This is a genomic window from Vibrio sp. 10N.239.312.D08, from assembly GCF_041466145.1.
GTDB lineage: Bacteria > Pseudomonadota > Gammaproteobacteria > Enterobacterales > Vibrionaceae > Vibrio > Vibrio crassostreae_C.
Window position 1 is genome coordinate 1 of sequence record NZ_JBFSSD010000019.1, and the last position, 57,671, is coordinate 57,671.

Consider the following 57,671-nt stretch of genomic DNA (forward strand, 5'->3'; position numbering starts at 1 on the left):
GCCTTGGAACTTCAAACACTGACAAGTCGCCCCGTGGGTTCATGGGGCGGATACAGTGTATCGAAGAGCGGTTAAAGACCTATTAGACAAAGGTTTCATCAGAAAAGGAGATCAAGGGTTAGAAATTGTCGATCAGCGAGCACTGCAAGCTTTTATTGACTCCTACGAATAATAAAAGAGCTTGGCACTTACTTAAATGCCAAGCTCGGTTTTTCAATGTTTACTATTAACTACTCGCATCTATTTATGAGCGACTTTCTCTCAGCAACTAGCAACTAGCCCGTAAGTGTCCGCGCACCATTACCGGCGACTAAGTATTAATCCTTAAGCTTTTGCATACATGAGTGTTCTATAACCACCGATTAAGTTGCGTGCTTTAAAGCCGTTGTTGACGAGTTGGCGATAAGCCACGTTACCACGTAACCCGACTTGGCAGTAGATTACAATCTCTTTGTCTGCTGGGAGCTCACTCATTCGATCACGCAGTTGGTCGACAGGAATGTTGATTGCGCCTTCAATAAAGCCACCATTTTCTAGTTCGCTAGGGTTACGAACATCGAGTAGGAGTTGGTTGTCGCTTAATGTTGCAATCTCATCGAAATGAATAGGTGTCGCGTCACCTTTAATAATATTGTTGGCAACAAATGCGGCTTGGTTAATCACGTCCTTGGCACTCCCGTAAGGTGGTGCATAGGTTAATTCAAGGTGTTGAAGCTGATCAACGGTCATACCTGCACGTTGAGCTACTGCCATAACATCAATGCGTTTATCTACGCCATCTTTACCGACGGCTTGCGCACCTAGTATTTTCCCTGTCTTAGGGGCGAATAACATCTTGAACGAGACAATCTCAGCGCCAGGATAGTAGCTAGCGTGGCTTGCGGTATGCACATAGACTTTTTCATAGTCGACGCCTTCACGCTTCAACTGTTTTTCGTTTTTCCCTGTTGAGGCAACGGCTAGGTCAAAAATCTTACAGATAGCTGTGCCCTGTGTACCTTGATAGATTTCATTGCGTCCGAGCATGTTGTCGGCAGCCATACGACCTTGACGGTTAGCAGGGCCAGCAAGCGGAACTAGAGTTTGTGCACCTGTGACAAAGTCTTTTTCTTCGACCGCATCACCCACAGCGTAGATGCTAGGATCGCTAGTCTGCATCATTTCATTGGTGTAGATACCACCTAGTTCGCCAATTTGAAGTCCTGCTTCTTTTGCTAACTTAGTCTCAGGACGCACACCGATAGCCATGATTAAGATATCAGTAGTTAATGACTCGCCATTATTAAGTGTTAATTCTAATTCACCCTCTATGTGTTGGTGCTTCTCGCTCTCGCCTGAATCAAAACTTGCGATGTGTTCGTTAGGTATATATTTCACAGACTCAAGCGCGACGCCGAGTTTTAGGTCGATGCCTTTGTCACGAATCTCCGCATGGGCAAAGCCGGCCATTTCCCGGTCTACTGGCGTCATTACTTGGTCAGCCATCTCAATCAACGAAGTCTTGATCCCAAGCTGATGAAACGCTTCCATCATTTCCAAGCCGATAAAGCCACCGCCAACAACTGTCGCGTGCTCAGGTTTATTCATTTGGATTGTTTCGATGATGCGATCCATATCTGGAATATTGCGTAGTGAATGGGTGAGGGGGTTATCGATTCCTGAGATGGGAGGAACGACGGCACCGGCTCCAGGGCTGAGTAATAAGAAGTCGTAACTCTCGCTGTAGTGATTACCATCAACAAGATTTTTGACTGTAACGGTTTTATTGGTGCGATCAATAGAGGTAACTTCGTTCATCACTCGTGCGTCAACGTTGAAGCGAGCTAAGAAGCTTTCAGGTGTTTGTAACAGAAGCTTGCTTCTATCCTCGATATCGCCACCTATGTGGTATGGCAATCCACAGTTGGCAAAAGAGACGAATGGTCCTCGTTCAAACATTATGATTTCGGCTTCTTCACTAAGACGACGAGCGCGTGCAGCAGCTGAAGCACCTCCAGCTACGCCACCGATGATTACAATTTTAGTCATACGTTTACCTATTACTGTCTCTAAGTTTAACTATACAAATTGCCGAGCATAGAGCTTGTATCTTCTTAATGATCAGTACTGGCTGGTCGCCGGCGATTGAGTAGTTTTCGAAATACCTAGATACTATAAAGATGTAAATTAGCATTGTCTAATATTTATTTTAAAGCTATCACCTCGGGATTGAGCGTTTGGTCCAAGGGCTGTGATTAGACTAAAGCACGCTAGTAAAGGTAATACGCGTTAGCGAGTCGAGTACAGGTTAGCCAAATTAACTGTCATGAGCATAATGAACAGGATCATGGATGTGCTGACTGATTACGTTCTTCAGATCTTGTTCATACAGATCTAGCCAGGCATAACGCTCGCGATACAACTTACGCTTTTGACGTTTTAGAGCTTCAAGATCTTTCCTGTTCGGGTTTGTCGGGAGACGATAGAAATAGTTATCATGCACCTGTCCATCGTGCTCTTCCCACAGACTGTCGTATTTAAGGCTGATGTCTTTGTTTTTCTTACCGTAGCGTAATGAGTTCGAGACATGACCAGACTCTTTTACCGCATAGATATTGTCGATACCCAAGTTAATAGCGAGCAGTCGTAGTGTTTCTACCATGAAGGATTTAGGTCTTAAACCGTAAAAAGCTTTGGTGAATGTGCGGCTAAATCCATTGTCATTGGCGCCACCCTGTATACCGCCGATGTAGATGTTGTTGTCGAAAACAGTAAACGAAATGGTATACATTTTTTCGAGTTGAGAGTTGGTCAATGAAATTGTCAGTTCACCTTCTTTTCTCGCGTTTCTTTCGAAGCTGAGATTAACCAGATAAACGTTGTCATCTATCTCAAGTTTTAAAAGATTGAGCCTTTCGTTATAGATTTGGTGTCTAGCTTCTGTTGCGAAGGTGTTTTCAAACCAGTCGTAGTGTTTGGATAAGATATCGATCTTTTCTTTATTGCTAAAGCCAGTACATAAGTAGGGAGTCACAAATTTAGAAAGGAAGTTGGGTTGCTTGATAAATAATAACTTTCTCTCTTCAGAGTTGAAATTATTACTCATTTTTCGAGTAGCTGAATAATAAAACAGGGCTCGAATAGTAAACTTAACTATCGCTTTGTACTTACCCTTATTTTTATGGGTATTTGCTTCAATCCCCATGCGAACGACATTCATAATCACCTCAAAGAAGAAGGATTGCTCGAACATAGTCGTGTCATGAACCCTTCCAATAATCTCACCAATAACAAGAAAATGATGATAGTGAAAAAGGCGATTTGGGTAAGTATGGATATGTATAGCTATGTAACCTAATCAGTTACTTAGTGAGTGGTTCTTGTTCGATTATGCCTTGTTATGTGGAAGGGAACTGGATTGATGACTATAAAAGAGTCGTTTATAGGAACAATGTTGCACCTTTTACGGGTTACGTGCTTTTAGAGTTGCAAGCCGAAAAGTATTTGGTCTATCGAATCTGGTGGAGGTTAGCTTCGGTTTTAGGGTTCTGTATAAGACTTTGACCACATAAAAGCACCGATAACCCAGGCTGTAACATCTCCGCTTATAGTGGTTAGACGCAATATCATGGTTATCGCTAAAGAAACCTCTGAACCGTAAATTGGGTTAAGTAGGCTAACCAGAACAAGTTCTCTAACTCCGATCCCAGCAGGGGACCCGGGGGTGAAGAATCCAACAATCCAGGCGACCGCGAAAATGCTCCCTAGTGTCAATATATCGAGTTCCCAAAGGTCAAACAGTGCTCCTCCAACTAAAGATATTACCGCGCCCAATAGTAAATAGTTAAATAAATATGTTACTAAACTCACCATCACAATTGGTAACGTAGGGAGTTTAAGTTCGTCTATTTGTGCCACGTCTTGTTTTGATAGAAACCAAGCATACAGGCGAACAAACGAATGCCGAAAGATCTTCGGTCCAAAGACAATAGTGGTAATAGTCAAACTAAGTATAAGTACGTGTGTTTGTATGGATGATTCGTGAATGAAGTCATTCCCTTGATGGATCCCATGATATAGGGTCAAGATAACCACAACTCCAACTACCCAAATGGTTTCGATAAGCATACTCAAGAGAATTTTACTTCGCTTCATTCTTAACTTTTCAGATAACACAACGCGCCCTATATGGTGTGCTATGTTTCCGGGTAAGTACTTTGCCAATTGAGCTACAAGGTTTATTGAAACGACCTGAGTTATGTTACCTCTACTTTCTCCTACGGATTTCAGTAGGTAGTAGCTAACTAAACCACCGTTTATTAACGTCCAGCTATAAAGAGCAATACTTCCGACTAGGACTAATATTAGATCGTAGCTCCAATTAATCGTGTACCAAATTGATAATTGAATTGATGACTGATAACAAAACCATATAATTAGCGATATAGATATAAGCCAACCTAGTTTCTCTACCTGTATTCGTATATTAGACACCAAGCGAAACCCTTAGACGGTTACTTTGATATTTTTGATTTTTCATTCGCTAACCTATCCTCTAGTTTCTCGATTCGGTACAGCAGTTTTTCCATTAACTTGCGATTGAAGCTTACTAGGTCTGCGACAAATCCTACAATCATAGTGAGAAACCCAAGTATTAATAATGTGCTGCCGAGTAATAAGGACTGAATATGGCCATCGCCACCCCCATCCATGAAAAAGTATAGGAAACGAATGATGGGTAATACACCAACGGCAACCATTATGGCACCTAAAATAAAGAACACACGCAAGGGTTTGTACATTGTGTAGATACGAATTAATGTGGAAATAGACATCCTTAAAAAGTGAGGAATACTTGAAAATAGCCTAGACTCTCTAGTCTTCTCGTTAGTGTGGATTGGAACGGAGATTACACCGAGCTTTTTCGCACTAGCTTGAATAAGCATCTCAATCGTGTAACTGAACTCTGATACTATATTTATTTGTTGTGCTGCTGATCTTGATATTGCTCTGAAACCACTGACTGAGTCTTTTATGTCTAAGCCGGTCGCTTTGGACACGATATAACTACCTAACACTTGAAGGGTTCGCTTGAAAAATGAGAAATGTTTATTGTTATAACCACCTCGGTTTCCGACGACAATATCAGCTCTCTTATTCAGTATGGGTTCGACTAACTTAGAGATTTCAGAGCCATTGTATTGGTTGTCACCATCAGTATTAACAATGATATCAGCTTTCTTATCTATGCAGGTTTCTAACCCTAGGTGAAACGCGTGGGCTAAACCCTTATTTCTCGTGCTCTCTACTATGTAATCCACGCCTAACTGTTGCGCTATAGCAACCGTATCATCTGTAGAACCATCGTCTATAACAAGTATCTCGATTTTATCTATACCTTTGATCTCTTCCGGTATACCTCGGATTACTGATTTGAGGTTACTTCCTTCGTTATAGCAAGGGATTTGAACAATTAGTTTCAATTTTGCCACCTCTATTTATTCTGGTTTGTTTAAAATCCGCTAAACATACGAGATTCTCGATTGCTCTCTTTAGGCCTATATAAATTCTCCCCCCAACGAAGTGTATATGTACCTGTATCTTCGAAAATTTTAATAGTATTTTTTCCTTTTGATAAAGCGACGATTTCTTGTGGGTGGATAACTTTGTTATTTATGATTACTTTTGAATCTGATTCCAAAGTGTAATTACCAGAGATATTTAAGGTAAACGTCACGGCGTTATCCTCTTGAGTTAACAGCAACTCTTTACCTGCAACATAGAGTTCATTCCAGTGACTTATATAATTGTTTTTAATAGCTTTCCTATCTTCTTCTAAAAGAGCCAAATAGATTGATCCCACACTGCTCTCGCTGTGAATGAACTCAAGGTATTCTGAATTCACGATCAAAAATTTAGGTTCGTGATCTTCAATAGCAAGCTTAAGTATAGGCTGTCCTGCTATTAAGTAGTTATCCATCCCCCAAGAGCTCATGAAAAAGCCTTTCTGAGGGTATGATGAGATCATAGAGCACCTATCTATGTAGGCGACAGGTTCAGGAAATATCTTCTGAACAACATTAATAAAATGATACTGATAATCTAAGTTCCGGGAATATTTCAAATAAATACTTTGAAATATTAGGTTAAAAACAAACAAAAAAACAACCCCACGGCTTATTCTCATGTATCGCTTACGAGTTTTTCTTTGATTCCATACCTCCCAAGCTAGGCCGAAATAAATTGCTGAAGGAGCTAATATAAATGAATAAAAGTAGGGGAATGCGTTACGATAAATAAGAATAGATAATAAAGGAAGTATCAAAGTCATGAGCTTTAAGTAATCTAATTTTATTTCAATATTATTATTTTTAATTGTTGAAGATAGGCAGAAGTAAACGCCACAAACTAAAGTAAACCAAAAGCCTAAGTCTGTTCCTAATGTATATATAAAGTAATTAGCTCGAGGGAAAAATAAATTATGGTTTAGTGTTTTGTTTGCCCCACTTAGCATTGATATAGCATCGTTCTCGGTTGTTGATGTAATGCTTTGTGAGTGCCAAAAGTATAGAGATAAAAACAGTAACGTGACTAAAATAAAATATCGCGAAAGGATAATGCTAGTTCTACGTTTTTGGGAAGATTGTACAATGGATAAAAGTGAAATTAGGATAATAGTAGGAAAATAAAATACAGACTTTAGTGTTATAAGGAATGCTATGGCAGTAAGCAATGCAGTAATCAATGTTCGTTTGAAAGAATACTCTAGTTTTAGCAGATAATCTAAACTAGCCATTAAGCAAAAAGTTGCAATAGGGTCTGTCCGAAAACTAGCTCCCATCCTAATTACAAATGAAAATGAAAAGTAAGCTAAAACCGCAAATAGAGAAGCGGATCTACCAAGGTGTCTACGACAAATTCTAAATATAAAAAATCCTGTAGCAATTTGAAGACACAGCATAACATTACGAGCAACAATGATTTGGTTAACCTCATTATCGGATACCCAGCTTAACCAAGTGAAAACATGCACATGGAATGTTTGAAAGCTACTTATCGATTCTCCAGCTAAAAACTGATGAACAAAAGACAGATAGTAGAATTCATCCCAATTAACCTCATAATTGAACGCGGTGTATACTCGAAGAACTATAGCTAGAAATATCAAGGTAAGCATAATGGAACTTCTGCTTACCTTGATATCTCTATTTAATATATTAGGCTTACTATTTGTTTTTTCAAACATTTTCCTTCTACCCTAAACTTCCAAAGACTTTGTTATTTCATCTAAAAGCTCAGTTGCTTTTTCTAACTATAGTACCTTTGGATTTTCTTGTTTTTAGTGAGTTAGAACTTGATTACTTAGACGATTAGCTAACGGTTTGTCGTCTGTTGGGCTAAGATAAAAGTATGAAATAAGCTGTTTTATGGAACTATTGATGATACATATTTTGATTGGTACTCGCGCTCAGCTCATAAAAATGATTCCCATTATGAAAAATCTTCAAGATAGAAATGTTGAATACAATTTTATATTTATGGCACAGCATAGAGAAACTATATTAGAAATATTATTTGAATTTGGAATCAAAGAGCCAGATTATGTTTTATGTGACGATAATAGAGATATCGTTAGCAGTATACAGATGGTTGCATGGTCTATTAAGGTTTTACTTGTCGGTATTTATAATAAACGGGAGTTATTCAGAGGAGATAAGGGCGGGATCGTAATGATTCATGGTGATGCCCCCCCATTGTTATTAGGTGCTATTTTGGCTAAAAGCCAGAAATTAAGGGTCGCCTCGGTCGAAGCTGGCTTACGTTCTTTTAATTTACTCAAGCCTTTTCCTGAGGAAATAACTCGTGTTGTTACAGCTAAATTGGGATTAATTGATGTTTTTTATTGTCAGGATCAACTCTCTGCAGAGAACGTAAGTAAATATAATAAACAAGTTGTCAACACTAATGGGAATACTATTGTTGATACTATACAACTTGCTAGCTCTATAAATAAATTATCGACCAATTCTATCTCTGATAAACAAGAACGCTACGCTACTGTCTCACTCCATAGATTCGAAACGATATCAAATATAAGTGGTTTGAAGAAAATAGTGGAACTAATAGAAAAACTCACTAATGTTATTCAAGTTAAGTTTATATTACACCCTCCAACAAGAGAAGCACTTAAGAAGAATGGGCTTTATAGAACTTTGGAAAACAACATCAATCTAGACTTAATTCCTCGTATGACATTTTTGAACTTTAATAAACTCATATCGAAATCTGAGTTTATGGTTACTGATGGCGGTAGTAATCAGGAAGAATGCGCATTTCTCGGAATTCCATGTTTAGTTATTAGAAATGAAACAGAGAGAAAAGATGGACTTGGTGATAATGCAGTTCTTTCATATTTTGACTATAACGTGATTGATAGTTTCATTGAAAACTATTCTGAATATCGTCGCCCGAGTAAAGTTCTCAAGAGAAGCCCCAGTGAAATCATTATCGACAACGTAATTAAGTCATTGTGATAAAACCAGTTTTGATCATCTACTTGGGTGGGTGTTAAGAGTTAGCGATACGTAACCATAACGAACAAACTCATTGTAGTTGCTGACGTCATAGATCACTAAGACAAGCCTATAACCAAAAATGCCACTACAAATCTGCAGTGGCATTAGAACGATAACAAACTATCACCTTGCTTAAACCTAAACTTTAGTTCTTATATAAACTAAAGTTCTAACAGTTTAGCCAGTTCACGCTCTTCGAGAAGCTCTTCAATGCGTTGACGAGTCTTAGGCGTTTCGGCTTGCGCTTTAGTCGACTTGCCTGCTTTTTTGCTTCGGCTCGTTTTCGCTTTTTCCTTAGTCGTCATCGTAATCTTCCTTGTGTTTTTTGTGTTACAGGTTGCACGTCTCTTTTAGTGCCTTGCCCGCTTTAAATGCTGGCGTCTTTGATGCGGCAATCTGAATCTCTTCTCCGGTTCGCGGGTTACGACCAGTGCGAGCAGCTCGAGAGTTAACTTTAAAGCTACCAAATCCAAGGATCGATACGTCATCACCGTTCGCAAGCGAAGTAGAGATACCTTCAACTAGCGCATTTAGTGCTGTGCCTGCTTGGTCTTTTGAGATGTCTGCAGAAGTCGCGATGTGTTCAACTAATTGAGATTTGTTCATAATCTATATTCCTTATTGAGTACGGCTGGCGTCTACCTTTAGCACCTAGCTTATGCGATCTTATCAACAGCAATTGAAATAATGTCAGTGAGCGGGTAGAGCTTTGTAAAGTAACCAACAGAATTGACTATAAAAGCATCTGTCGGTTCAATCAATGCAATTCATTGATTATTATTGGTTTATAGACATGTTGCCCAAATTTACTTGAGAAAAGAGCATTAGGGTTGCCCGTTCGATTCATAATCCAAATCGAAGCTGTCATCTATCACGTTGATAACGAAAGAGTAAAAACAAAGAAGCCCAGCTTAATTGCTGGGCTTCATGTTGTGCTGTCAGAGCGATTTGTTAATTCAGAACTATTTAGTAATAAAAATTTGTTCTGTTTCTAGTGATGTCATCGTGCGAACTTGACGCCAAATGTAGTAGAAAATACCTAACATCATCAGCATGCTTGGGATGGCGATTGCTGGGTAGCTGTAAAGTGTCAGCTTGCCAAGTTCTTCATTAAAGGCAGCGGTGCCAGCAGGGCTAGTCACAATCCAAGTCGCTAGGAAGTAGTTCATAGCTGAAGAAAATGCGAAAGTACTCGCGAATAGGTAGTTGGATGTCATTAGACAACGATCAAACTTTGCTTGGTTACCGAACTGCTTTAGGCGCTCTTCAATAAGAGAGATATTTAACAGGGCCGGTGTGAAGATAACTTTCTGGATAAACGGGTAGCGGGTGAAGGTTGAGCCAAGAACCGCCAAACCAATTAGACCAGGGATTAATGCTTCTTTTAGTGCTAACCAACGAGTGTCTAGCTCAAAGAAACCAATACCGCCCGTCAATAGCACGCTTACAAAGCCGAGCGCAGCGATGAAGTTGAACTTCTTATTGCGGATTAACTCCATGCCACCATAAGCAATAGGGAAGGCAAGGGCAACAAGCAAAGCTAAGCCTGTTCCGAGATGCTCATCTCCACTGAACTTCATTAAAATGAATGAAGGAAGAAAGACGTTAAACACGACTTCGAAAAGAGGACTCGATTTTTTGTTTTCTGTGTTACTCATAATTTCTAAATACATTATGTTATGGATTTATTCTCAGGGATTGTTGTTTACCTCGCCCAAGATGTAAAGCCTTAAGGCGTCATGCTGTGTAACGACATGTGACATCAACGACATCTCTGAGCCTATATAACGCTCAATTTAATACTTTGTGAGGGATGTTTATCTGGCCGACTTGGGGAAATCGAGTGGAAATTTTGGTTTAGTTTATTCAAACCTAATTCAGTTTATTGCGTTGTCGCGTACTCTCACTCACATTCACCGCTCTTAAACGATTGATGAATGTGAAATGAGGCAGAACAGAAAGGAAGAGTTATAAGCCCATTATTCGTCGAAAAGTAGGTTAAAGCTCAAAGGGATTTGGTTGGAAATCGCTAATCCACCCACGGTCGCTGAAAGTTTGTTTAGATTCTCTGTAGATATCCCAAAATCAGCGCCATTGACGATGATTGTTGAAGCTGAGCTAACCATGACAAACCCTGAGGATGGAACCACCACAACTGGGAAGTCGATCGTTTTGGTTACGCCGTGTAAAGTAACTTCCGCTGCTACTGTTGTTCTTTTTGGATCACCAGATAGCATCGACGGTTCAACCTTCCCAGAGATCTTCACTTCAGGAAAAGTCATCGATTCAAAGTAGAGTTCATTCAGTCTCTGGTCACGAATAGCGACTCCGGTGCTCACGCTTTTCAAGTCCAATACTATTGAAAACTGGCCCTCTTCGGTAAGTCCTCCAGACATAGGTTTGATGGATGCGGGCTCGACAACAAACTGCTTTTTAATGGTCGCGAATGTGATGTTCGATAACTTCGGATCTAATGTGTAGCCCGACTCCGCGAAAGATTGAGCGGAGATAACGGTGCATAGGAGGCCGAATGTAGAGATTAGTTTTTTCATAAGTTGTCACCAGATTGATGAATTCACAGGTTTACGTTCTTGAGTCGTACGTTTTTAAAATGACTTTTTGGAAAGAGTGATTGAGAGAAGCTTAGTTCAGCATTCGAAAAATTACCGCAGGAAAAGAAGAGCGTCGCTGTATTACTGGAATCATGATCGACGAAGTGACTTGTTTATTTTTAGTTATGTTATAACATAACTAAAATCACTCTTGCCAAGAATAATTATTCTGTTGGTAAAAGGGAAGCGATGAGCATTTATCAAGGAGACGACGTAATGAATGCCGTGTTAACCAAGCCTTTGGCTACCAATAGCAGCCAGCCACTCAACATTAGTTCAGCTGTGAGTATTCAGGATAAGGCAAATCACAAGCCAAGCTTGAGTGCTTCTGAGCAGCCAACGGTATTAGCGGATATCTACCAAAGTGATATTAATATAGCGGTATGGCAGCGACAGTTTGATGAAGGCTTAACGACGGCAATTAGTGAATTTATCGCCTTGAATCCAAACTTTAGTAAGTCTGTTAGCGTGTCACCTGATAATGCTTTCGATAAGTTGGAATTTGCTACCGATGGCACCGCCTCTAAAGCGCTATTAGAAAACATGGCAGAGCTGGTGGATATGTTCTGTTGTTTGTTTGAGCTTGAAGAAGTCGGGTTGCGTTTAGCCGTTCTGAATAAAGCGATGTGCCCACGTTTCCATTTTGATCAAGTGCCTTGCCGCTTGGTGACAACTTATCATGGTGTTGCGACTCAATGGTTGCCAAACGACTTAGTCGACCGTTCTAAGCTAGGGCTAGGGGCTAACGGAAAGCCTGATTCTGTTTCAGGCCTGTACAACGACGAATCTGACATCCAGAAAATGGCCAGTGGTGATGTTGCGTTATTAAAAGGGGAGCGTTGGAGTGGCAATGAGAATAGAGGCCTTGTTCACCGTTCACCAGTCACTTCATCTGACGAAACACGATTGCTGTTAACGTTGGACTTTGGTTGATCAACTTTTGACTATTTAGTTCGCAACCTGTTTCTATTCAGACGTTCAACTCATTTAAATACCTTCCTAATGAGCTAACGGCATGGCGCGATCTGTGCCGTTATTATTCTCAAACAGAGACACTCATCAGCTGACCATGTTTAGCACATTAATTCAAAATTTAGAGTTTACCATTCTCTAAATCAATGGGTTACGATGCGTGCACTTACTCACATATATCAATATTTCAGTTCCTCATCGGTTTCTTAATTTATTTTAAAGCGTAAAATATATCCCGCTTGCAAACCTCTTTGGCAACCAATTTGTTCGCCACGGTTTTTTACTTCCACATTATAGGTTTCCTATGTTCAAGAAACTCTCGCTTAAAAATAAACTGGCGATTTCAGCCAGTATGGCCATTATCCTGGGGGGGATCTTGGTCGAGGCATTGTCTTTTCGTGCTTCATTGCAAAGGTTGTATACAGAAGTTGAACAGCGTTTAGAAGGCGCATCGGCTTCTTACAATCAATATGTATCGGATTGGATCTTATCCAAAGAGCGTGCGCTTACTTCTCTTTCGAAAGAATCCAAACAAGAAAGCTTGGTGACTCACCTAAAACAGGTTCGTGATTCAGCCTCTTTTGATAATGTCTTCTTGGCGTTTCCAGACGGTTCGCAAAAGAACGCAAACGGAGTGGTATTGCCGCCCGGCAATGATGACCCACGTCTATGGGGTTGGTACACCAACGCGGTAGCAAACCCTAGTAAGGTGTTCATGGATAATCCAACGGTTGCAGCTGCAACTGGGGCGAATGTTGTGTCGCTGGGTACTGCCATGCAATTACATGGTCAACAGGTTGTGTTAGGCGCGGATGTTGAAATTACCGACATTCTTAATAGCCTAGAGCAAGTGATTCTTCCGGGTGAAGGTTACATGTTCATCGCGACCAATAAAGGCACGGTTTATACGCACCCTGACACCAAGTTACTGAACAAAAATATCAGCTCACTTGGGTTAGATTTTGCGGACGTACAAAAGGCGCTGACTAGCGGTAAAGACACTTCTATCGAGTTGAATGGCAGCGACTATGTTCTGTACGCACGTGCGATTGATGGAACGAGCCTGATTACTGTGAGCGTTGTTAACCATGACTCTCTGGTTGCGCCACTATTTGATGCAGTGATTGGTCAAGTGTTGGTGACGCTACTTGTGGTGATCGTATGTACCATACTGTTTAACCTGTTGTGTACGATTCTATTCCGCCCGTTGAACCACGTTTCTCAAGCACTGGCGCAAATCGCGAATGGTAGTGGTGATTTAACTCAACGCATTCATGTTGAAAACCAAGATGAAGTGGGCGAGTTGGCTCATAACTTCAATACCTTTGTTGGAAGCTTACAGCAGTTGATTGGCCATATCCGTGGGCAGTCAGAACAGCTAAACAGCCAGTCAGAGCAAAGTGCTCAGCGTGCGAACCGTTCGGTGGATGAGCTTAATCATCAGCAGCAAGAAATCACTATGGTCGCGACGGCCGTAACTGAAATGGCGAGCGCCACGCAAGAGATAGCATCGCATGCCGAGCAAACAGCAAAAGCGGCACAAGATTCAGCGACAAGCACTAACAGTGGTCACGCTCTGGTTGTGGATACCAAAGGTTCAATCAATAACCTAGCCAATGAAGTTAATGAAGCGGGTAGTGTGATTAGCGAACTTAACAAGCATGCTCAAGAGATCTCGACTGTACTCGCAACGATTCAAGGCATTGCAGAGCAAACCAACTTACTTGCTTTGAATGCTGCGATTGAAGCGGCTCGTGCTGGCGAACAAGGTCGTGGCTTTGCTGTGGTTGCTGATGAAGTACGTGTGCTTTCGCAGCGCACTCACTCTTCAACGGAAGAGATCAAATCAACAATTGATATCCTGCAGCGTACAACGGCGCAAGCGGTTGAGCTGATGGAGAGTAGTTCTAAGTTGGCAATACATTCAGTAGAAGATGCCGATCGAGCTTCGCATGCGCTTGAAGAGATCAATACTGCAGTTGCTTTGATCAGCGATATGGCGACTCAAATCGCGACGGCTGCTGAAGAGCAAACACATGTGACGGGTGAAATTACCCAGAACGTGACGACCATTAAAGATGTTACCGACCACTTAGTTGTGGGCGCACAGGACAGCTTAACTGAGTCGAACGAACTTAAGAGCCAAGCCGCTGGCTTAAGTGACAAAGTGGCGACTTTTAAGCTTGCTTAACTGGTTCGCTCACTGATGCCTGATCAGTGAGTGTACGTTAAGCAATAAGCCAAAGCGACGTAGATTACGTCGCTTTTTTTGTATTTGTGAGTAATCGAATTCTTTACTAATCTACTTCTGAAAACTCTTTCAGCGCACTCATTGCAGCTTCTGCTTTGTCTTTTTGAACGAAGATGTGGTCGTGATAGTAGCCCGCAACCACGTTAGCGCTAATGCCGTAAGAGCCAAGCTTTGTCGCAAACGCCGCCGTTAATCCAACCGCTTCAAGGCTCGAATGTACCGATAAAGTGATAAGGCTAAATACACCGTCGAAGTTTAGCTGAGCTTTGGTCGCAACTTCTTCTTTCAGAACCAGTGTTAAACCTTCTTTCTCACGAAAAGTCGAGATTGGATTGAGCTGAACATAGTCTGCCAATCCCCCGCCTACAGTACAAAAAACATAGCTCCCGTCGATTAATTCTGGTGACATGGATTTCAGTAGAAGGTCTAGGTCGGTAATGGCAGCCATAGTCAGTTTCCCTGCGTGAATAAGCTAATTGATGATGTATGCAGTCACGATAGAAGCAACTGACAGTTAAGTAAAATTAATGATTTTAATTCTGCATCAGTTTTACTAATGGCAAGTTTTCCTCCTTAGTGATGGCATCGTACTTCTACCAACTTGTCGATTGTTCCATCTCGTCAGATAAATGGTCGATAAAGGCTCTTAACAGCGGTGTGACTTGTTTACGCGTTCCATAAATAGCATGAACACCGAGCGTTTTAGGTTGCCATTCAGAAAGCAGTGGCACTAATAGACCATCACGCATCAAGGTTTCCACTGAAGGGAAGGGCAGTAAACAGATACCGTTGCCTTTGAGTGTGGCAGAAAGCAGAACCTCTGAGGTGTTTGCACTGATATTCCCTTTAATCGGAACCGATTCGAGCCCATTGGGGCCATTGAACGTCCAAGCGGTTTTGCCAAAGTAACTGAACGATAAACAGTTGTGGTGCGCTAGATCTTGGGCTTCTGTGGGTGTGCCTTTCTCTTTTAGATATTGAGGCGATGCGCAAATAACGGAGCGGCATTCACCGATCTGCTTCGCGACAATATTGGGCGTCAGTTCGTTGGTTATGCGAATGGCCAAATCGATGCGTGACTCAACCAGGTTGACGGTCTGATCAGTCGAGATAATGTCGATAGAAACCTCTGGCCATTTGGCGATGAAGCGACTAATTGATTCCATCAAGAAGCTATCGACAATCGAGTAGCTCGCAGTAATACGCAGCTGACCTTTTAAATGCTCTCGGTTTTGGTTTCTGATCCCAGCTAGGGATGTTTCCAGTGCCAAAAGTTCTCTGGCGACCTCAAGTGTTTCTTTACCTGCGCTGGTTAAACTCAAGCTTCGTGTTGTTCTGTGAAGCAAGCGTGTGTCCATCCATGTTTCTAACTCACCCAAATAACGAGTGACCTTGGTTCGTGAGAGATCAAGGTGCTCTGCCGCTGCGCTCAAACTGCCACGTTCCACTATGGTGACAAAGACATTCATTGCCTCGAGTTTATCCATTGTTTTATTGCCTAGAGAATTAAACCGACCTCAGTATATGTCCGAAAACTGCAACAGTTAAAGTCAATTTGATATCTATTTCATCTAAAAACAATTAAATAAGATATTTGGACATTCAACGAGTTGGCAGGTGTTCAACTCCAAGTATCGGAATAAAGCCATGAATACGTTATCGAAAAACCTGTTATTAAAAAGCATGCTTTTAGGAACCATAAGCCTAGGAACCATGCTGGCATCAAGTGTTGCTTTAGCTGTGGATCTGAACATCACTCACTATAACCCCGGTGAGAACGCGATATTCCCTGCAAGCTCGGTATTGGTTTCGGGTGAGAAAGAAGTGATTCTATTTGACGCACAATTCAGTGTCGCAGACGGACAAAATTTGGTGGAGCAAATCAAAGCCACAGGCAAAAAATTATCGATGGTTTACATCAGCAGCGGCGACCCAGATTACTACTTTGGTTTGGAACCGATAGTTTCGGCATTTCCTAACGTTAAAGTCGTTGCCAGTGAAGCCGTTGTCGCGCATATCAAACGCACCAAAGATGCAAAGCTTGAATACTGGGGGCCTATATTAGAAGGCAACGCGCCCTCTAAGGTGATTGTTCCAATGGTGATGAACGACACAACATTAAGCATCGAAGGTGAAACCATCGAAGTGAAAGAGATAAATACACACCAAGCTTACCTATGGGTTCCGTCTGAAAAAACGGTGTTTGGTGGCGTGTCGGTGTATAGCGGTGTGCATGTATGGATGGCAGATACTGCATCGAAAGAGATTCGTAGCCAGTGGTCACAATCGTTGGAGCGTATGAAAGCACTAGAGCCAGAGGTTGTAATTCCGGGTCACTATTTAGGTGAAATGCCAACAGGAATAAATGCAGTTCACTTCACGAAGGATTATGTGGCTGATATTGAAAAAGCGTTGGCGAGCAAAAGTAATCCAACATCGGTCGAGATCAGTGATTACATGAAGAAAGCCTACCCGAAATTTGAGGCTACGGAAGGCGATTTAGAACTTGGCGCGAAAGTGCTAAGCGGCGAGATGGCTTGGCACTAGAGTTGATTATCTCGGTTGTGTCCCAGAACAGTCTGAAGATTGTATGCTAGATTTATTGGTGATACACAACTGGAGATATCGATGATCTGGCTTTCAGTGAAAGTACTACAGATTGGACTTGTCTATGGATACAGGAAGTATCAAAAAACGAAAAGAGCTCCAGCTTAGGAGCTCTTTTTTTGTTTCGGAGAGACGACTTTCTATTTCAAGTGAGAAAGAAAATCAGCATTTACCCGGTTTACAGTTAGTAGTCAGATTAGCCTAGTAGCCAGATCCGCCCTGCAACTCAATATCACCAATAAGCGAAAGTATGTTGAAAATAGAACCCATTACTCCTCACATCGGCGCTCGTATTCACGAACTAGAGCTTTCTACATGCAGTGCTGATGAACTCGATAAGGTGTATCAGGCACTTATTGCCCATCAAGTGATCTTTCTCGACGGGCAGACTTTGTCTCCAGAACAACACTTGATGATTGCACAGCGCTTTGGAACGTTAGAACCTGCACATCCTTTCTTCCCTCGCGTGGAAAGTGCGCCACAGGTGAGTGTGATTGAAACAACCCGTGGCAATGCGCCAAAGGAAAGTTATTGGCATACCGACTTAACGTGGCGCAGCTTGCCTTCGAAAGCTTCCCTGTTGCATGCTCAACACATTCCAAGCATTGGTGGTGACACTATCTGGTGTTCTATGACTGCGGTTTTTGAATCTCTACATGAAGATATGAAAGCTAAGTTGAGAGGGTTGTCGGCGACTCATTCGCTTGTGGCCTTTGAAGGTATAGAATCAGAAGACATTGATCTCGATTGGCACAAATCCTTGATTAAAACAGCACAGGAGAATCCGCCAGTGGTTCACTCTGTTGTTCAAGTTCATCCTGAAACGGATAAAGAAACGCTCTGTATCAATGAACAGTTTACTCGTTATATCAACGAACTCGACCGCAAAGAGAGTGATGTTTTACTCAGCCAACTGTTTGAAATTGCGAGACGCCCTGAGTTTCAAGTTCGTTTCAAATGGGACAACGGCTCAATGGCGATCTGGGATAACAGGGTAACGCAACATTACGCAGTGATAGATTACGGGGATACTCCAAGAAAAATGCATCGAGTAACAGTGACATAGCGGTAAGCTGAACACAGTTATCAAAAGAACACCGCGCATGCCCATCCCTGAACCAAGCACTCGTACTTAAATTTAAGCGTCAGAAGGGTGCATCATTCATCTACGCTTAATAATAAAAACAAATGCGTTGGTACATATTTGATTGAAACCTCACTGCTCGGACGTGATGTGTAATATAATCGGCGCCAAAATATAAGTATAAAAACCAAATCATAGAATTAATAAACGTCAGGGCTTAGAGAGCAAAGTATTTCGTATGAACGCGATTCGTAAAGTTTACCAGTACGCAGAACCGAATTTAACCCTCGTGGGTTGGATGGGCTTTGTCGGCTTCCCAATTTACTACATTGTGTGGGAGTTTTTGTTCCCGCAACCCTACGAAAACTTAGCGCTTCGCCTGTTTTGCTCGGTATTGTTCTTTGGCATTATATTTCGCAATCGCGTCCCATTTGAATGGCGAAAATACCTTCCGGCTTATTATCAAGTTGCCGTAACTATCTGTTTGCCAGGTTTCTTCTTCTACATGCTGCTAATGAATAATTGGTCCAACGTTTGGGTTATGTCATTCATGTCGGCTATTTTCCTCCATATTTTATTGGTGCACGTGACGAGAGTGATGTTTGCACAAACCTTTGCCGGTATTGGGATTGCTACCTTGTGCGCTTGGATTGCACAAGGCTTCTACCTCGAACTCACAATGGATTGGACGCATGTGCCAATCTTTTTGTTTATCTACTTATTCGGCAACTTGTTCTACTTCCGCAATCAGGTGGAACATGAAAACAAGGTGTCATTGGCGAAGTCTTTTGGTGCGGGTATTGCCCATGAGATGCGAAACCCTCTAAGCGGATTACTTACCTCTATTGATGTCATGCAGTCCATATTGCCGAACCCTAAAAGTGGCGATCAAAAAGGGCAATATGCGTTAAGCAATGAAGAAGTGATTCAGTTGCGTGAAGTGGGCGATGAAGCGATGGAGATCATTCATTCCGGTAACGAAACGATAGATCTGTTACTGACTTCAATTGATGAAAACCGAGTCTCTCGATCTACGTTTAAGAAGCATTCAGCGCAAGCGGTGGTTGAGGATGCGATAGACAGTTTCAATTACAAGCGCTCTGCTGATAAGTCAGCAATCTCCTTGGATGTGCAGAGTAACTTTGAGTTTTTGGGTAGCGACACCTTGTTGAAATACGCCATGTATAATCTGTTCAAGAATGCGTTCCATCATCGTAGCCCTGAAGATTTTCATATTCATGTCACCATGTCTAGTGATGAAGTGGCCAATCAAATAATGGTTACCGATAACGGATCAGGCATCTCAAATGATGTGATTCGACGCATTTTTCAGGACTTTTATACTACTGGCCAATCGGGTAATTACGGCTTAGGTTTGCCATTTTGTCAGAAGGTAATGCGCTCGTTTGGTGGTGAAATTAAATGTCAGTCTGAAGTGGATCAATGGACACAGTTCACGATGACTTTTCCGTCTTTGTCTTCCCATTCGGTGAAAGAAATCAAGAATGAACTGACTAAACTTAAGACTGTGCTAATGGTGAGTGACCAGAAAGTTCTCACCAATAAAATGACTGAGGTAGCCCGTTTTATGGGGTTTGAGCTCACGGTGTTGGATGTAGCATCAGCGCTTAAAAATAAGGAATACCAGTTCGAATTCGACTTGATTTTCGTTGATATGGAGAGCTTGGATTTAAGAGCCAATTGCCTCGATAAGATTGAATCGTTACTTTCGTTCACTGAGGCGCGAATCATTTACTTGTATGAGCGTCATCCTATCAAGCGTGTACGTAACATTTCTTTCGAGCCTATTTGGGTGGAAACACAAGTCTGGCTACTAAATACTAAAGCGACCATTGACCGTTTACTGTTTGACTCCAACTACGTGATGCCATCGGTTGCTGTAAAACCGCTAGAGGCCACCACTAGACGTACGATTATGGTGGTCGATGACAATGAATCTCTACGCCGATTTACGGCAATGTTATTGGAAAAACAGGGCTTTGATGTTGTGCAAAAAGAAGACGGACAACAAGCCTTAGATGCGCTTGATACCGACGAAATCGACTTGATCCTAATGGATATTGAAATGCCAATCATGGATGGTGTTGAAGCTTCTCGCCGAATTCGCAGTGCCGACAAAGAATACTCTTCGGTGCCGATTATTGCTCACACGGGTGACAGTTCTCCCGTTACCTTGGAAAAGATGGAATCATCAGGCATGTCGGACTTTATTGTTAAACCTGCCGATAAAAACCGACTGTTTGATAAAATTGCTCACTGGATTTAGCGGGTGTAATAGTCTGAAGTTCACGGCCATTGGGTAGACATAGATTCAAGAAAGAGCTCAGCGAATTGCTGGGCTCTTTTTGTATCGCGACATGATAGCGTCCATTCAGTCCTGCCGTTGGTGTTGGTTATAAATATGGTTCGAAAAAGGTTACACGAACTCTAACTCGGGGTGATGGTACGCTTCGTGACAAACCGTGAGCACATGGTCAATGTCTCTTGGCGTCATATCGGCATTCACTGAAAAACGGATGATGTTTTTGTTCTTGCCAGTCGCAGGGCGGCAGAATACCGCACCGAACACATCACGTTCTTCTAAGAAGTCTCGCACACGCTCCGTGTTTCTTTCATTGCCGCACTCTAGCGCTACAATTTGAGACTCACTGCGGATATTAAAGCCAATTCGCTTTAGCCCCGTAGTCAGCGACTTAGCCCGATTGAATAAGGCTTCTCGTTTGTCTTCCGCACCTTTGATCACCTCCAACGTTTTCTCTAAACGAACCACTTCTTGTGGTAACACTGTTGAGCTAAAAATCGCAGGGTACGCCACAAACGGCAAGGTTTTAGACAGTTGTTTAGGGCCAAGGATTGCCCCAGCGCGATAAGCAAAGGTTTTTGCCAAGCTAACGGTGATGAAGTCGACTTGCTTGGTGAGCCCCAATGCTTGCACTAAGCCTGCACCATTCTCTCCATGTGTACCCAGTGAATGGGATTCATCAACGACGACCGCACAATCAAACTCTTGCGCCATTTCGTAGATGTCGCACAGTGGGGCAATGGTGCCTATTGTGCTGTAAACCGAGTCGACAACAATGACACCTGAGCCGTGGCGCTCTAACTGTTTGCGTAGGTGATTCATATTGTTATGCATAAACGGATGGGCAACTGCGCCGGCAGCCCGAATCCCTTCCCATAGCGACATGTGTGCAAGGAAATCAATATACACAGGTGTGCCCGGTGGGCAGATGGTTTGCAATAGCCCAATATTGGCCGCCCAGCCCGATTGAGAAAGCAAACAGCTCTCCATTCCAACATAGTTCGCAAGCTCAGTTTCGAACGCAGGTTTAGACTGCTCATCTTGTAAGAAAATGGCAGACATCACCACGTTGTCATCGTGCTCACAGATCGCCGCTTGATGGGCTTGTTGGATCTGTTTGTTGTGTGACAGCGCTAGGTAATCATTGCTCTGCATCACAACGGCACTGCGCTGGGGGCGTTTACCCAATACCAAATGCTTTTGGCTTTGGTTCTGGGTAATCAGGTCTTGAATATAGAAGTTCAAGCGTTCTTCGATAAAGGAAGGTAGTGGTTTGTTTTTTGTTTTATCACTCATAATAGTTCTCTTCAAATACAGGAAAACGCCAGCGCTGACGGCTGTATATTGACGATAAAAAGTGATGTGTCATTAGCCAAGTTGCATAAATTTGTGGGTGCTTGCAAACTCAGCATTTAAGGGTTTTGAGGCGAGTGGGTTTCCTTACGGTTCGGGGCTTTAACCGAATCAAAATAGGAATAATAGCCTTCTTTTTTATGACAAAAGGCTATTAAAATCCGACGATCGAAAGGCTTTTAAAAAAGCTGATTTTGAAAGGCTACGGGCTGTTAGCTGTGAATGTGGATAAGCTCAATTAAGGCATCCAATTGCTGCTTAGTTTCACCCTCTAACGAATACCCAATATTGAGGCGTAAGCAATTGCTGTAAAGGTCGAGAGTGCTGAACAGGTGTCCAAGCCTGATATCAATGTTCTGGTCGGCAACTGCCAGAGTAAAGGTTGATTGGTTCAAGTTTGGGATTTGCAGCCAAAGCACCATGCCACCTTGTGGGTTACTTATCTTCACATATTGAGGAAGGTGCTGAGCCAAATAACTTAGGTATTGCTGGCGCAAAGACAAGATCTGAGAGCATCTTCTCCTCACGTGCTTAGCGTATTGGCCAGATTCAATAAAGTCAGCAACCGCAAGTTGAGTAGGCAGGGCAATGCCATAGCTCGCAGCAGAGAACTGAGCCTTGTATTCGTTGATAAACCTGCCCGGCAAGCACCATCCCAAACGGTAACTCGGTGACAAACTTTTCGATACTGATCCACACCATAAGACATATCCGCCTTTGTCGTAGTATTTCGCGGGGAGTGGTGTGTGTGAGGAGTAGGACAGTTCAAGATACACATCATCTTCAATGATCGGCACTCGATATTGATTCGCAAATTCGGCAAGCTGCTGTTTTTGACTTGCCGACATATTGATCCCCTGAGGGTTCATATGAGAAGTACAAAAGATCGCGGCATCGACTCGCTTGTTCTTCAAATGCGCTTCCAGTTGTTGCAAGTCGACACCATCATCGAGCGATGGGATTTCTATGATCTGGCGTGACATCTTTCCGAGTAACTCCAGAATGCCATTGAAACAAGGAGAGCTAATCACAATGGTGTCGCCTTCTTTGGTACATGATTCAAGAGCGGCCTTAATCGCTGACATACAGCCAGCGGTGATCACCATTTCTTCAGGTGAAAAGTGCACATCGAGCTTGGCAAAGTGAGTGGATAATGCCTGTCGCAACATCGGCTCACCTTGTGTATCTGGGTAGTGGTTGAGCCTGCTGCCCATCCGTTTAATAGCGCGACGAAAACTTCGTTCCAATTCAACGATCGACTGCTTATCATTGGTGGTGCTCGAAACCCCTAAAGGTCCGTTGATTGAGTTGTGGGTCGAAGAGGTTTGCTTAACACTCGATATCTTACTCTCAAACTGTGCCCACTCAGGCGTTGAGTGAGACGACTTGTGAGGCGAGACAAAATACCCCGCTTGCGGTCGAGAATGTATCCAGCCTTGTGATTCCAGTTCTTGGTAGCAGCTCACCACGGTCGACATGCTGATGGCTTGTTGCTTGGCCAATTGACGTAGCGAAGGGATGCGTCCGCCTTCCGGTCTTTTGCCTGTTTCTATCTCATCGATAAACTGATTGGCTAGCTTTCTGTAGATACTCATTGTCACGACCGTTATTAACTGTACTTGTTTTTATTATAAAAATTGTATCTGTACTGGTTTTATTGTTCAAGGGATACTAATTCGAAACAAAGGAGGGGTCAGTATGAAAAGAAATGATTTGTTGTTAGCGGTATTCGTCATGGCGATTTGGGGATTCAACTTCTCGATGATCAAAATGGGTGTGACTAATGTTCATCCGTTGTTAGCAACCGCCGCGCGTTTCTCGCTAGCGGTGATTCCGGTGATATTTTTTGTAGCGAGACCTAGTGTCGCTTGGCGCTACTTAGTCAGTTATGGCTTTGTGTTCGGTGTGGGTATCTGGGGTATGGCTTCATGGTCGATCACCGCTGGTTTGTCGTCTGGGCTTTCATCGGTCTTGCTTTCAACCAACGTATTAATCGGCATGGCGGTTGGCGTGTGGGTATTCAAGGAAAGTGCTTCCGTTCGTAAGTTATTGGGTGCGATGCTAGCCATGTGTGCGTTGGCGGTATTGGTATCTGCAGCTACGGGTAATGTCACCGTTAATGGCGTGATCTTTATTATGATTGCGGCGTGCAGTTGGACCTTGATGGGCGTGATCGTTAAGGCATCGAAAACCACTCAAGCCTTTGCGTTCAATGTCTGGGGGATGTTGTTTGCTCCGGTGCCACTAGTGTTATTTGCCGTGATGCTACACGGTGAGCAAATAATCTGGCAGGGCATCGAACAATGGGATTGGAACACGACGATTGCAGTGCTGTTTCAAGCTTACCCAACCACACTATTTGGTTATTGGGTATGGAATAAGCTGCTAATCCAATACCCGTTAAGCACGACCGCGCCGTTAACCTTGTTAGTGCCTATCTTCGCATTGATCAGTGGTTACTTTATGTATGATGAGGTGCTGTCTGTGGCTCAGGTTGTTGCATCAATACTGTTTCTTGTCGGGATTGGTTTGACTGTGAAACCTGCGAATGTAACGAATACCAAAGCGACACAAACACTTGCTGAACAAAAATGATTGAAGAAAGCTGATATTGCATGAGCAGCTTTGAATGACAAATAAGACCTCGCACTTGTGAGGTCTTATTCTATGTCGAAGAAGTGAAGTTATTTAAATAACCAACTTACTAAGCAATCAACTAACCATACACGCAAGTAACTGGCTCTCAAGATCATCGTCTATTTCTAGACCGATCATTTCTATTCTGATTTCGATACACTCATCGAGTTCTGATTCCGTCAAGCCATCCTCTGTTAAGTTGTAACCGAAAACCTCAAAAGAACATAGGCTTTTATAAGTGAATTCGAATTAAATTCTGAAATGATACAAATCTTATATTTAATAACGCTTATTTAGTAACCTCTGTTGAGTCCCATATCAAATCAAGTGGCTGATTTTATTGGGTATCGGAGAAAAGTCTCAAAAATTATTATTTAGTTCGCTAAAGTTTTAAATTCTATTAATGGTTGTTTGTATGGAATATAACGCCATTTCGTTACTGTTGAGTAGATGGTTTTTAGCTATATATGTGAAATTTGAAGCGAGTTATCTTTCTGATTTGAAAGAATAATTAAATAGTTAAGATAAAAAAGTTGGCGAAAATCAGAAGCTTGGCATACACTTTCCTAGTAAATGACCTTATCTCATTGATTGAATAGGGTAAATGCTTTGGCGCTACTGGCGATGGTAGCAATGTTTAACATAGCTTTGAGGAAAGTTTTATGGCACTCACGAAGGCCGATTTGGCTGAGAACCTGTTTGAGACACTCGGATACAGCAAGCGGGATGCCAAGGAAACGGTGGAAGTGTTTTTCGAAGAAGTTCGTAAAGCGCTCGAAAATGGCGAACAGGTAAAACTGTCTGGTTTTGGTAATTTTGATCTTCGCGAGAAAAACGAGCGACCTGGTCGTAACCCGAAAACAGGTGAAGACATTCCAATTTCTGCTCGACGTGTTGTTACTTTTAGACCGGGACAAAAACTAAAGGCCCGTGTCGAAAATATTAAAATCGAGAAGTAGCCAAGCAATAGACCACGCCTAGCGTGGTCTTTTTGTATCTGCATAGAGTTTAAGCTAAACGCATTTCTTTAATTTTTAGTAACCTTTCTCAAACTCCATCTATTTACTGTCCGGTAAGAACTTGCTTTAGATGCGAAAACAGAGGCTAGGCCTCTGACTTTGAATCTTCACTCTAAAGGGCTTGTTGAACCTTACTTGCGATGTCTTCAGACACCCAAGGCTTCCATACCTGTGGTGAGCTTTCTAGAAAGTAATACATGGCTTCTTCGGCGTCGGCTTGGTTGTCTTCCATCCAGGCCAGCAACTCACTCATTTGTTTATTGGTAAAACCACGCTTTTCAAAGTATTGGTAGGCAAGAGGTTCGTTATTAGCAAAGGCTTCTGTGGTGATTGTGTGAACCGGTGCTGGTGGATACATGGTCACTTTAGGAGATTCACAATCAGGTTGTGTCGTACAGTTACGGAATTCCTCAATGTCAGTACCACTTCCGAAATCAACCTTCACCATTTCATACTTACCTAGCACAGGCGTAGGCGACCAGTAATATCCAAACCATGCTTTTTTGCGTTCGTAAGCTTTCGCTATCGTACCTGCTAAAGCGGCGCCTGAGCCGGGGTCAACCATTTCAAAATTGTGATCTTCTAACTTAAGCGCATCGAACAGGTGACCGGAGGTAATCTGACAAGTCCAACCCGCAGGGCAGCTATAAAACGCAAACTTCTCATCATCTTCTGGGTGTTCAAACAGCTTTGCGTTTTTAATCACACCTTCAATGGTTGTAAGCTCTGGGTACTGTTCAACAAGGTAGTTTGGTACCCAGAAACCTTCTTCACCGCCGTTGACCAAAGACTTGCCCGCGTAACGTAGACGCTTATCCGCAACACCCTTATCCAACGCTTCTTTGATGCCATTAGTCCAAAGCTCTGGCGCAACATCAGGTTGACCTTTTTCGATCATTGACGTGCCCGTAGGGACGCTATCACCGGGGGATTAAGTCCGCTTCACAGCCGTAGCCGTTATTCAAAATGAATTGGTCGACATGAGCAATAGGCTCGCCGAGTTCCAGTTCATGTCTGCAATGGTGATCTTTCCGCATTCGTCAGCACTAGCGTGTACAGAAAACGCAGCAAGTAGCGCGATGGAAAGCATGGATTTGTTATTCTGCATTGACGTAATTCCTTTTCTTGTCAGAAGCTTATTCGCTATAGAAACAGAAATGTTCGACGGAGAAAAGAGACTGAGATCTAAATTTAAACGATCTGATTATTTGGGATAGGAAGTGGAGAGGCTACTCAACAAGTACTAAAAAGGGCTGCGAGTGCAGCCCTTGTGATGTTTATTGGAATAGCCTATCTATGTGTTAAGCCGCTTTAATGTGCGTTGTAATGTACGGTTGCCATGCTTGTTGGTAAAGCTCTAAAGATTGGCGTCGTAGGCTATTGATTTGTGCCGCTTCGATATCGTTGATTGGGCGATGTTCTGCAATTGCGTGACGCTCAATGCCTTGGATAATTTCGTACAGCTCGTGCTCAGGACCACTTTTCACGTCAGCAATCGCTTTTAAGTGAAGTTGAACCTCTGCAATGATGTTGGTTTTAGGCAAACGAACCAACAAGTTAAGGTCACGGTAACCAGAGTCAGCCGGCGATTTAAACTTATTTTTCAGCTTAACAACGTCTGCTTCACGGCTTAGCGCTTCGTAAACTTCAACCAAGCTCTCTACATCGTTCGCGATGATAGTTGCACGGGCTAAGTCGGTAATTTTTGTCACATCACCATCAAGCTCAAGGGCGATTTTTTCTTCTGCGCGAGCTTGAGATTTAACGCCAGCAAAGAGCGCTTCAGAATTGGTGAGTAGGGCAGTACTTTTACAGATAGTTTCTAGTTCAGCTTGGCCTTGATGCGCTTTGCTGTACAAAATATCGAAGTCGGTGTAAGGCTGAGTCGGGCGTGAGTCGAAGGCCTTGATGCCGTAAAGGCCGCTCAAACTATGACGGAATACGTTTGAAGATACTTGGTTTTGCGCAGGAGTGCGCGTTTGATCTGTTGAACTTGTTGAAACAGGTGCTGCTGCGAATGCAGGCGCTCGGCTCAATACCAAAAGCATTAGGGCCGTCGTACGGAGAAATACACTCATTCAAACTCCAAAATACAAGGTTACAAAAAACGGGTAGTCAAAAGGGGTAACCAGTAACGCACAAGAGTAAAAACAGCTTAACTAATTTCACTACATATTAAATGAGGCTAGCTAAGACAGAAACCAATTCTAACGTTTAATATTGCTTTAAAATGTGAAGATATAGCCAAATAACCCAACCGTTAGTTCCGCAATTATCAGAACTTTGAACTTAGCCAGTTTCTGATTTTATCGAAATCAATTTAGTACTTTAAACCAAGCTAAGGTTGCTCTTACCTCTCTATACTGTACCCTTGCATTATGACTGTTTAACATGAACGAAAGATGAATAATCCTGAATTTTGGCACAATAAATGGGCAGCCAACCAAATTGGTTTCCACCTCGAAGATGTAAACCCACTTCTGATTAAATTTTGGGAAAAGACTGAGCCTAGCTACGAGAAGAGTGTGTTTGTTCCACTTTGTGGCAAAAGTGAAGATCTGATTTGGCTAGCTTCAAAGCATGAAGATGTTCAAGGTGTCGAGTTAAGCCAGATTGCGGTTCGCGCATTTTTTGCAGAGCACCTTTATACCCCGACTGTGACTCAAATTAGCGGTCAGCACGAGCTCTACCAATTCGATGAACTGAACATCTACACGGGCGATTACTTTTCAGCGCCAATCCAACCTGTCGATACCATTTATGATCGCGCGTCTTTAGTCGCATTGCCTGAAGAGATGCGAGTGCAGTATGTCGAGCGTTTGAAACAACTACTGAAACCGGGTGGTAAGATTCTTTTAGTAACACTGGATTACGACCAAAACGAAATGGCTGGGCCTCCGTTTAGCGTACCTAAGTTAGAGATTGCTCAATTGTTTGCAGGATACAAAATTACATTGTTGAATCAAGATATAGCGAACGATGAACATCCGAAGATTGCTAAGAAAGGCTTGTCTCGCTTCTGTGAAGAAGTGTATTTGATTGAGTCAGACGCTTAAGTTCAGTCTGCTTAGTTAAGCGAACAGATAACACCAACAAAAAGACGGGCTCGATAGCCCGTCTTTTTATGGTTCAGATTTGAACTCGTGATTGTTCAGAATTGAATAGCAGGTTAGTAAATCACTTTTACTTTTGACGCGCTCTCAATTGCATCTTCAATCGCTGTCTCAGTGCTGTTGCGACGAGTAAGCGCCACACCAAGACGACGGCGACCATCGATATCAGGCTTACCAAACAAGCGAACTTGCGTTTGTGGTGCGTCTAGCGCTTCTGCAAGGCCTTCAAAGCGGATATTCGTTGATGTGCCTTGACCAAGGATTACGGCAGAGGCACAAGGGCCATACTGAGTAATTGATTTGATCGGCATACCTGTAAATGCGCGTACGTGTAGTGCAAATTCCGATGAGTCTTGAGACATCAGAGTAACCAAGCCAGTATCATGTGGGCGAGGGGAGACTTCATTGAAGATCACGTGGTCGCCTTTAACGAACAGTTCAACACCAAAGATGCCGTGACCGCCTAATGCGTTAACCACTTGCTCTGCCGTGTATTGCGCCGCTTTAAGTGCGTTGTCAGACATGACCTGTGGCTGCCATGATTCGCGGTAATCACCGTCTTCTTGGCGGTGACCGATAGGCGCACAGAAGTGAACACCGTCGACTGCGCGAACGGTAAGTAGCGTAATTTCGTAATCGAAGTCGATGAAGCCTTCAACGATTACACGACCCGCGCCAGTACGACCGCCTTCTTGTGCGTAGTCCCAAGACTTCTGAATGTCTTCCTCTGTTTTGATAACGCTTTGGCCTTTACCTGAAGAGCTCATTACTGGCTTAACAACGCAAGGCATGCCCACGAATTCAACAGCGGCTGAGAAATCTTCAAAGGTGTCTGCAAAGCGGTAAGGAGAAGTGCTCAGCTTTAGCTCTTCTGCAGCTAGGCGACGGATACCTTCGCGGTTCATCGTTAGCTTAGTCGCATTTGCAGTGGGAACGACATTTAAACCTTGCGCTTCCAGCTCTACCAACTTGCTGGTGGCAATAGCTTCAATTTCAGGAACCACATAATCTGGTTTTTCAAGTTCAATGACTGCTTGCAGTGCATCGCCGTCTAACATGTCTAATACATGACTACGATGTGCAACTTGCATTGCTGGTGCGTCTGCATAACGATCACAAGCAATAACTTCCAAACCTAAACGTTGGCACTCGATAGCAACTTCTTTGCCGAGTTCACCTGAACCTAATAGAAGTACACGAGTAGCATTTTCACGAGTAGCGGTACCAAACATAGAAATTCCTTCCGATCTTTTAAACGATTGATTGAAAACGGGGTGATCATACTTATTTAAATGACAAAAGCAAACGTTTGCGCAAGTTGCTACGTTAATTACAAGTATAAAAAAAGCAGCCCCGTTAAATAGGGCTGCTTATTTAAATTATTGTTAACTAGATGTACTTAGATTGCTAAGTAAGTCACTGGAATGTCGGGATTAATCGCTTCTAATGTAGATTGCGTATCCGCTAGGTGACTGATGCTACCTTCGGCAATTTCAACCAACGCTGCACTTTCAATCTGTTCAAAATCGAAGCCAGCCAGTTTAAGTTGAATCAACGCCACTTGTAGAGGAGGTAAGCTCGGGTTGAACGCTGCGTTTTCAGCGTAAGCACCGGTGAAAATCTCACCCGACGTCAATTGCAGTGAAACACCACTTAGGTTTTTGGTGTAAGGAGCATGGCTGCGGTTTAGTGCTGCTAGCGCTTCTACAACAATAGGCGTTGTTTCTTCGGTCGTGTACTTATGATCAAGCTTAGTCATTAGGCCAGTCGTCACACCTAAATCAGCAGGGCCGAATGAGTCTGGTAGGTACTCTTGCAGAGACATTTCATCACGTTGTGGAAGCTGAACTTTAAGTTCTTTTGCTGTGGTCAGTTCGTTCATGAATTGACGACAGTGACCACAAGGACTGAAGTTTATGGTGATATCTGAGATACCTAGTTCGCCTTTCATCCAAGCGTGGCTGATTGCAGATTGCTCAGCGTGAACGGTTTGACCAAGTTGAGCACCAGCGATTTCAAGGTTTGCACCAAAATACAGAGTACCAGACAAACCACGCACGATAGCACCAACATAAAAGTCAGATAACGGAGCGTAAGAATACGCTGCGGCAAAAGGAAGTAGCGCAATACGTAGCTCGTCATCCGCTAGACCACTTGCTTGCAGTAGGCTAGCAAATTGTTCTGGAGACAATGTCGCGTCAAAGTTGTCTGCTAATACGATGTCACTCAAAAGCGCTTTCATTGATGATGGAGCACTTTCCAGCGCCAGGGTAATACGACTGTTCATGTTGAATCCTTAATTGACCTTAGGCTTTAAGTTTATGCATTGCTCAGGAATTTTCTGTGATAAAGATCACTATTGAATTGTTGTTGTTACATTGGTTTGCATAATTAGAGTGAGGTCACACTTGAAATCGATTACAAGAGCCATTTATACAGCTGATATCGCACTTAGTGCTCGTAAAAGACCGTGACTTGACTGCTATTGCTAAATAAATGCGAATAAAAAGCCCAAACAGACACTGTAATAAACAGCATTCTGGTTGGGCTGGATCGCGTAGTGATCGTTTAGGTTAAGAATAGAACCAAACCACGAGCGAAAATATACTCGGTGCGATGATTGAGGTAATGACGCCACAAAGCACAAGAGCCAAAGAACTGAATGCTGCATCTTCCTGATTCTTTTCCGCACAAGTCGCGGTGCCTAAAGCGTGAGACACGGTACCCATGGTTAAACCACGGGCGATCGGGCTCTTAATACCAATGAGATTGTAGATTGGATAAGCAAAAATTGCCCCAAACAGACCAACAATCAATACCAGTATTGCCGCAATCGCTGCTTCACCACCTAAATGGCTTGATACTTCCATCGCAATTGGCGTGGTGACTGATTTGCCTAACAAGCTCGCAATCAAAGTTAAGTCCGCTTTAAAAGCCACTGCGATTAATGCCGTTGTTGTCATCGACATCACACTGCCTAGCGTGCAAGCAAAGGTAATAATGCGCCAGTTGGCTCTGATTTGAGGTAGCTGTTCATAAAGCGGGTAAGCAAGGGCAACAACCGCAGGCTGAAGCATGTAGGTAATCCAGGTGTTGTCGGCATAGTAAGTCTCAAACGGTACTCTAAAGAACGTGAGTATCGGAATGATGATACCAATGCTGATAAGCAGGGGATTACAAAGCGGCGAGTTTACTTTTTGACTTACCCAGCGAGCAAACAGGAATACCACGATGGTGAGTAGAATCCACATGATCAGTTACCTCTCGATAGCAAGCGGTCTAAGAACCATGATAAGGACACCAACACCAGTAACGTGCCACCAACGGCGCTCGCCATAATTGGCAATGCGTTCGCGATGAGCATGTCGAAGTGATCCATCAACCCAACACTGATCGGAACAAACAGTAAGATCATTAGGCGGATAATCAAGCTTGCACCGGGTTGTACCCAGTGCGAAGGAACAATACCAATCACCATGGCGGCAAACAGAATCAACATGCCAAAAATACTGCCTGGGATTGAGGTATCCAAAAAGTACTGTAACGCGTTACCTGCTGTAAGTGCACCTATGATTAAGGTGAAGGAGATTAAGCAGTAAACCAGTTGGATCAATCTTTCTTTCAAAGTGTTACGTCTCTTGATAATGGAATTAGCTAGCTAACTTTTCTACGTACTGATAAACCGCCTTCAAGATAGCCATTTTCTTCTCGTCGCTTTCATGTTCGTGCGCGAGGTTTTCAAGGTTGAGCATGTACTCTTCTAAACGGCACTCATAAAACTCACGACAATGGTTCGCCCATTTCAATTGCTCAGCTTCGTCGAGCGTCCATGGGAAGTTACGCGCACGGTAACGGAACAGTAACGGTTTAATTCGTTCGTCACTGAAGGTGATATCCAAAGCCGCCAAGTTGTTCGGGTCAGTTTCGCGAATGATGTTCATCGCTGTTTTATCAGCAGGTGAAAAGAAACCGTCGTAAAGGTGTGTATCAACATCATCACTCTTTTCGTACTCGCGCTCTTGTGAATACAGGCCGATCAGTTTTTCGCGGATCTCTGGGTGTTCGCGCAGCAGTGCCAAGTTTTTCAGGCATTGTTGGCGATCGATACCGATGGTTTCAGCATTTTCAGCCGTTAGCGTTTTGGCTGGAGCAAGAATAGGGCACTTGTTTAGCTGAACCAATTTGATGGGTACGGGTAGTTCGTCTTCACCCAGTTCACTGCGTTTGGTATAGAGCCTTTCTCTGAGTTCATCAGCGTCCAGTTCTAACAGTGGGCTTGGATCTTTGGCTAAATCAACCACGATAACCGCATTTTGATTGGTTGGGTGCCAAGCCATAGGCACAATCCAGCTGGTGTAGTTGCAGTCACGGCCAAACATGCCTGAAACGTGCATTAATGGTGTCATGTTTACGATATCAACCAGATCATTCAGCTTACGCTTATGACGCATGTTGTAAAGGTAATCGAACATCTTAGGTTGCGCAGCTTTCAGCTTCTTCGCTAACTCGATGGTCGCAATAACATCGGCCATCGCATCGTGCGCGTTCTCATGTTCAATGCCGTTTGCCACAGATAGGTGTTCCAGTTTGAAGCTTGGATAACCTTCTTCGTTCTCTGGCCAAACAATGCCTTCAGGGCGCAGTGCGTGAACAGCGCGCATTACATCTAATAAATCCCAACGCGAGTTGCCGTTCTGCCAACTCCACGCATATGGGTCGATGAAGTTTCGGTAGCAGGTGTAACGCGTTACCTCGTCATCGAATCGAATACTGTTGTAGCCAAGGCTTGTGGTGTTAGGTTTCGCTAACTCAGCATGGATCTTAGCGATAAACTGTGGCTCAGGGAGACCTTGTGAAGCCGCTTTTTGTGGTGTGATACGGGTGATCAGTGCAGCTTCAGGCGCAGGGAGGTAATCAGCGGGAGGTTGGCAATAGATAACCAGAGGCTCTCCAATAACATTGAAATCTTGGTCGGTACGAACACCCGCAAACTGACTCGGACGGTCTTTTGCTGGGCTAACGCCCCATGTTTCGTAATCGAAAAAGAAGTAGGTTGGCTGATTATCTGAACTCATTGAATTTCCTGAACAGCAAGCGCGGAACGTTTACTGTGGCTGAAGGTTAGTTTTGTTCAGTATCTGATAGTATGCGGTACGCGTGCAACCCAGATCACAAATAAATTGCCGGAAAACGGTGCTTTACTATTCAATCGAGTCAGTGGGGAAGGTTTTGAAACCAATTGAGGCGGTTTCTTAGTTAATACAATCTGTCTATCGTCCGTTTAATCCGATGGAGGCGAGAGTATCAACTGGACTTTCTGCTTCATGGTTAACTCTCGGTTCTTCAAATCTTTGAATATGGCCTTCCATTCTTGAAAGGTGACCACTATCGGATTAAAACTGTTCACGGGTTTGGTGACGCCATAACGTACAGTTTCAACTTCAGGTTCGAATGTACCAAATAACTTATCCCAGATAATAAGAACGCCGGCGTAGTTCTTATCAATGTATTGCGGGTTTTTGCCGTGATGTACTCGATGATGCGAAGGGGTATTAAAGATGTATTCAAGTGGCCCCAAGCTTCGTATCCATTGTGTATGGACGAAGAACTGCAAACCTAGATTCAGAAGCACCACAAAGATGACCCATTTAGGGTCAAAACCTATGATGACTAACGGTACCCAGAACAGCCACATTCCCGCAATGGGGTACATTAAACTTTGACGGAAAGCCGTACTGAAGTTCATCTGTTCTGAGCTGTGGTGCGCGACGTGTGCTGCCCACATCCAGCGAACACGATGGCTTGCTCTATGGAACCAGTAATAGCAAAAGTCTTGCAACACCATCAACACAATGAAACTCAGCACGCCCATTTCAATGTCCATTAAACGCCAACCAAACATCAAGAGATACAACTGCACGACCAATAACCCGGTGATCAAATCGGAGAGTTGATGCATTCCTGCAAGCGTGAAGTTACACATCACTTCTGAAAGTTTATAGCTGGAATTATCTGGCAATCGACCTTGCTTCTGACCGATAAAATACTCAGCCAACATGCACACCACGAATAAGGGCGCTAATACCAGCAGTAGCCATTCTGGGTGATTGATTAATGCGTCGATATTCATGTTTTATCCTTGTTGAGACGCCATACGCGTTCTTAGTATCAAGTTTACTTAGACTTGCTCGCCTGAGATTCAATCAGCAGAATTTCGCTACCAGCGAGCAAAGTGATCTTCTGTTAGGCCAAGAACACCATCGAGTTGATGTGTCACTCCATTGTTGTCTTCAATCGAGCCAGAAAAATGACCAATGAACTGACGAAAGTTACTCTTTAACAGCCATAAATTGAGCTTTTCGTTGCGGTTATTTAAGGGCGTAAAGGTCAGGTTTATACGTCCATCTTGTGATGTTATCTGCCAAGGCAAGTTCGTGTCTTGGCGACTGAACGTAAACTGTACCGGGTTAAGCAAGTGTCTGGTTCCATTGACCCATAACACGTTTTCGCAGCCTCCGGTTTCATTCACGCCCGCCGCGAGGTTTAAGCCAATATCTGTGCCATGGGATTGCGTGTTGATACTTGCCCAGCGCCAACTGGTTTCACGTCTCATGTAACCCGCTGAAAAGTCATAACCAGCACGAGCTTGTTCGAGAACGAGTGATTCTCCTTTGATTTGGATTTCACCGCTGATGCGCAAAGCATTGTGCTTTTGGGTGTAAGTCCAACCTGAATAACCCGTTGGGCTGCACATCGCCATGGGCAAGCTGTCGGTTTCAGGCTCTAAAGAAATATCGGCCTTGATGAATTTCGTATTCAAGCGAACTCGCCATTGTCCGCCCTCGATATAGAAAGCAATGCTTTGATCTGCAATGCTTGTCTTTCCTTCAAATGGTGAAGGCGTTACATGCTTATCAAACCCTAATGGCCTCAACCAAGATGACTCTTCTAGATGGTTGTTTTCAATATCGTACAGATAACAAAATGCCGAGCCCAAGTAGCGAATATCCGCGATAGCGACACCAATAATGTGCGTGTCGGTGACGATGCTGACAAATTGAAATTGTTTGTAGTGGAAGTGCTTCTGCCAAAGATTTGCTTTTGCATCCATCGAGTTTCGGTAGTCAAAGCTCTCGATGTTCAGGTGTTTGGGGATGCCATCGAAATGTCCAATGATCGGCTGACCATTAGAATCAATCAAACTGTGTGGGGCTGGGTTCGTTTTTATCATTGCGATGGTTCACATTAATTTAACAACTAAAGCCATTGTGCGATGAGTAGCGTAGAATTGGGAGGTCATATTCGGACAAGAGCGCGTTACCAATCACGATTTTGTTAGTAGTGTTGTTGAAGCTGAGTAGTCATGTTTATGGGAATGGGCTCGATATAAGGAGAGACGATTGGAGATTATTGCGGAGTATAAGCCGACCGGACATCGGCATCAGTTGGGTACATTAGATATCGCGCTGCTGTTGAATACGTTAGAGCAACGAGGTATCGATATTGAAAGGCTACTCAATGATGTGGGTTTGCCGAACATGGATTGGCGAGACCCGAATGGAAAGCTGACTTACGCTGATAAACTTGCGTTATTTAGCGCGGCGAATCAGAGCTTTCCTCACGATGGCTTAGGGCTTTGGCTGGGGGAACACGCTAGCTTGAGCCACTTTGGTGTGTTGGGTTATGCGCTATCAACCAGTCAAAATGTCGGGGAGGCCATCAAGTCGGGCTTCAAGTATTTGCGCCTGAACGGTCCTATTTTCTCGGTTAAATTGTTTCTAGATTCCGAGCAAGCAGTGATTCAGATTGAGAACACATTGGAAGTGGGTGATCTGCTTCCTTTCTGCAGTGAATATTTCTTGAATTCAATCGTCTCTTTATTCAAAGAGCTGACTGGTCATGAGTTGGATATTCATATTTTGGCTTTGCCTTATACACGCACTAATTACGCCAAGCTCTATGACGATCGTTTCCAGTGCCCTGTAGTTTTTGAGCAGAGCCATTGTGAACTGCGTTTTGATGTATCGGTTTTGTCGCAAACCTTATTGACTCATGATGCAGCGACACTGAAGCGCTATCTTGCGTCTTGCCAGTCGATAATGGAAACGTTGGACTCTGAGCATCTGCTGACTAACCAGATCAAAACGATCTTTTATCAAACCGCAGGCAGTTTCCCGAATATTGAACAACTCGCGGATGAGTTTGGTTGTAGCTCTCGTACACTCAGGCGAGAGCTAGTAACCCATGAATCCAGTTACCAAATATTGCTTACCGAAGTTCGAGTGGAACTGGCCAAAGAGCTGTTACTCGGTACAACCATGAGCATTGATGACATCGGTGAAAGGCTCGGTTATAGCGACCCTGCAAACTTCAGAAGGGCGTTTAAAGGTTGGCTCAATAAGACGCCCGCTCAGTTTCGTGATGGTTTAAGTTAAGGCGTTACTTGCTAAAGAACTGCTCCCTGAAATCGGTGACTTGCTGTTGATAATAACTGTCCCAATCTTGTTGAGTCCAAGTGGCATAACTTGATGAGCGCTGAGAGTCTAAGGTCGCTTTGAGCTGATCCAGTTGCTCGTGATAACTCATCACGGTTTGTTGCTGTTGTGCGACTTGTTGTTCTCGCGCGGCAATGTTGCTGGCCTGCGCTTCATCTAAGTAGGCATCTTGAAGGTCGGCTTTGACTGATGCTACTTCAGCAGGGCTATAGCTGCTGGGTATCAAAGATACTGCCAGTTCATATTTTTGAAGCTGTGTTTCGGCGTTTAACGTGCCCGTATTGTTTTGCCATTCACTAAGCAAATCTTGATAGTTGGCCAAAAACTGGCTCGCTTCGTTCTTTTCAAGGGTGTTAGCGTCATGCGTAAAATCCAGATGAGCAAGCTGGTCAGCGAATAGCTGGTGGGCCAACTCTCCCCATACTTGTTGATCTTGGGACATCCACGCGATTGTAGTTATGCGCTTTAGCGGCATACTCTGAGCTCACTACCACATAATCGAGATACTCAACGTTCTCGCCACCCGACATAGGCTCTCCCGCAAAGTTGTTGATGCGTGGGTCAAAGGTAGAAGCGGTGTAACCTGAGTATGTTGGTTCATCAGCCTGCAGGTTAGCAAACATCTGTTGGTAGTCGCCTGGGAACTTCAACTTGTTCACGTTGAAGTCACCGCTGTAAACCACAGTTTCTGATGCCGGGATATTCAGAGACTGCGCCAGTGCACGCATCTGCTTGAATTGACGTTGTCGGTAATCACGAGCGGTGTCCGTATCGAATGATGCCGTGTGGGTACCGAAAACATGGTAAGCCTGACCATTCTTGATAACTTCCGCGTAGTTAACACCTTTATCAGCAAAGCAATCTGTGCTCGTGCAATCAGGGAAAACATACTGCGCTTCATTAACGATAGGATAGCGGCTGACAATGATCACACCACCGTCGTATATGTTAATCCCATCTTTATCGAGCATTTTAGTTTGATAAGGATACTCTTTCGCAAGCTCACGCAAGAACTCATCTCTGCCGTTAGCAAACACCTCTTGAAGCGCCAACACGTCATAGCCCTTTACATATTGAGGGAGTAGGTCATAGCGGTCACCAATATGTGAAGCGATGGCAGGCAGCGCCCAGATGTTGTAAGTCATGACCTTGAGTGTATTGGCATCCGGCTCTGGTTGCTCATCCACTTTTGGTGGGGTGATGGTGTAATAAATATCATCATAGCGCGCTGTAGAATCGGCTTTGAGGGCTAGCTCTGCATTGACCCCGAACGCATCGGTTGTGCTGCGATGAATATTACGATCGTCATGCAATGTTAGGTTGACGTCTGCGGCACTCAAACCATGTTGCAGTGTCGAGTTATACCAATGTCCCTTCATGGTTTGGTTGAGCGTGACACTTTCGCCCACAGCGTTTGATACCACAGTGTCAAACTCATAGGTCTTCCCAGATTTCACACCAGTCCAGCGGTTGAAACTTATCAGCTTCTTCGTCTCCCAAGGACCAATCTGTTCAACATGCTGTTGCCACTCATCACCGAGTTGAAGCAGGTCGGTACCAGTGTGGTTGGCTTGAATGGTCATCACTTGATTGGTGTTATTGGTGAGATACACGTCAGTGTCTGCTATGGCAGAGGTCGAAGCGATTGATGTGGATGCCACAAGTGCAGCTAACCAAGTCCATTGAGTTTTCATCGTTTACGTTATCCTTATTGATTGATGTCTAGAATAACGTAGTCAAGAGTTATGACATTGGATTTATAACTCTATGGCATTTATTCAAATATGAGATATATGCCAAGGTTTTATAAAATTGATTAACCATTGAAAATTAACATATTGTCTTGTTGGAATGATAAATGGTACGCGCGCGAATAATAGAGTCAGATAATGGTTTTGAGTCGGTGGAGCAGCCAATGTTGGCATGCTTAAATCAAAACTGTATGTTCGGGGAGAGTAGAGATTGTGAGCAACTAGAAGGGATTGTGGCGATAGCTTAGATCTATCAGCACAAATTTTGCGATTGTTCTGTAATTTACTCTTGTTCAGTAAACAGAAACCTTAAAAACAGGTATGATAGTGCCGTTTTTAATCCTGAACTGGGAAAGTCATGGCAAAGTTAACACTCCAAGAGCAGATGCTTAAAGCTGGCTTGGTAAATGAGAAAAAATTAAAGAAGGCGAAGAAAGGCTCTAAAAAGTCTCGCGTTCAGTCTCGTGAAGCAAAAGCGGCAGCTGAAGAAACTAAACTGGCGCAGCAAGCGAAAGACAAAGAGCTAAACCAACAGTTGAAAGAACAACAGTTGAGCAAAGAAATTAAAGCTCAAGTGAAGCAACTGATTGAGATGAACAAGATCGAACAGAAGAACGGTGAGATCAAATACAACTTCACCGACGGTACGCTAGTTAAATATCTTTACGTAGAAGAGCTGACTCAAAAGCAACTAAGTAAAGGCATTCTAAGTATTGCTCGTCAAGGCGAGAGCTATGTTGTTATTCCAACAGCAGTAGCGAACAAGATTGCTATGCGCGACGAAGAATCTATCGTTGATACGCAGGCAGGTAGCACAGACGAAGTAGACGAAGATGACCCGTACAAAGACTTCGTGATCCCAGATGATCTAATGTGGTAATCCGTTTTACCTAGCTCCATTTTAATGGTTAGCTAAGTTTACAGGATCTAAGAATGCAGCGAACAATCACTCGATTGGCGCTGCATTTTTTTTGGCGCGAAATGACTTCAACAAATCTTGAATAAAGCTTAGTGTTCTGACATGCCGTAAACAAGGCTATCATTGGCACTTGCATGATCGATAAAATCGGTATTAGCGCGCTGTTCGTGTTGGTCATAGCCATCGAAGTAACAGTCGCCAATTTCATTGCGCGGGCAAACGTGAATGTGGTCTTTGATGACCAGTTCGGTAGAGCAGCATGGGCAGTGTTTTACATGTCCAGTGAGTACCGTAGATCGATTTGGTTTCATACATCCTCCTGATAGGCACTGTAATCTGATTGCCTATTTGCACCCTAAGTTACGCAAATTAGTGTGTCGTTATGATTTCATTTTTAAGTCAATGAAAAACGATTCGTAGAGTGAATGTTTAGGTATTAATGTAAATGTAAGAGCAAGAAAAAATAAAAGAACTAGGACGAGTAGGCTTGAAAGTAGATCGGCCATATAGTCGACTTTCACTGGTATCACATTCAGCCGAAGAGGTTGAAGTAGAGCTCGCTACGACGAATATGTTGGCCAGATGAAACCAACAAGCCCTAGTGAGCTGTGCATCATTTTATCGACTTAAGCTTTCAAAGTAATGCTGAACAAATTTAACGAACACTTGGTGTTTCTTTGCCGGATAAATAACTTGCGGATAGAACAGATAAATACTGTTGCCTTGTTGCAGACATTCATCAGGCAGCACTCGCTCTAATTCTCCCAGTTCGACCTCTTTCGCAACGTAGTAACTTGCAATACGGATGATGCCACTACCTGCCATGGCTTGTTGCTTAAGCAGGTGGTTGTCATTACTTGAAAGCCAGCCGGACACATCAATATTTACCGATTTTAAAGGCCACTCGGTTTGGTGCAGAGTTGCTAAGCATTGATGATCACTTAAGTCACTCACATTGGTAGGGCGACCAAATTGGTTAAGATAACCGGGAGTCGCGACTAAATCATGTTGATAGCTAATCAAGTGTTTCGCCACCATGTTGTCAGGTGGCGTATTGGTGGCACGAAACGCGATATCGATATCATCTTGATTGAGATTAAAGTTGGTGTAGCTACTGTTTATCTCGAAACGAATCTCAGGGTATTGCTGCCTAAACTGTTGGCAGATATCGAATAGATATACCTCAGTAAACATCTTTGGCGCAGTGAGGCGTAATAGGCCTTTGACGATGTCGTGTTGCTCAGAAACACTGCGTTCAAGCTGTAAGACTTGCGAGCGAATCGTTAAGCCTTGTTGTAACGCGCGTTCGCCTTCTTGGGTTAAACGAACACTGCGAGTGGTTCTGACCAAAAGCGGGCACTGTAAATCGTTCTCTAAACGTTTGATCTGTTCAGAAAGGTAGCTCTTAGAGATACCGAGCTTTTCGGCTGCCTTGGTAAAGTTGAGTTGCTGAGCAAGTTCTACAAACAGGATCAGTCGTTCTATTCTTTTGTGTTCGTTCATTCGCGCGTTCCTACCAATCTATTGTTCGTCATATCAAACAATCATTTCGTAACTAGCATATTCTGTTTTTTAAAAAGAACAATATGATAGAGGCATATTTCTGGTCAGCAAATCTTCTAAGCGAGAATCGATATGACGAACAGCACTGAATCTACAAACAAAACGAATGACAAAAAACGTATCCCATTATCAAATTATCTACCGAATGTTGGGCAAATTGCCTATGGCTGCATGGGGTTAGGTGGTGGATGGAATGATAATCCAGTGACGAGTGCGGATGTTGCTCAAACACGAAGCGTAATCGGCACCGCACTAGAATCGGGCATTAACTTATTCGACCATGCGGATATCTATACCTTCAGCAAAGCTGAGCAAGCCTTTGGTCAAGCATTACAACAAGCGCCTGATCTGCGTGAACAGATGTTCATTCAATCTAAGTGTGGGATTCGTTTTGAAGGCGAGGGCAATGTTGGTCGTTATGATTTCTCGGCTGATTGGGTAGGCCAATCGGTAGACGGTATTCTCAATCGATTGAATACTGAAAAGCTTGATGTGCTGTTATTGCACCGCCCTGATCCTTTGATGGAACTCGATGAGCTAGCAAGAACGTTAGAGAACTTAAAAGCGCAAGGTAAGGTCGATTATTTTGGTGTGTCGAACATGAACAGCCATCAAATTCAGTACCTGCAATCTGCGCTTGGGCAACCCATCGTCGCGAATCAAGTTGAGATGAGCTTAGCCAAATTGGATTGGTTGAATGATGGGGTGATGATTAACTCGCAAGGGCACCATCAATCAGACTTCGCCGCAGGCACTCTTGAACATTGCCAATTGAATAACATCCAACTGCAAGCTTGGGGCTGTTTGGCACAAGGCCGATTTGCTGAGCAAGGTTTGTATTCAGAACATGAAAACGTGAAAAAGACAGCGCACTACGTGGCTCAGTTAGCGAACCAATATGGCGTAGAAAGTGAAGCGATTGTGTTGGCATTTTTGCTTCGTCACCCTGCTCGTATCCAACCTGTAATTGGCACCACAAATCTAGAGCGAATCAAAGCTTCGGCAGTCGCGACTCAGATAAACCTGTCTCGTGAAGAGTGGTACAACCTATACGTGTACTCACGTGGTCAAGCACTGCCATAAGGAATGAATATGTTGAATCAAAAGATCGCGCAACAACTGGTGTCTAACGCTCTAGACATTGCTGAGCGTAATCAACAAGCAATCGCGGTGAGCGTGTGTGATACGCACGGTGAGTTACTGGCGTTTATTCGCATGGATAATGTGAGTGTTCAAGCCGGATTGTTAGCACAGAACAAAGCTTATACATCTGCAAGAGATAGACAGCCAAGCGGTAACTTAGGTGCTTGGGCGAGAGAAACTGGTAAAGACTTAAGTTACTGGACTGACCCAAAGATCACTGGCTTTAAAGGCGGTGTTCCCATTGAATTAAATGGGCAGGTGATTGGCGCTATTGGTGTCAGCGGATTAAGTGAAGACGACGATGAAGCACTTGCCGAAAAAGTCATTCAACTTGTGTTCTAAGCTGTTGCTCGTGAAGTAATGGAAGTTAGAAGTAACAGATAATAAAAAACCGATGCATGTGCATCGGTTTTTTTGTTTAACGAGACTCAAGTGCTTGAATCAATCGAACCCATTAAGCGTTCGCTTGTTCCAGATCTTGTTGCTTGTCTTTCTTGCCTAATAGGCGGCTTGTGATCGTACCGGCTGTCATAGCACCAGATACGTTAAGCGCCGTACGTGCCATATCGATAAGTGGCTCGATAGAGATAAGCAGTGCTGCAATCGTTACAGGAAGGCCCATAGCAGGAAGTACGATAAGCGCCGCGAACGTTGCACCGCCACCTACGCCAGCAATACCGAATGAGCTCACTGTGATAATAGCAATCAGAGACAGAATGAAGTTGATGTCCATTGGGTCGATGCCAACTGTAGGCGCAACCATGACTGCTAGCATTGCAGGGTAGATACCCGCACAACCGTTTTGACCAATCGTCGCACCGAAAGAGGCAGACAGGTTAGCAATCGCTGGTGGCACGTTTAGCTTAGTGATTTGAGCTTCAACGTTCAGTGGAATTGTTGCTGCAGAACTACGAGACGTGAAAGCGAACGTCAGTACAGGCCAGATCTTTTGGAAGTACTCTTTCGGGTTTACACCAACAAAAGAAACCAACACACCGTGTACGACGAACATCAGTAGAATCGCAACGTAAGATGCAACGATGAAACCCAGTAGGCTGAGGATGTCAGAAGCACTTGATGTTGCAACTACCTTCGCCATTAACGCTGCGATGCCGTATGGCGTTAGTGCCATGATCATCTTAACTAAGCGCATAACGATAGATTGTGACGCTTCAACGAAAGTACGGATTGGAGATTCTAGTTCTTCTTTCTCTGCCATCACTTTACGAGCAGCGATGCCCGTTAGCACACCAAAGATAACAACCGCGATGATAGACGTAGAGCGAGCCCCCGTTAGGTCTGCAAATGGGTTAGTCGGAATAAAGCTGATCAGCATTTGTGGAATTGTTAGGTCTGAAACGCTACCGATGCGGCTTTCAAGTGTTGCGATACGTGCTGTTTCGCGAGCGCCTTCTGTTAAACCTTCAGCAGACAGGCCGAATGCTTGCGTTACAACAATACCAACAATCGCAGAAATCGCGGTTGTTGCTAACAGTACAGAAATGGTGATACCAGAAATCTTGCCCAGTGAGCCGCCTTTTTCAAGCTTCACTACTGCTGCAATCATTGAAACCAATACTAATGGCATGATCACCATTTTCAGTAGGCCAACATAACCACGGCCAACAATATTTACCCAGTCTAGTGTTTCGTTGATGACCGGATTGCCTTCACCAAATAACAGCTGTAGACCAAGACCAAATGCGCTACCAAATACTAAACCGAGTAAAACGAGGCGAGAAAGTGTGTTTTCTTTTTTCTGCTGTCCGTAGAGAAAAAAGAGGATACCAGTGAATACCGCTAAGGCAGCGATAGCTGAAAATGACATTTGTTTTCCTTATGAATCTCTTTAAATCGATAGGGCGCTTAGATATATGGGCGCAAATACTGTTAGCTACAGTAGCGACCTGTAACAAAACGTAAAATAAGGAAAAGTAATTTATTAGAACGATTAGTAATATCCACTCAATAGGATGGGTGGATATTCAACATTGTGATGAATAGGTGAGCTTTTTAGCGATATTTTGCCAATAAATTGAGCATGTCACTTGACGAGTAAATTTCGATATTTTGGAAATTATTTTCGAATAACCGGAACAACATTGCTTTGGCTACGTCTTCCGACTGAATAGGGCGTAGGTTTTTGAACTTACCAAGCATAAATGGAGACAGCAGAGGAAAGACACTTTGCAGGAGTTTTTCATCAGCTCTAGGTTCATCACGCTCACCCACCAGAGGCCCAGGGCGTGCGATGAAAAGCTGCTTGAAGCCAATACGTTTTAAATTTTGTTCCATTTGTCCTTTACAGCGAAGGTAGTGCGAATAGGAATCTGGTGAAGCGCCATAGCTAGAAACGACCGCTACGCGTTGAACCCCAAGAAACTTCATCGACTGTGCGACTTGGCTAACCAGTTCCACATCGATTTTGCGAAGCGCTTCTTTTGATCCTGCCTTTTTCTTAGTCGTACCTAAGCAGATAACGCCAAGATTAGGCGTCGCATTCGTGTCATCCCAACTGGTAACTTGCAGGTCGCTGTGAATGAGTGTGTGGAGCTTGTTGGAATCAAACTGTGAATCTAACGCTCGGCGAGATAGGGCATAGATATGATCAACGGCGGGTTCATCGATGAGCAACTTCATCACATGATGACCAATTAACCCGGTTGCACCAGCCACCACGACCGATGTTTTGTCTCCAGAAATGCTCATTTTAATCCCTTCTTCACTCCACAAGTGCTTGTTTAATATAAACAGTGTTTGAATTTTAAGCGAATAAAAGTTTGTTAAACGAGTGGTCAGTAGTATGTGGGGAGTCGCCTGTTTATGGAAAAAGAGATGATTTAGTTTGGCTCGACGCATAAGTACGGTCTGAAGCATAAGTACGATATGAAACATAATGGCGGTGGGAAAGATAAATGCGGTTTGAAACTTAAGTTAGGCGTTAAACATAACAAAGCCCGCTGGGCGACGGGCTTTGTTACTTTTCTTGCTTCTTACTAGGTAAAGGACAGTGGGATTTTCCTTACCTTTTTGCTAGCTTTCTTACTTGATTTATTTGGTTTTCTTTTACTTGAATTTGGAATCATTACACCTCCTAAATCGTTGTTCTGTTTTGTCTTTCAATCGATTGTCTTTCTTCGTGTAGCGTCAGTGTTGTGGGCATTCACTGTATGGGTACTTATCAATGGAGAGATTAATAAGTAATTTAGATAAGGCATAAACGATGCCAAAATGTAAGTTATTGATAAATCTATTATCAGTATTATTTGTGTTTTAGGGTTCGTCAATTTGACTGTCAATCTGAGAAAAAACCAGTGTGATCTGTTTAAATTAAGAACACTCTCTGCGGTTTCTGCCACATAGCCATAGATACAGCCTTGCTTAACACGTAAACTGAGTCGTAATTCACATAGACCAAGGACGTGCTATGAACCTCAAGCTTGATACTCTTGCTCCCACTCAGATTTATCACCTGATGACACAAACCGTTGTTCCTCGCCCGATTGCGTGGGCATTGACGGAATCTTCTGACCAAGAGTACAACCTCGCGCCTTTCTCTTATTTCACGCCTGTTTCTAGTAATCCGCCGTTACTGATGTTATCGGTTGGGAAGAAGCCGTCCGGCGAAATCAAAGATACCGCTCGTAATGCCCTAGAAACGGGTAAGCTAGTGATTCACATTGCTTCTTCAAGTTCTGCCGAAACCATGACGGCGACAGCAGCTACCCTTGAACATGGTGATTCGGAAGTCACCGCGAATAACATTGATCTGGTTGAATTTGAAGGCTTCTCTTTACCGAGATTGAAAGAGTGCGCGGTCGCTTTTGGATGCACCTTGTACGAAGTAAAAGAGGTTGGAGAAGTGCCACAAAGCCTTATCTTTGCTCAAGTCGAAACCGTGTACATTTCCGAAGACGCGATCGACAAAGACAGTGAGCGTCTTAAGATCGACGCGTTAGCACTTGATCCTTTATCTCGATTGGGTGGCGGTGAATACGCCACGCTTTCCAATGTGTTTTCTGTCGCACGCCCTAAGTAGCAATACCTAAGTAGCAGCCCTATATCAACGTACCCAGAATAAGCGTTTTTAAAAACTATGTTAGATACCCAATACTCGCAGTACATCCAACACCGAATTGACCAAAAAACCAAGCCACTTGGCGCACTTGGCTTACTAGAAAAAGTCGCACATCAACTGGCTTTGATTCAGAGCCAAGGCAAAGAAGCTGCGGTTGAACACATCGAATTGAATAAGCCAAGTATCATCATTTTTGCTGGCGACCATGGCATTGCTGACGAAGGCGTGACTATTGCTCCAAGCGCGGTAACACAACAGATGGTGTTGAACTTCTTAAGCGATGGCGCGGCGATCAATTGCTTCTGTGCGGTGAATAATATCGATATCACGGTAGTCGACACGGGGATATTGTTGCCTGTGGAATCAGACAGTGACATGTTGATCTCTCAGCGTTTGGGTACGCGAACCAATAACTTTGCCAATGAAGCGGCAATGAGTTTAGAAACGGTTGAACGTGGGATTGAACTGGGTACAGATCTTGTATCTAAAACCATTTCGAATGGCACCAATATCATCATGTTTGGTGAAATGGGTATCGGAAATACCAGCAGCGCATCAGCGATCTTAAGTGCATTAGCGAATCGTGCTGCAGCGGAGTGTGTTGGCCTAGGCACTGGCATCAACAATGAACAGCTTGCACGTAAAGTGGCTGTGGTTGAGCAAGGTGTTGCACGCTGCACAGGACTCGATCCTAAATCGATTTTAGCTCAAGTCGGTGGTTACGAAATAGTGCAAATGGTCGGTGCTTTCCTTGGCGCTTATCAAAACAGAACTCCTGTACTGGTCGATGGTTTTATCGTGTCAGTCGCTGCGTATGTTGCGACCTTAATTGAACCGAATTGCCGAGACTATATGATCTTTGCACATCGCTCTGAAGAGTCAGGACACAAAATTCTATTAGAACTTCTAGACGCTGAGCCGTTGCTTGATCTTGGCTTGAGACTAGGCGAGGGCACGGGCGCTGCACTAGCCATGCCAATCATCCGAGCGGCCGCTGAGTTCTATAACAACATGGCGAGCTTCGAGAGCGCCGGAGTCACAGTTTAATGAGTGATACGCCGAACAGATCTTTGAAAGATCGCGCTGCTTATCAGTGGGAGCTGTTTTCGTTGGCTATGGGCTTCTTTTCTCGTTTGCCAATGCCAAAGAATACGCCCTATTCAGAAGAGCGTATGAACCGTTCTGGTCGTTACTTCTCAACAGTCGGCTTGTTGCTTGGCGCCTTGTGCGGCGGTTTGTTCCTGTTGCTTGATACTGTGTTACCAAGCTCGATTGCCATCTTTTTGATGATGAGTTTTAGTTTGATGCTGACCGGTGCTTTCCATGAAGACGGCTTAACTGACATGGCGGATGGTATTGGTGGCGGCATGACACTTGAACGCCGCTTGACCATCATGAAAGATAGCCGAATTGGTACATACGGCGCGTCTGCGCTGATCATGGCGTTGCTTGGAAAGTGGGTTCTGCTCAATGAACTTAGCAGCATGACTGGATTGTTTATGGTCATCGTGACGAGCTACACCTTTAGCCGAGCGATTGCGGCATCCCTTATTTACGACATGCCTTACGTCAGCGATTTAGACACGAGCAAGAGTAAGCCTCTAGCCAATAAACAAACCAAGGGCGAACTTGTCTTCCTTATGTTGGTTGGCCTGTTACCAAGCTTGTGGTTTGGATTGGCGTGTACGTGTGTTTTAGTTGTGATTGCTTACGTGTTTAGAGTGGGCTTCAAAAAGTGGTTAATTGCAAGAATTGGTGGCTTTACTGGTGACTGTTTGGGCGCGGCTCAACAGTTGATGGAGTTGCTGACTTACCTTGTATTCATTACTGCATTTTACAATGACTTTCTATAACGGCTTCCTATGACCAACACCAATCAAACTAATCAAGCAAGTCAGCGAAACAGCCATTTGGTATTGGGTGGAGCTCGTTCTGGCAAGTCGAGTTTTGCAGAGCAACAAGCATTATGTGCGCTTGAAGCATGTTCAAATGGACGCCTCAATTATATTGCGACAGCGACATATCTTGATGATGAAATGCGAGAACGAATCGCGCACCATCAACAACGTCGTGGCGAGCAGTGGATTGAGCATGAAGTACCCGTCGAATTAGCCGAAAAACTGCAGTCTTTTGAGAAAGAAGATGTGGTATTGATTGATTGCCTAACCTTGTGGTTGAACAACATCATCTTTGAACTGGGTGATGACGCAACTAATGAACAGGTTGAAGCCGTGGTTGAAGTATTGGTCAAAAGCGTCGAGCAAAGTCCGGCGCAAATTATCATGGTCTCTAACGAAGTCGGTTTAGGTGTGGTGCCGCTGGGTAAAGTGTCTCGCTTGTTTGTGGACAATGCAGGACGAATGAACCAAGCGCTAGCTCGCGTCGTTGAGCGCGTCACGCTGGTTGCTGCCGGATTGCCGCTGCACTTAAAACCATCTAATCACTTGCTTGATATTCAAGGCTAGGTCGCACACATGGTCAATGGAACAACCAAAAACATCTATTTGTTAAGACATGGCAAAGTCGAAGGAAAAGCTGCGCTCAATGGTTTATCTGATGTGCTGGTCAACTCTGATCTTCAAGAACAGATATGTGAGGCACTAACTACACAAGACATTACCTTTGATAGCGTGGTTAGCTCTCCACTAAGACGATGTGGTGATCTCGCGAGCTTGTTTGCAGAGCGTATGTCTGTGCCTTTATCAGTTGCATCGGGTTTTCAGGAAATGAACTTCGGTGAAGTAGATGGTGTCCCATTTGATGAACTTGAAGACAAGTGGGGAATGTTAGAAACCTTTTGGAAAGACCCTGCTAATCATCAATTAACTGGCGCAGAAAGTTTACAGAGCTTCCACGACAGAGTAACTCAAGCTTGGTCGCAACTTTTGAATGATTCAAGTGACAACATATTGTTGGTTACTCATGGTGGTGTGATTCGCATACTGCTAGCGCACTGCCTTAATATTGATTGGAAAAACCCGAGTTTGTACTCGAAGTTATCGATAGAAAACGCATCGATAACGCATATTCAAATCACTCAGTTTGCGCAGAGCTTTATCAGCGTTAAATCGATAGGGATACCTGTTCTCTGAGTGTTCAAAAAACACAGTTTAAGAATTAACAATCTTTTAGATCTGTAAATAGAAACAGAAATATAAATAGAAGTATAAAGCGGCGTTCACAGCCGCTATACCTGATTGGTATTACTACCTACGTGAAAGGAATTTAGTCATGACAACACCAAGTTGGGATCTAAGCATTGCTTATCGCGATCTTGATGATGCAAAAATCGAACAGGACATTGAACTCATTCAGCAGTGCATTGAGCTGTTGAACCTACACGTTGAAAAGCGTCATATCATTCTAGCGATGCAAAACGCGATTCAGACTTCAGAAGCGGCAGGCACATTACTGAGTACAATCAACACCTTCGCTAATTGCCACGCATCGGTCGACGCGACACACACAGAAGCGAAAGTATTGCTTGGTCGTGTAGCGAAGCTGAACTCTGAAATGTCTCAAGCGTTCAGCCCTTACGAAGATACGCTAATTCACGCAGAACCAGAATTTATTGATGCAGTATTAGAGCATGATAGTGCGGACGTAGCAGGGCATCGCTTTGCGATTGAAAGCTCTCGTAAGTTATCAAGCAGCCGACTCAGTGTTGCTGAAGAGCAGTTATTGGCAGCGATGAAGGTTGATGGTCGTGACGGATGGGGTCGTTTATACGATAACCTAACCGGATCTTTAAAACTGTCGCTAAAGCTGGACGGTGAAGAGGAAGCCCTAGGCTTTTCACAAGCCGCGAGCCTGTTGTACGGCAGCGAATTCGACAAGCAAGAACCAGCATGGCGCGCGGTTCAAGGTGCGATGAAAACGCACCAAGAGTCTTTTGCTTCGATTCTAAATGCATTGGCGGGTTGGCGACTGACTGAAAACAAAAAGCGTTCGAAGATTAGCGATGTGCATTTCCTAGATCCAAGCCTACACGGCAGCCGCATTGTGCCAGAAACGCTAGACACCATGATGTCGGTAGCGAAAGCTAATCGAGCTGTTGGTCAGAAAGCAGGTTTGTTAATGGCAAGAGTTCACGGGCTAGATGAAATGAAGCCTTGGAATCACTTAGCTGCGATGCCGCCGCTGGGTGACGCTGAATCTAAGGTTTACCCATTTGATGAGGCGATCGACGTGATCAAAACTGCGTTCGCTGAAGTAAATCCAGAGATGGCTGATATTGTCGCTTTGATGGTTGATAATGGTTGGATTGATGCCGCACCAGCAGCCAACAAACGTTTAGGCGCTTACTGCACCAAGTTTGCTGCTACACGCACTCCGCTTGTGTTCATGACATGGAGCGGTAGCCGCTCAGATTTAATGACATTGGCACACGAGTTAGGCCACGCGTTCCACAACTGGGTGATGAAAGACATGCCGTTGTGTCAAACACGCTACCCAATGACGCTGGCAGAAACCGCTTCGATCTTTGCTGAAAATATCGTTCGAGACCATTTGTTAAAACAAGCACAAACACGTAATGAGAAACTTGAAATGCTGTGGGAAGAGCTTTCTTCTTCTTTGGCATTAATGGTGAACATTCCCGTTCGTTTTGAGTTTGAAAAAGCCTTCTACGAGCAGCGTGAAAAAGGCGAGCTAACGGCTCAGCAGCTGTGTGACTTGATGGAAACGACTTGGAAAGAGTGGTATGGCGATGCAATGACAGAAGCTGACCCTTACTTCTGGGCGAGCAAACTGCATTTCAGCATCTCTCAAGTAAGCTTCTACAACTACCCATACTTGTTCGGTTACCTGTTCAGTAAAGGTGTTTACGCTCAGCGCGATGCGAAAGGTGAGCAATTCTACGGCGATTACGTTTCGTTGCTTCGTGATACGGGCAGCATGATGGCGGAAGAAGTCGTTCAAAAGCACTTAGGAATGGACCTGACTCAAGCTGATTTTTGGCAACAAAGCATCGACATGGTCAAAGTTCAAATCGATGAATTTGAAAGATTGCTCGATCAGGAAGATTAATTGATCTCAATCTGTTCATAGCAGGTAAGAGCTGTGTTAGCTTACGTGGCTCTTATCTTGCTGGCATAACCTGAGATAAGCCGAAACAACCAAAAGTCTCTTTAAATAGAGAAAGTTATTTGGAACAGATGTCGGTTAGTAAAGTCAGCAGGTAATATAAAAATATATGGGTAGTATTTGTGAGTGATAACGGAGTTTCTGTTGATAAGTGCGATCCTAGCAACACAATTTCTATGTACAATTTATTAACATACGGCCGTGCAATTAAGGAGTAGCGCATGACGAAGACCCTCTTTCGCCAATCATTTCTTTTTGACAGCCTAGATCTTGAGCAAGAAGTGTTTGCAGGACAGACCGTACTGAGTAACGGTGTTCAAATTAAGCTTCATCAACGCGGTGTCTTGGAAGTGATTCCCGCGGATTTTAATTCTGAAACCAAGAACATCATTTTTTCAACCGGTGTTCATGGCGACGAAACTTCACCAATGGAGCTGATCGATAAGCTCATTGAGGATATTGAAACAGGTTTCCAAGTAGTAAACGCGAGATGCTTGTTTATCATAGCTCACCCAGAAGCCACTAACGCGCATACTCGTTTTCTTGATGTGAACATGAATCGTCTGTTTGATGAAAAGCAGTACGAGAGCAATCGAGAAGTGGATATCGCGAAGAACTTGAAGTTCTTGGTGACTGAGTTTTACAAAGAAACGGAACCTGCCACTCGTTGGCATCTAGATTTGCACTGTGCAATCCGTTTATCTAAGCATTACTCGTTTGCAGTGAGCCCTAAAGTTCGCCACGAAGTACGCAGTAAAGAGCTGTTTGATTTCATTAACAGTGCGCACGTGGAAGCAGTGTTGTTGTCAAATGCGCCAACCAGTACATTCAGTTGGTACAGTGCTGAAAACTTCGAAGCGCAAGCACTGACAATGGAACTAGGGCAGGTCGCGAGAATTGGTGAGAACCAACTTGATAAGCTAACGGCTTTTGACTTGGCGATGCGTAACTTGATTGCTGAAGTTGAGCCAGAGCATTTACCTAAGCGAACCATCACTTATCGCGTGAGCAGAACCATTGTTCGTTTACATGATGACTTCGATTTCATGTTCTCAGATTCTGTAGAGAACTTTACCGCGTTCAAGCACGGTGAAGTATTCGGTCATGATGGTGATAAACCGTTAATGGCTAAGAATGAAAACGAAGCGGTGGTGTTCCCTAATCGTAATGTTGCTATCGGTCAACGAGCAGCCTTAATGGTGTGTGAAGTTGAAACGCGATTCGACCATGGTCAGCTTGTGTACGATTAATATCGACTCGGGTTTAAACGACGAAAACAACCGCTCAACTGGTTGAAATATCAAGGTTCACATTACGGTGTGAGCCTTGAGTTTATTTGGGGATACAGGTAAGGTTACGCGAACAATTTCAAAGTAGCTTGATATGGATTTCCAACAACTTCTTCACCAAAAACAGCGCAAATGGACCCGAGCCATTTATCTGATGGCAGCACTGCTTGTCGCGCTGAGTGCGATTTACCTAATGGTTGGCGATCTTTTCATTTCCCCTCTGGGCACCTTGTCCACGTTAGAACAAAAACTACTGGTTGATTTACGCTTACCTCGATTATTGGCGGCTATTGCCATCGGGGCAGGGTTAGCTGTATCTGGCGCAAGCCTACAAGTCTTATTGGGTAATGTATTAGCAGAGCCAGGTGTGCTCGGCATTTCTGGTGGCGCAAGCTTGGCGATGGTTATCGTACTGTTCTTCTTGCCGTTTGCTCCCACACCTGAACTGTTCATGATTGCCGCCGTTTTAGGCTCGCTCTGTTTCACCGTGATACTGGTGAGCATGGTAAAAACGATGCGACTCACCACGGCTAAACTACTGCTGGTGGGTGTGGCGCTAGGTATTCTTTCTGGCGCGATGGTGACATGGGCGTTCTATTTTAGTGATGACTTAAGCCTACGCTTGTTGATGTATTGGCTGATGGGCAGCTTAGGTGGCGTGACTTGGTATCAACACTCGCTCACGTTAGTGATGATCCCCGTGATTATTTGGCTGTGCCTGCAAGGTAGTAAGCTAGATAAGTTAATGATTGGCGAAACGCATGCCGCACAGTTAGGCGTAAACGTACCGAGATTGCGCTGGCGTCTAATTTTCGCCGTGTCTATTTTAGTCGGCTGCGCGGTAGCTTTAGGTGGCGTGATCAGCTTTGTTGGCTTGGTTGTGCCACACTTGTTGCGTTTAGCGATTGGTACTGATAACAAATACCTTCTTCCTTTGTCTGCCGTTGCTGGCGCTGCGTTGTTGGTGTTTGCTGATATCTGTGCAAGAACCTTATTAGATTCCGCAGAGCTGCCTTTGGGTGTGATGACCACCAGTATCGGTGCGCCTATCTTCATTTGGATGTTAATTAAAAATCATGATTCAAATTAAGAGCCTGAGCGTCGGCGCTCGTTTATTACCACTATCATTTGAGCTCAAGCAAGGGCAGGTGACTCACGTTATCGGCCCTAATGGCAGCGGTAAAAGTACCTTGCTCGAAGCGATATCTGGAATTGGTGATGGTTACAAAGGCGATATAAAGATCGACGGGCAGGATTTGTCGGAGCTGTCTTTACAAGATTTATCATTGCATCGTGCTTACTTGTGCCAAAGCGCAAGGCCAGCCTTCAACTTAGAAGTGTTCCAATATCTTGCATTGTCACTGCCAAGCTCCTCACACGGCCTTGATGCTGAAATCAACGCAGCTTTGGAAGAAATCAGCCAGATGCTAGACATTGCAGACAAACTTCATCGCTCAATTCAGACACTGTCTGGTGGTGAATGGCAACGCGTACGTTTGGCGGGAATGTGCCTGCAAATTTGGCCGACACTTAACCCATACGCGAAGCTGCTGATCCTCGACGAACCCGCAGCTCCGTTGGATATTGCTCAAGAAGCCTTGTTGTACAAGCTTATCGAACGAGTGGCTGAGAAGGGCATCGCCGTGATCATGGCTAACCATGATTTGAACAGAACACTAAGACACGCAGACCAAGTGTTGTTGCTCGATAAAGGTGTACTTCAAGCATCAGGCTCAGCTGATCAAGTGCTTACCCCTGAGCAGCTAGAGTCCGTGTTCAACACCGAAGTCAAAAGTATCTCAGTCGACAATCAGACCTATCTGCTGTTTGGTTAACTTAAGCTCATCAATACAAGGCAATCTATATGTTTAGATATATTCAACGACGACGAATCAAGAAAGTAATCAAATCACTTTCTGCAAAGTTGGTGAAAGCGTACGGAAGCAGTGACTTTTTCTCTATTGGGCAAGTAGAAACGAGTTCATGTGAATTAAGTAAGCGCCAACAACTGGTTGCCTTAGCATTGTTTGCTGATCCACAAGACCTTGCTGCTGAAATTGCTCCAGCCATTCAATTGCTGCGTAATAATGTGTCTAATGACTTCTTCGGTGGTGAGGAATATAACGCGCGTGATGTACTTAATTTGTTGGGCGGTGGCGGTTGGAAGGGCGGTCGTATGGACGATGATATGTCGAATCGATTTGGCATGAATAGCCGCTATTAGTTTAGCTCGTTCAAATTAACGTTTAATGATTTATCCATTTATAAACGTATACGCTCAATAGCTTAGCGACTTTACAGCAGTCTCAACAACGTAATAATAATGATGATAAAAAGCACTCAATATCATTATTTATGCGAGCGTTTCACTCCAATTAATTCAATGAAAAAATACCTTCCTAGCGATCTATTTTCTTAGGGAATGCGTAATTTTTGTCGGTAAAAATTGATAATTCGAACCAATATCATCTATCTACAACGCATTTGTTTGAGTTGTGTGATGCTGATTCCTATTAATATAAAACCCGCTGTTATTGATAAAATTGACGTATATATTTTTCGTTGTTCTTTAAGTCAGAAACTATAAACCTTCGAATTACAGTGCTGGTTGGTTAGTAACCAATTGGTTTTGTGTTTAGGGTAAAATAATAGAGAGTGGGAAAGTGACAACAATAAATAATAATATTCTAAAAATAGCAGTGGGTATGGCTATGCTATCGAGTGTGCCGTCAGTGGCAAATGCTCATGGTTGGTCTGAGTTTCCAAGCGCGCGTCAGAACACGTGTTACGAGCAAGGCGGGATTTGGTCGGGTACACCACCTAATGCTGCGTGTGCTCAAGCAAAAGACATTTCGGGTTCATACCCGTTTGTTCAACGTAACGAGTACGCGAAAAATGTCCAAGATTTCAATAATATCAATGCTGTAAAAGCGGCGATTCCTGACGGCACGTTATGTTATGCCAACGATTCGCAAAAACGCGGCATGGGTGCGCCTCATACTGGTTGGACTCGTACCGAGCTAAATACTGGTACGTTTGAATATGTATTCAATGCGACAGCGCCACACAACCCTTCTTTCTGGGAGTTCTACCTAACGAAACCAAACGCGGACCTAAGCAAAGGCCTAGCGTGGGGAGACTTAGATCTTATCCAAGAAGAGGGTAACGTTCCGGTTAATGGCGGCAAGTACCGCATTAATGTCACTATTCCTTCAGACCGTTCTGGCGATGCGATTCTATTCGTTCGTTGGCAACGTGATGATGCTGCGGGCGAAGGCTTCTACAACTGTTCAGACATCACTATCGCGGGTGGCACAACCCCTCCACCAGAGCCGGGTCCAGAGCCTGATCTAGTGCGTGGTGACCTGTTTGTTTCTGACCAGTTTGGCACGCCAGAAATTGGTGATACGGTTAAATACGACATCATCAACAAGTATGGTGAAGTAGCGCGAAGCTTCGACATCGTCATTGATGCTTCAAACGTTAACGATTGGGCTCGTTTGTTAGCTTCAGAAATTAATGGCTGGCACGAAGAGTTTAAAGATGGCGCGATCTTCATTGGTGACTGGCATGCTGAAATGCAGCACTACATGTACTTCCAAAACGATCCTTCACGCAACTTCTTCAACTCAAAAGATAGCCGTGCTTCTGGTCAGTTAACGCTGATTGACGGTGGCGACGGTGGTGTTGAACCATTGAAAGGTGATATCTACGAGCTAGTGAAGAGTGACAACGTAGTGAATGCTGGCGACAAAGTTGTAATTGCAACAAGCGAAGCGGCGACATTGACTCAAACTCAAGGTACTTCTGTAAGCATTCAAAATAACGGCACGGCTTCTATCGTAGTTGATACCACTGGCATCACTGCAAACGAAACTTTATCGTTTATGGCTAGCTCGATTGAAAGCGACAGTGTTGAAACCTTCACTTTTGAAGTAATTGCCGATGACGTGACACCAGACCCAGATCCAACGCCGGATCCTGATCCGACTCCTGACCCAGACCCTACGCCAGATCCAGGTACGTGGGACTCATCAGCGACTTACCTTGGTGGCGAAGTCGTGACTTACTCGAACCAGTCATGGAAAGCACAATGGTGGGTTCAAGGTGGCACTAACCCTAAAGCGACTTACGAAAATGACAAATGGGGCGTTTGGCGTCCAGCCAACTAATCTTAACTATTGTTAGTTAATTAGCCTTGCAATAATAACCAAGACACCACACTTTTTGACGAGTGTGGTGTCTTTTTTAGTCTCTGCATTTGCGGTTTTGAATGTCATCAGCCTAGAAAAAGTGATTCAGGAACGGAGTCTTAATCACTCAGCACGGCTCTATAAGAAGATGAGAGTTATATAGAAAACAAGAGCTATATAACGTTTTGTAATGTGTTGACGAATTATTTCAGAATAAGGTTTTCTTTAATCTCATCGTTAAGATACCCCTGATCAAAATCTGGTGTCATAAATTCGACGGAGGAGGAGTCTAGATAGCTGGTTTCTAGATGACTCGGCTCTAGATAATGGGGGTCTAAGTGATCAGCACTTACGTAGGTGGGAATCGCAGAAAACAAAACGATACTGATCGCGGCAGCGATATTAATGGCTTTGTTGCGTTGAGGAGTCATTTTCATAGTAGTGCCCTCGAAAGGTGGGCAAATCCATCTGCCTATGAGAATTGAATCTGAGATGTTTAGAAGTCGTAAGACAAACCAAGCGTAATGATATTGTCGTTGTCGATCGGGCCCATCGATTGGCCGTTCAAGTAAAGGTCACCTTCGTTGGTATTGAAGTAGGTGTATTTCACGTAGGGTGTCCAGTCGTCG

51 protein-coding genes and 4 pseudogenes (1 of these 55 running past the window's edge) are annotated in these 57,671 nt (G+C 43.8%); 25 read left to right on the forward strand and 30 right to left on the reverse strand.

Going from position 1 to position 57,671, the window contains the following annotated elements:
• Positions 1-55: 55 nt before the first annotated feature.
• Positions 56-172, forward strand: a pseudogene (locus tag AB6D58_RS11925) (Crp/Fnr family transcriptional regulator); the annotation flags it as partial.
• A 152-nt stretch (positions 173-324) separates the two neighbouring features.
• On the opposite strand, the gene AB6D58_RS11930 reads toward AB6D58_RS11925, so the two are convergent.
• The 4 genes from AB6D58_RS11930 to AB6D58_RS11945 all read right to left on the reverse strand — a co-directional run bounded on the left by AB6D58_RS11930 (position 325) and on the right by AB6D58_RS11945 (position 7,225).
• Positions 325-2,028, reverse strand: a complete 1,704-nt coding sequence (locus AB6D58_RS11930) for an FAD-dependent oxidoreductase (protein ID WP_372157341.1) — start codon at positions 2,026-2,028, stop codon at positions 325-327.
• Positions 2,029-2,296: 268 nt separating this feature from the next.
• Positions 2,297-3,199 (reverse strand): VirK/YbjX family protein, encoded by a 903-nt coding sequence (locus AB6D58_RS11935; RefSeq protein WP_133151375.1) that lies wholly within the window; start codon positions 3,197-3,199, stop codon positions 2,297-2,299.
• Positions 3,200-4,493: 1,294 nt separating this feature from the next.
• Positions 4,494-5,462 carry a glycosyltransferase family 2 protein gene (locus AB6D58_RS11940; RefSeq protein WP_017065481.1) on the reverse strand — a complete coding sequence of 323 codons (969 nt, stop codon included), beginning with the start codon at positions 5,460-5,462 and terminating at the stop codon, positions 4,494-4,496.
• 29 nt (positions 5,463-5,491) lie between these two features.
• A complete protein-coding gene (locus tag AB6D58_RS11945) occupies positions 5,492-7,225 on the reverse strand; it encodes an ArnT family glycosyltransferase (protein ID WP_372157343.1) in 1,734 nt (577 codons plus the stop codon).
• A gap of 193 nt (positions 7,226-7,418) precedes the next feature.
• Here AB6D58_RS11945 and AB6D58_RS11950 point away from each other — a divergent pair, with 193 nt between their 5' ends.
• Positions 7,419-8,513 (forward strand): UDP-N-acetylglucosamine 2-epimerase, encoded by a 1,095-nt coding sequence (locus tag AB6D58_RS11950; protein ID WP_372157345.1) that lies wholly within the window; start codon positions 7,419-7,421, stop codon positions 8,511-8,513.
• A 203-nt stretch (positions 8,514-8,716) separates the two neighbouring features.
• Here AB6D58_RS11950 and AB6D58_RS11955 read toward each other — a convergent pair whose 3' ends face one another.
• The 4 genes from AB6D58_RS11955 to AB6D58_RS11970 all read right to left on the reverse strand — a co-directional run bounded on the left by AB6D58_RS11955 (position 8,717) and on the right by AB6D58_RS11970 (position 11,107).
• Entirely contained in the window at positions 8,717-8,860 is a 144-nt protein-coding gene (locus tag AB6D58_RS11955; RefSeq protein ID WP_017059112.1) for a hypothetical protein, read from the reverse strand.
• Between the two features lie 25 nt (positions 8,861-8,885).
• Positions 8,886-9,161 (reverse strand): HU family DNA-binding protein, encoded by a 276-nt coding sequence (locus AB6D58_RS11960; RefSeq protein ID WP_017059113.1) that lies wholly within the window; start codon positions 9,159-9,161, stop codon positions 8,886-8,888.
• 356 nt (positions 9,162-9,517) lie between these two features.
• Entirely contained in the window at positions 9,518-10,213 is a 696-nt protein-coding gene (locus tag AB6D58_RS11965) for a VC0807 family protein (RefSeq protein ID WP_017059114.1), read from the reverse strand.
• A gap of 321 nt (positions 10,214-10,534) precedes the next feature.
• Positions 10,535-11,107, reverse strand: a complete 573-nt coding sequence (locus AB6D58_RS11970) for a YceI family protein (protein WP_372101274.1) — start codon at positions 11,105-11,107, stop codon at positions 10,535-10,537.
• Positions 11,108-11,383: 276 nt separating this feature from the next.
• On the opposite strand from AB6D58_RS11970, the gene AB6D58_RS11975 reads away from it, so the two are divergent.
• Together AB6D58_RS11975 and AB6D58_RS11980 are read left to right on the forward strand one after the other, a co-directional pair.
• Positions 11,384-12,100, forward strand: a complete 717-nt coding sequence (locus AB6D58_RS11975) for a DUF1826 domain-containing protein (protein WP_136982815.1) — start codon at positions 11,384-11,386, stop codon at positions 12,098-12,100.
• Between the two features lie 343 nt (positions 12,101-12,443).
• Positions 12,444-14,330: a methyl-accepting chemotaxis protein gene (locus tag AB6D58_RS11980; RefSeq protein WP_372157347.1), complete on the forward strand. Its 1,887-nt coding sequence runs from the start codon at positions 12,444-12,446 to the stop codon at positions 14,328-14,330.
• A gap of 106 nt (positions 14,331-14,436) precedes the next feature.
• On the opposite strand, the gene AB6D58_RS11985 is transcribed toward AB6D58_RS11980, so the two are convergent.
• Entirely contained in the window at positions 14,437-14,838 is a 402-nt protein-coding gene (locus AB6D58_RS11985; RefSeq protein ID WP_136978817.1) for an ACT domain-containing protein, read from the reverse strand.
• 145 nt (positions 14,839-14,983) lie between these two features.
• Positions 14,984-15,877 (reverse strand): LysR family transcriptional regulator, encoded by an 894-nt coding sequence (locus AB6D58_RS11990; RefSeq protein ID WP_017059121.1) that lies wholly within the window; start codon positions 15,875-15,877, stop codon positions 14,984-14,986.
• A gap of 160 nt (positions 15,878-16,037) precedes the next feature.
• On the opposite strand from AB6D58_RS11990, the gene AB6D58_RS11995 reads away from it, so the two are divergent.
• The 3 genes from AB6D58_RS11995 to AB6D58_RS12005 all read left to right on the forward strand — a co-directional run bounded on the left by AB6D58_RS11995 (position 16,038) and on the right by AB6D58_RS12005 (position 20,368).
• Positions 16,038-16,937 (forward strand): Vmh family MBL fold metallo-hydrolase, encoded by a 900-nt coding sequence (locus tag AB6D58_RS11995; protein WP_372157349.1) that lies wholly within the window; start codon positions 16,038-16,040, stop codon positions 16,935-16,937.
• Between the two features lie 310 nt (positions 16,938-17,247).
• Complete coding sequence (locus AB6D58_RS12000; RefSeq protein WP_017059123.1) at positions 17,248-18,063, forward strand: TauD/TfdA family dioxygenase; 816 nt, start codon at positions 17,248-17,250, stop codon at positions 18,061-18,063.
• 256 nt (positions 18,064-18,319) lie between these two features.
• Positions 18,320-20,368, forward strand: coding sequence for a response regulator (locus AB6D58_RS12005; protein ID WP_372157351.1), 2,049 nt, complete (start codon positions 18,320-18,322; stop codon positions 20,366-20,368).
• A 150-nt stretch (positions 20,369-20,518) separates the two neighbouring features.
• On the opposite strand, the gene cqsA is transcribed toward AB6D58_RS12005, so the two are convergent.
• Both cqsA and AB6D58_RS12015 read right to left on the reverse strand, forming a co-directional pair.
• Positions 20,519-21,700 (reverse strand): alpha-hydroxyketone-type quorum-sensing autoinducer synthase, encoded by a 1,182-nt coding sequence (gene cqsA / locus AB6D58_RS12010; protein ID WP_371722118.1) that lies wholly within the window; start codon positions 21,698-21,700, stop codon positions 20,519-20,521.
• 269 nt (positions 21,701-21,969) lie between these two features.
• On the reverse strand, positions 21,970-23,352 hold the full coding sequence (locus tag AB6D58_RS12015) for a PLP-dependent aminotransferase family protein (RefSeq protein ID WP_372157354.1): 1,383 nt from the start codon (positions 23,350-23,352) through the stop codon (positions 21,970-21,972).
• Between the two features lie 103 nt (positions 23,353-23,455).
• On the opposite strand from AB6D58_RS12015, the gene AB6D58_RS12020 reads away from it, so the two are divergent.
• Entirely contained in the window at positions 23,456-24,352 is an 897-nt protein-coding gene (locus AB6D58_RS12020) for an EamA family transporter (protein ID WP_372157356.1), read from the forward strand.
• 117 nt (positions 24,353-24,469) lie between these two features.
• On the opposite strand, the pseudogene AB6D58_RS12025 reads toward AB6D58_RS12020, so the two are convergent.
• Positions 24,470-24,607, reverse strand: a pseudogene (locus AB6D58_RS12025) (GTP-binding protein); the annotation flags it as partial.
• A 449-nt stretch (positions 24,608-25,056) separates the two neighbouring features.
• Here AB6D58_RS12025 and ihfA point away from each other — a divergent pair.
• Positions 25,057-25,353 carry an integration host factor subunit alpha gene (ihfA, locus tag AB6D58_RS12030; RefSeq protein WP_004734853.1) on the forward strand — a complete coding sequence of 99 codons (297 nt, stop codon included), beginning with the start codon at positions 25,057-25,059 and terminating at the stop codon, positions 25,351-25,353.
• A 172-nt stretch (positions 25,354-25,525) separates the two neighbouring features.
• Here the strand turns inward: ihfA and AB6D58_RS12035 are convergent.
• Together AB6D58_RS12035 and AB6D58_RS12040 are read right to left on the reverse strand one after the other, a co-directional pair.
• A pseudogene (locus AB6D58_RS12035) lies at positions 25,526-26,521 on the reverse strand (ABC transporter substrate-binding protein).
• A gap of 193 nt (positions 26,522-26,714) precedes the next feature.
• Entirely contained in the window at positions 26,715-27,491 is a 777-nt protein-coding gene (locus tag AB6D58_RS12040) for a RelA/SpoT domain-containing protein (protein ID WP_017059130.1), read from the reverse strand.
• A 324-nt stretch (positions 27,492-27,815) separates the two neighbouring features.
• Between AB6D58_RS12040 and AB6D58_RS12045 the strand changes: the two genes are divergently transcribed.
• Positions 27,816-28,469, forward strand: a complete 654-nt coding sequence (locus AB6D58_RS12045) for a thiopurine S-methyltransferase (protein WP_372117441.1) — start codon at positions 27,816-27,818, stop codon at positions 28,467-28,469.
• A gap of 113 nt (positions 28,470-28,582) precedes the next feature.
• Here the strand turns inward: AB6D58_RS12045 and purT are convergent, their stop codons facing one another.
• From purT to AB6D58_RS12080, 7 genes are all read right to left on the reverse strand, one after another.
• Positions 28,583-29,758 carry a formate-dependent phosphoribosylglycinamide formyltransferase gene (gene purT / locus AB6D58_RS12050; protein WP_102333250.1) on the reverse strand — a complete coding sequence of 392 codons (1,176 nt, stop codon included), beginning with the start codon at positions 29,756-29,758 and terminating at the stop codon, positions 28,583-28,585.
• Between the two features lie 167 nt (positions 29,759-29,925).
• The gene (gene cdd / locus AB6D58_RS12055) at positions 29,926-30,813 is read right to left on the reverse strand and encodes a cytidine deaminase (RefSeq protein ID WP_017059133.1); all 888 of its coding nucleotides are present in this window, start codon (positions 30,811-30,813) and stop codon (positions 29,926-29,928) included.
• 286 nt (positions 30,814-31,099) lie between these two features.
• Positions 31,100-31,777: an LrgB family protein gene (locus tag AB6D58_RS12060; protein ID WP_017090893.1), complete on the reverse strand. Its 678-nt coding sequence runs from the start codon at positions 31,775-31,777 to the stop codon at positions 31,100-31,102.
• 2 nt (positions 31,778-31,779) lie between these two features.
• Positions 31,780-32,151 (reverse strand): CidA/LrgA family protein, encoded by a 372-nt coding sequence (locus AB6D58_RS12065; RefSeq protein ID WP_108100047.1) that lies wholly within the window; start codon positions 32,149-32,151, stop codon positions 31,780-31,782.
• 25 nt (positions 32,152-32,176) lie between these two features.
• Positions 32,177-33,601, reverse strand: coding sequence for an exodeoxyribonuclease I (gene sbcB / locus AB6D58_RS12070; protein ID WP_372157358.1), 1,425 nt, complete (start codon positions 33,599-33,601; stop codon positions 32,177-32,179).
• Between the two features lie 206 nt (positions 33,602-33,807).
• Positions 33,808-34,656, reverse strand: coding sequence for a sterol desaturase family protein (locus AB6D58_RS12075; protein WP_372154840.1), 849 nt, complete (start codon positions 34,654-34,656; stop codon positions 33,808-33,810).
• 87 nt (positions 34,657-34,743) lie between these two features.
• Complete coding sequence (locus AB6D58_RS12080; protein ID WP_372157360.1) at positions 34,744-35,757, reverse strand: DUF2804 domain-containing protein; 1,014 nt, start codon at positions 35,755-35,757, stop codon at positions 34,744-34,746.
• Between the two features lie 169 nt (positions 35,758-35,926).
• Here AB6D58_RS12080 and AB6D58_RS12085 point away from each other — a divergent pair, with 169 nt between their 5' ends.
• Positions 35,927-36,961 (forward strand): AraC family transcriptional regulator, encoded by a 1,035-nt coding sequence (locus AB6D58_RS12085; protein ID WP_372157362.1) that lies wholly within the window; start codon positions 35,927-35,929, stop codon positions 36,959-36,961.
• A gap of 4 nt (positions 36,962-36,965) precedes the next feature.
• Here AB6D58_RS12085 and AB6D58_RS12090 read toward each other — a convergent pair.
• Positions 36,966-37,499 (reverse strand): annotated as a pseudogene (locus tag AB6D58_RS12090) (chromosome partitioning protein ParA); the annotation flags it as partial.
• The gene (locus AB6D58_RS12095) at positions 37,411-38,715 is read right to left on the reverse strand and encodes a sphingomyelin phosphodiesterase (protein WP_372157364.1); all 1,305 of its coding nucleotides are present in this window, start codon (positions 38,713-38,715) and stop codon (positions 37,411-37,413) included. The gene AB6D58_RS12095 and the pseudogene AB6D58_RS12090, both read right to left, overlap by 89 nt.
• Before the next feature lie 415 nt (positions 38,716-39,130).
• Between AB6D58_RS12095 and AB6D58_RS12100 the strand changes: the two genes are divergently transcribed.
• Complete coding sequence (locus AB6D58_RS12100) at positions 39,131-39,652, forward strand: DUF2058 domain-containing protein (protein ID WP_010441213.1); 522 nt, start codon at positions 39,131-39,133, stop codon at positions 39,650-39,652.
• A 128-nt stretch (positions 39,653-39,780) separates the two neighbouring features.
• On the opposite strand, the gene AB6D58_RS12105 is transcribed toward AB6D58_RS12100, so the two are convergent.
• Both AB6D58_RS12105 and AB6D58_RS12110 read right to left on the reverse strand, forming a co-directional pair.
• Positions 39,781-40,002, reverse strand: coding sequence for a hypothetical protein (locus tag AB6D58_RS12105; protein WP_017059142.1), 222 nt, complete (start codon positions 40,000-40,002; stop codon positions 39,781-39,783).
• 307 nt (positions 40,003-40,309) lie between these two features.
• Entirely contained in the window at positions 40,310-41,194 is an 885-nt protein-coding gene (locus tag AB6D58_RS12110; protein WP_017068270.1) for a LysR family transcriptional regulator, read from the reverse strand.
• Between the two features lie 132 nt (positions 41,195-41,326).
• On the opposite strand from AB6D58_RS12110, the gene AB6D58_RS12115 reads away from it, so the two are divergent.
• Positions 41,327-42,337 (forward strand): aldo/keto reductase family oxidoreductase, encoded by a 1,011-nt coding sequence (locus AB6D58_RS12115; protein ID WP_017059146.1) that lies wholly within the window; start codon positions 41,327-41,329, stop codon positions 42,335-42,337.
• A gap of 9 nt (positions 42,338-42,346) precedes the next feature.
• A complete protein-coding gene (locus tag AB6D58_RS12120; protein ID WP_017066157.1) occupies positions 42,347-42,739 on the forward strand; it encodes a heme-binding protein in 393 nt (130 codons plus the stop codon).
• A gap of 112 nt (positions 42,740-42,851) precedes the next feature.
• On the opposite strand, the gene AB6D58_RS12125 is transcribed toward AB6D58_RS12120, so the two are convergent.
• Together AB6D58_RS12125 and AB6D58_RS12130 are read right to left on the reverse strand one after the other, a co-directional pair.
• Entirely contained in the window at positions 42,852-44,225 is a 1,374-nt protein-coding gene (locus AB6D58_RS12125) for an L-cystine transporter (protein ID WP_017059148.1), read from the reverse strand.
• 185 nt (positions 44,226-44,410) lie between these two features.
• Positions 44,411-45,106, reverse strand: coding sequence for an NAD-dependent epimerase/dehydratase family protein (locus AB6D58_RS12130; protein ID WP_017059149.1), 696 nt, complete (start codon positions 45,104-45,106; stop codon positions 44,411-44,413).
• A gap of 718 nt (positions 45,107-45,824) precedes the next feature.
• Between AB6D58_RS12130 and AB6D58_RS12135 the strand changes: the two genes are divergently transcribed.
• From AB6D58_RS12135 to AB6D58_RS12185, 11 genes are all read left to right on the forward strand, one after another.
• Entirely contained in the window at positions 45,825-46,436 is a 612-nt protein-coding gene (locus AB6D58_RS12135) for a flavin reductase family protein (RefSeq protein WP_372157366.1), read from the forward strand.
• 57 nt (positions 46,437-46,493) lie between these two features.
• Positions 46,494-47,522, forward strand: a complete 1,029-nt coding sequence (cobT, locus tag AB6D58_RS12140) for a nicotinate-nucleotide--dimethylbenzimidazole phosphoribosyltransferase (protein ID WP_372157368.1) — start codon at positions 46,494-46,496, stop codon at positions 47,520-47,522.
• Positions 47,522-48,328: an adenosylcobinamide-GDP ribazoletransferase gene (locus tag AB6D58_RS12145; protein WP_372157370.1), complete on the forward strand. Its 807-nt coding sequence runs from the start codon at positions 47,522-47,524 to the stop codon at positions 48,326-48,328. Before cobT ends, AB6D58_RS12145 begins: the two co-directional genes overlap by 1 nt.
• 9 nt (positions 48,329-48,337) lie before the next feature.
• Positions 48,338-48,940: a bifunctional adenosylcobinamide kinase/adenosylcobinamide-phosphate guanylyltransferase gene (gene cobU / locus AB6D58_RS12150; RefSeq protein WP_372157372.1), complete on the forward strand. Its 603-nt coding sequence runs from the start codon at positions 48,338-48,340 to the stop codon at positions 48,938-48,940.
• Positions 48,941-48,949: 9 nt separating this feature from the next.
• Positions 48,950-49,567, forward strand: a complete 618-nt coding sequence (gene cobC, locus AB6D58_RS12155; protein ID WP_017059155.1) for an alpha-ribazole phosphatase family protein — start codon at positions 48,950-48,952, stop codon at positions 49,565-49,567.
• 139 nt (positions 49,568-49,706) lie between these two features.
• Entirely contained in the window at positions 49,707-51,503 is a 1,797-nt protein-coding gene (locus tag AB6D58_RS12160; RefSeq protein ID WP_372157374.1) for a M3 family oligoendopeptidase, read from the forward strand.
• 278 nt (positions 51,504-51,781) lie between these two features.
• Entirely contained in the window at positions 51,782-52,810 is a 1,029-nt protein-coding gene (locus AB6D58_RS12165) for a succinylglutamate desuccinylase (RefSeq protein ID WP_017059157.1), read from the forward strand.
• Positions 52,811-52,943: 133 nt separating this feature from the next.
• A complete protein-coding gene (btuC, locus tag AB6D58_RS12170) occupies positions 52,944-53,939 on the forward strand; it encodes a vitamin B12 ABC transporter permease BtuC (protein ID WP_017065523.1) in 996 nt (331 codons plus the stop codon).
• The gene (gene btuD / locus AB6D58_RS12175) at positions 53,926-54,684 is read left to right on the forward strand and encodes a vitamin B12 ABC transporter ATP-binding protein BtuD (RefSeq protein WP_136978782.1); all 759 of its coding nucleotides are present in this window, start codon (positions 53,926-53,928) and stop codon (positions 54,682-54,684) included. Before btuC ends, btuD begins: the two co-directional genes overlap by 14 nt.
• A 29-nt stretch (positions 54,685-54,713) precedes the next feature.
• Positions 54,714-55,073 carry a DUF6559 family protein gene (locus AB6D58_RS12180; RefSeq protein WP_102320089.1) on the forward strand — a complete coding sequence of 120 codons (360 nt, stop codon included), beginning with the start codon at positions 54,714-54,716 and terminating at the stop codon, positions 55,071-55,073.
• A gap of 487 nt (positions 55,074-55,560) precedes the next feature.
• Positions 55,561-57,021, forward strand: a complete 1,461-nt coding sequence (locus AB6D58_RS12185) for a lytic polysaccharide monooxygenase (RefSeq protein WP_372157386.1) — start codon at positions 55,561-55,563, stop codon at positions 57,019-57,021.
• A gap of 224 nt (positions 57,022-57,245) precedes the next feature.
• On the opposite strand, the gene AB6D58_RS12190 is transcribed toward AB6D58_RS12185, so the two are convergent.
• Positions 57,246-57,479 (reverse strand): hypothetical protein, encoded by a 234-nt coding sequence (locus AB6D58_RS12190; RefSeq protein ID WP_102393880.1) that lies wholly within the window; start codon positions 57,477-57,479, stop codon positions 57,246-57,248.
• Between the two features lie 59 nt (positions 57,480-57,538).
• Positions 57,539-57,671, reverse strand: the 3' portion of a protein-coding gene (locus AB6D58_RS12195) for a hypothetical protein (protein ID WP_372157376.1). The gene runs 587 nt beyond the window's last position; only the last 133 of its 720 coding nucleotides appear in the window; the start codon falls outside the window, past its right edge; its stop codon occupies positions 57,539-57,541.

What these genes read in the sequence shown, in the direction of transcription:
- AB6D58_RS11930 (WP_372157341.1), bottom strand. Translation starts at nt 2,028, where the DNA reads ATGACTAAAATTGTAATCATCGGTGGCGTAGCTGGAGGTGCTTCAGCT.
- AB6D58_RS11935 (WP_133151375.1), bottom strand. Translation starts at nt 3,199, where the DNA reads ATGAATGTCGTTCGCATGGGGATTGAAGCAAATACCCATAAAAATAAG.
- AB6D58_RS11945 (WP_372157343.1), bottom strand. Translation starts at nt 7,225, where the DNA reads ATGTTTGAAAAAACAAATAGTAAGCCTAATATATTAAATAGAGATATC.
- AB6D58_RS11950 (WP_372157345.1), top strand. Translation starts at nt 7,419, where the DNA reads ATGATACATATTTTGATTGGTACTCGCGCTCAGCTCATAAAAATGATT.
- AB6D58_RS11955 (WP_017059112.1), bottom strand. Translation starts at nt 8,860, where the DNA reads ATGACGACTAAGGAAAAAGCGAAAACGAGCCGAAGCAAAAAAGCAGGC.
- AB6D58_RS11960 (WP_017059113.1), bottom strand. Translation starts at nt 9,161, where the DNA reads ATGAACAAATCTCAATTAGTTGAACACATCGCGACTTCTGCAGACATC.
- AB6D58_RS11965 (WP_017059114.1), bottom strand. Translation starts at nt 10,213, where the DNA reads ATGAGTAACACAGAAAACAAAAAATCGAGTCCTCTTTTCGAAGTCGTG.
- AB6D58_RS11970 (WP_372101274.1), bottom strand. Translation starts at nt 11,107, where the DNA reads ATGAAAAAACTAATCTCTACATTCGGCCTCCTATGCACCGTTATCTCC.
- AB6D58_RS11975 (WP_136982815.1), top strand. Translation starts at nt 11,384, where the DNA reads ATGAATGCCGTGTTAACCAAGCCTTTGGCTACCAATAGCAGCCAGCCA.
- AB6D58_RS11980 (WP_372157347.1), top strand. Translation starts at nt 12,444, where the DNA reads ATGTTCAAGAAACTCTCGCTTAAAAATAAACTGGCGATTTCAGCCAGT.
- AB6D58_RS11985 (WP_136978817.1), bottom strand. Translation starts at nt 14,838, where the DNA reads ATGGCTGCCATTACCGACCTAGACCTTCTACTGAAATCCATGTCACCA.
- AB6D58_RS11990 (WP_017059121.1), bottom strand. Translation starts at nt 15,877, where the DNA reads ATGGATAAACTCGAGGCAATGAATGTCTTTGTCACCATAGTGGAACGT.
- AB6D58_RS11995 (WP_372157349.1), top strand. Translation starts at nt 16,038, where the DNA reads ATGAATACGTTATCGAAAAACCTGTTATTAAAAAGCATGCTTTTAGGA.
- AB6D58_RS12000 (WP_017059123.1), top strand. Translation starts at nt 17,248, where the DNA reads ATGTTGAAAATAGAACCCATTACTCCTCACATCGGCGCTCGTATTCAC.
- AB6D58_RS12005 (WP_372157351.1), top strand. Translation starts at nt 18,320, where the DNA reads ATGAACGCGATTCGTAAAGTTTACCAGTACGCAGAACCGAATTTAACC.
- cqsA (WP_371722118.1), bottom strand. Translation starts at nt 21,700, where the DNA reads ATGAGTGATAAAACAAAAAACAAACCACTACCTTCCTTTATCGAAGAA.
- AB6D58_RS12015 (WP_372157354.1), bottom strand. Translation starts at nt 23,352, where the DNA reads ATGAGTATCTACAGAAAGCTAGCCAATCAGTTTATCGATGAGATAGAA.
- AB6D58_RS12020 (WP_372157356.1), top strand. Translation starts at nt 23,456, where the DNA reads ATGAAAAGAAATGATTTGTTGTTAGCGGTATTCGTCATGGCGATTTGG.
- ihfA (WP_004734853.1), top strand. Translation starts at nt 25,057, where the DNA reads ATGGCACTCACGAAGGCCGATTTGGCTGAGAACCTGTTTGAGACACTC.
- AB6D58_RS12040 (WP_017059130.1), bottom strand. Translation starts at nt 27,491, where the DNA reads ATGAGTGTATTTCTCCGTACGACGGCCCTAATGCTTTTGGTATTGAGC.
- AB6D58_RS12045 (WP_372117441.1), top strand. Translation starts at nt 27,816, where the DNA reads ATGAATAATCCTGAATTTTGGCACAATAAATGGGCAGCCAACCAAATT.
- purT (WP_102333250.1), bottom strand. Translation starts at nt 29,758, where the DNA reads ATGTTTGGTACCGCTACTCGTGAAAATGCTACTCGTGTACTTCTATTA.
- cdd (WP_017059133.1), bottom strand. Translation starts at nt 30,813, where the DNA reads ATGAACAGTCGTATTACCCTGGCGCTGGAAAGTGCTCCATCATCAATG.
- AB6D58_RS12060 (WP_017090893.1), bottom strand. Translation starts at nt 31,777, where the DNA reads ATGTGGATTCTACTCACCATCGTGGTATTCCTGTTTGCTCGCTGGGTA.
- sbcB (WP_372157358.1), bottom strand. Translation starts at nt 33,601, where the DNA reads ATGAGTTCAGATAATCAGCCAACCTACTTCTTTTTCGATTACGAAACA.
- AB6D58_RS12075 (WP_372154840.1), bottom strand. Translation starts at nt 34,656, where the DNA reads ATGAATATCGACGCATTAATCAATCACCCAGAATGGCTACTGCTGGTA.
- AB6D58_RS12080 (WP_372157360.1), bottom strand. Translation starts at nt 35,757, where the DNA reads ATGATAAAAACGAACCCAGCCCCACACAGTTTGATTGATTCTAATGGT.
- AB6D58_RS12095 (WP_372157364.1), bottom strand. Translation starts at nt 38,715, where the DNA reads ATGAAAACTCAATGGACTTGGTTAGCTGCACTTGTGGCATCCACATCA.
- AB6D58_RS12100 (WP_010441213.1), top strand. Translation starts at nt 39,131, where the DNA reads ATGGCAAAGTTAACACTCCAAGAGCAGATGCTTAAAGCTGGCTTGGTA.
- AB6D58_RS12105 (WP_017059142.1), bottom strand. Translation starts at nt 40,002, where the DNA reads ATGAAACCAAATCGATCTACGGTACTCACTGGACATGTAAAACACTGC.
- AB6D58_RS12110 (WP_017068270.1), bottom strand. Translation starts at nt 41,194, where the DNA reads ATGAACGAACACAAAAGAATAGAACGACTGATCCTGTTTGTAGAACTT.
- AB6D58_RS12115 (WP_017059146.1), top strand. Translation starts at nt 41,327, where the DNA reads ATGACGAACAGCACTGAATCTACAAACAAAACGAATGACAAAAAACGT.
- AB6D58_RS12120 (WP_017066157.1), top strand. Translation starts at nt 42,347, where the DNA reads ATGTTGAATCAAAAGATCGCGCAACAACTGGTGTCTAACGCTCTAGAC.
- AB6D58_RS12125 (WP_017059148.1), bottom strand. Translation starts at nt 44,225, where the DNA reads ATGTCATTTTCAGCTATCGCTGCCTTAGCGGTATTCACTGGTATCCTC.
- AB6D58_RS12130 (WP_017059149.1), bottom strand. Translation starts at nt 45,106, where the DNA reads ATGAGCATTTCTGGAGACAAAACATCGGTCGTGGTGGCTGGTGCAACC.
- AB6D58_RS12135 (WP_372157366.1), top strand. Translation starts at nt 45,825, where the DNA reads ATGAACCTCAAGCTTGATACTCTTGCTCCCACTCAGATTTATCACCTG.
- cobT (WP_372157368.1), top strand. Translation starts at nt 46,494, where the DNA reads ATGTTAGATACCCAATACTCGCAGTACATCCAACACCGAATTGACCAA.
- AB6D58_RS12145 (WP_372157370.1), top strand. Translation starts at nt 47,522, where the DNA reads ATGAGTGATACGCCGAACAGATCTTTGAAAGATCGCGCTGCTTATCAG.
- cobU (WP_372157372.1), top strand. Translation starts at nt 48,338, where the DNA reads ATGACCAACACCAATCAAACTAATCAAGCAAGTCAGCGAAACAGCCAT.
- cobC (WP_017059155.1), top strand. Translation starts at nt 48,950, where the DNA reads ATGGTCAATGGAACAACCAAAAACATCTATTTGTTAAGACATGGCAAA.
- AB6D58_RS12160 (WP_372157374.1), top strand. Translation starts at nt 49,707, where the DNA reads ATGACAACACCAAGTTGGGATCTAAGCATTGCTTATCGCGATCTTGAT.
- AB6D58_RS12165 (WP_017059157.1), top strand. Translation starts at nt 51,782, where the DNA reads ATGACGAAGACCCTCTTTCGCCAATCATTTCTTTTTGACAGCCTAGAT.
- btuC (WP_017065523.1), top strand. Translation starts at nt 52,944, where the DNA reads ATGGATTTCCAACAACTTCTTCACCAAAAACAGCGCAAATGGACCCGA.
- btuD (WP_136978782.1), top strand. Translation starts at nt 53,926, where the DNA reads ATGATTCAAATTAAGAGCCTGAGCGTCGGCGCTCGTTTATTACCACTA.
- AB6D58_RS12180 (WP_102320089.1), top strand. Translation starts at nt 54,714, where the DNA reads ATGTTTAGATATATTCAACGACGACGAATCAAGAAAGTAATCAAATCA.
- AB6D58_RS12185 (WP_372157386.1), top strand. Translation starts at nt 55,561, where the DNA reads ATGCTATCGAGTGTGCCGTCAGTGGCAAATGCTCATGGTTGGTCTGAG.
- AB6D58_RS12190 (WP_102393880.1), bottom strand. Translation starts at nt 57,479, where the DNA reads ATGAAAATGACTCCTCAACGCAACAAAGCCATTAATATCGCTGCCGCG.